The organism is Rarobacter faecitabidus (genome assembly GCF_006716265.1).
Classification (GTDB): Bacteria; Actinomycetota; Actinomycetes; order Actinomycetales; family Cellulomonadaceae; genus Rarobacter; species Rarobacter faecitabidus.
The window spans coordinates 114,689-172,359 of sequence record NZ_VFOS01000003.1 but is presented as its reverse complement, the minus strand read 5'-3'; the positions used below and the strand labels follow the sequence as shown (position 1 = coordinate 172,359).

Annotated in this window: 49 protein-coding genes and 3 tRNA genes (2 of these 52 running past the window's edge); 26 read left to right on the top strand and 26 right to left on the bottom strand. The window is 65.0% G+C overall.

The window, feature by feature from the left end; translation table 11 throughout:
• A protein-coding gene (hemC, locus tag FB461_RS12450) for a hydroxymethylbilane synthase (RefSeq protein WP_142121665.1) crosses the window boundary here: on the bottom strand, positions 1 to 1,483 show its 5' portion. Its footprint begins 437 nt before the window's first position; only the first 1,483 of its 1,920 coding nucleotides appear in the window; the start codon lies at positions 1,481 to 1,483; its stop codon lies off the left edge, out of view.
• A gap of 112 nt (positions 1,484 to 1,595) precedes the next feature.
• Here hemC and FB461_RS09975 point away from each other — a divergent pair, with 112 nt between their 5' ends.
• Complete coding sequence (locus FB461_RS09975) at positions 1,596 to 2,795, top strand: glutamyl-tRNA reductase (RefSeq protein ID WP_170222706.1); 1,200 nt, start codon at positions 1,596 to 1,598, stop codon at positions 2,793 to 2,795.
• A gap of 280 nt (positions 2,796 to 3,075) precedes the next feature.
• Here the strand turns inward: FB461_RS09975 and cobA are convergent, their stop codons facing one another.
• On the bottom strand, positions 3,076 to 3,843 hold the full coding sequence (gene cobA / locus FB461_RS09970) for a uroporphyrinogen-III C-methyltransferase (RefSeq protein ID WP_142121661.1): 768 nt from the start codon (positions 3,841 to 3,843) through the stop codon (positions 3,076 to 3,078).
• A gap of 126 nt (positions 3,844 to 3,969) precedes the next feature.
• Between cobA and FB461_RS09965 the strand changes: the two genes are divergently transcribed.
• On the top strand, positions 3,970 to 5,127 hold the full coding sequence (locus tag FB461_RS09965) for an AI-2E family transporter (RefSeq protein WP_142121658.1): 1,158 nt from the start codon (positions 3,970 to 3,972) through the stop codon (positions 5,125 to 5,127).
• Between the two features lie 164 nt (positions 5,128 to 5,291).
• Here FB461_RS09965 and FB461_RS09960 read toward each other — a convergent pair whose 3' ends face one another.
• From FB461_RS09960 to FB461_RS09945, 4 genes are all read right to left on the bottom strand, one after another.
• Positions 5,292 to 6,515, bottom strand: coding sequence for an O-succinylhomoserine sulfhydrylase (locus FB461_RS09960; protein ID WP_142121656.1), 1,224 nt, complete (start codon positions 6,513 to 6,515; stop codon positions 5,292 to 5,294).
• Complete coding sequence (locus FB461_RS09955) at positions 6,512 to 6,928, bottom strand: rhodanese-like domain-containing protein (RefSeq protein WP_142121654.1); 417 nt, start codon at positions 6,926 to 6,928, stop codon at positions 6,512 to 6,514. Before FB461_RS09955 ends, FB461_RS09960 begins: the two co-directional genes overlap by 4 nt.
• 84 nt (positions 6,929 to 7,012) lie before the next feature.
• Positions 7,013 to 7,708, bottom strand: coding sequence for a TetR/AcrR family transcriptional regulator (locus FB461_RS09950; protein ID WP_170222705.1), 696 nt, complete (start codon positions 7,706 to 7,708; stop codon positions 7,013 to 7,015).
• A 102-nt stretch (positions 7,709 to 7,810) separates the two neighbouring features.
• Positions 7,811 to 8,695: a DUF2599 domain-containing protein gene (locus tag FB461_RS09945; RefSeq protein ID WP_170222704.1), complete on the bottom strand. Its 885-nt coding sequence runs from the start codon at positions 8,693 to 8,695 to the stop codon at positions 7,811 to 7,813.
• A gap of 130 nt (positions 8,696 to 8,825) precedes the next feature.
• Between FB461_RS09945 and purL the strand changes: the two genes are divergently transcribed.
• On the top strand, positions 8,826 to 11,165 hold the full coding sequence (gene purL / locus FB461_RS09940) for a phosphoribosylformylglycinamidine synthase subunit PurL (RefSeq protein ID WP_142121643.1): 2,340 nt from the start codon (positions 8,826 to 8,828) through the stop codon (positions 11,163 to 11,165).
• A 347-nt stretch (positions 11,166 to 11,512) separates the two neighbouring features.
• Here the strand turns inward: purL and FB461_RS09935 are convergent, their stop codons facing one another.
• The 3 genes from FB461_RS09935 to FB461_RS09925 form a co-directional block, all read right to left on the bottom strand.
• A complete protein-coding gene (locus FB461_RS09935; RefSeq protein ID WP_142121641.1) occupies positions 11,513 to 12,496 on the bottom strand; it encodes an ABC transporter permease in 984 nt (327 codons plus the stop codon).
• Positions 12,493 to 13,479 carry an ABC transporter ATP-binding protein gene (locus FB461_RS09930; RefSeq protein ID WP_142121639.1) on the bottom strand — a complete coding sequence of 329 codons (987 nt, stop codon included), beginning with the start codon at positions 13,477 to 13,479 and terminating at the stop codon, positions 12,493 to 12,495. Before FB461_RS09930 ends, FB461_RS09935 begins: the two co-directional genes overlap by 4 nt.
• Before the next feature lie 102 nt (positions 13,480 to 13,581).
• Positions 13,582 to 14,430, bottom strand: a complete 849-nt coding sequence (locus FB461_RS09925) for a sulfurtransferase (RefSeq protein ID WP_142121637.1) — start codon at positions 14,428 to 14,430, stop codon at positions 13,582 to 13,584.
• A gap of 472 nt (positions 14,431 to 14,902) precedes the next feature.
• Between FB461_RS09925 and FB461_RS09920 the strand changes: the two genes are divergently transcribed.
• Genes FB461_RS09920 through purM form a run of 4 tightly spaced genes read left to right on the top strand, consistent with a single transcriptional unit; the run spans position 14,903 to position 18,353 of the window.
• Positions 14,903 to 15,307 carry a sterol carrier family protein gene (locus tag FB461_RS09920; RefSeq protein ID WP_246046195.1) on the top strand — a complete coding sequence of 135 codons (405 nt, stop codon included), beginning with the start codon at positions 14,903 to 14,905 and terminating at the stop codon, positions 15,305 to 15,307.
• Between the two features lie 4 nt (positions 15,308 to 15,311).
• Positions 15,312 to 15,599: a hypothetical protein gene (locus tag FB461_RS09915; protein WP_142121635.1), complete on the top strand. Its 288-nt coding sequence runs from the start codon at positions 15,312 to 15,314 to the stop codon at positions 15,597 to 15,599.
• A gap of 48 nt (positions 15,600 to 15,647) precedes the next feature.
• A complete protein-coding gene (gene purF / locus FB461_RS09910; protein ID WP_142121633.1) occupies positions 15,648 to 17,192 on the top strand; it encodes an amidophosphoribosyltransferase in 1,545 nt (514 codons plus the stop codon).
• A 33-nt stretch (positions 17,193 to 17,225) separates the two neighbouring features.
• Positions 17,226 to 18,353, top strand: coding sequence for a phosphoribosylformylglycinamidine cyclo-ligase (gene purM / locus FB461_RS09905; RefSeq protein ID WP_142121631.1), 1,128 nt, complete (start codon positions 17,226 to 17,228; stop codon positions 18,351 to 18,353).
• A gap of 247 nt (positions 18,354 to 18,600) precedes the next feature.
• Here the strand turns inward: purM and FB461_RS09900 are convergent, their stop codons facing one another.
• On the bottom strand, positions 18,601 to 18,795 hold the full coding sequence (locus FB461_RS09900) for a DUF3073 domain-containing protein (protein WP_142121629.1): 195 nt from the start codon (positions 18,793 to 18,795) through the stop codon (positions 18,601 to 18,603).
• A gap of 338 nt (positions 18,796 to 19,133) precedes the next feature.
• Between FB461_RS09900 and FB461_RS09895 the strand changes: the two genes are divergently transcribed.
• Positions 19,134 to 19,343 (top strand): BldC family transcriptional regulator, encoded by a 210-nt coding sequence (locus FB461_RS09895; protein WP_142121627.1) that lies wholly within the window; start codon positions 19,134 to 19,136, stop codon positions 19,341 to 19,343.
• An 88-nt stretch (positions 19,344 to 19,431) separates the two neighbouring features.
• Here the strand turns inward: FB461_RS09895 and FB461_RS09890 are convergent, their stop codons facing one another.
• Positions 19,432 to 19,719, bottom strand: coding sequence for a DUF3618 domain-containing protein (locus tag FB461_RS09890; RefSeq protein ID WP_142121625.1), 288 nt, complete (start codon positions 19,717 to 19,719; stop codon positions 19,432 to 19,434).
• Positions 19,720 to 19,723: 4 nt separating this feature from the next.
• Positions 19,724 to 20,161 (bottom strand): phage holin family protein, encoded by a 438-nt coding sequence (locus FB461_RS09885; protein WP_142121623.1) that lies wholly within the window; start codon positions 20,159 to 20,161, stop codon positions 19,724 to 19,726.
• Positions 20,162 to 20,383: 222 nt separating this feature from the next.
• On the opposite strand from FB461_RS09885, the gene FB461_RS09880 reads away from it, so the two are divergent.
• Positions 20,384 to 22,642: an FHA domain-containing protein gene (locus tag FB461_RS09880; protein ID WP_142121621.1), complete on the top strand. Its 2,259-nt coding sequence runs from the start codon at positions 20,384 to 20,386 to the stop codon at positions 22,640 to 22,642.
• A gap of 119 nt (positions 22,643 to 22,761) precedes the next feature.
• Here the strand turns inward: FB461_RS09880 and FB461_RS09875 are convergent.
• From FB461_RS09875 to FB461_RS09865, 3 genes are all read right to left on the bottom strand, one after another.
• Positions 22,762 to 22,834 (bottom strand) — tRNA-Phe (locus tag FB461_RS09875).
• 41 nt (positions 22,835 to 22,875) lie between these two features.
• Positions 22,876 to 22,949 (bottom strand) — tRNA-Asp (locus FB461_RS09870).
• Between the two features lie 189 nt (positions 22,950 to 23,138).
• Positions 23,139 to 23,211: transfer RNA gene (locus tag FB461_RS09865), tRNA-Glu, on the bottom strand.
• 125 nt (positions 23,212 to 23,336) lie between these two features.
• Here FB461_RS09865 and FB461_RS09860 point away from each other — a divergent pair.
• The 5 genes from FB461_RS09860 to FB461_RS09840 all read left to right on the top strand — a co-directional run bounded on the left by FB461_RS09860 (position 23,337) and on the right by FB461_RS09840 (position 27,285).
• Positions 23,337 to 23,687, top strand: a complete 351-nt coding sequence (locus tag FB461_RS09860) for a metallopeptidase family protein (protein WP_211349893.1) — start codon at positions 23,337 to 23,339, stop codon at positions 23,685 to 23,687.
• 92 nt (positions 23,688 to 23,779) lie between these two features.
• Entirely contained in the window at positions 23,780 to 24,787 is a 1,008-nt protein-coding gene (locus FB461_RS09855; RefSeq protein ID WP_142121619.1) for a metal ABC transporter substrate-binding protein, read from the top strand.
• Positions 24,788 to 24,809: 22 nt separating this feature from the next.
• On the top strand, positions 24,810 to 25,586 hold the full coding sequence (locus FB461_RS09850; protein ID WP_142121617.1) for a metal ABC transporter ATP-binding protein: 777 nt from the start codon (positions 24,810 to 24,812) through the stop codon (positions 25,584 to 25,586).
• Complete coding sequence (locus FB461_RS09845; RefSeq protein WP_142121615.1) at positions 25,583 to 26,479, top strand: metal ABC transporter permease; 897 nt, start codon at positions 25,583 to 25,585, stop codon at positions 26,477 to 26,479. The genes FB461_RS09850 and FB461_RS09845 overlap by 4 nt, the downstream gene beginning before the upstream one ends.
• Positions 26,476 to 27,285 carry a metal ABC transporter permease gene (locus FB461_RS09840; RefSeq protein WP_170222703.1) on the top strand — a complete coding sequence of 270 codons (810 nt, stop codon included), beginning with the start codon at positions 26,476 to 26,478 and terminating at the stop codon, positions 27,283 to 27,285. Before FB461_RS09845 ends, FB461_RS09840 begins: the two co-directional genes overlap by 4 nt.
• Before the next feature lie 327 nt (positions 27,286 to 27,612).
• Here the strand turns inward: FB461_RS09840 and FB461_RS09835 are convergent, their stop codons facing one another.
• Together FB461_RS09835 and FB461_RS09830 are read right to left on the bottom strand one after the other, a co-directional pair.
• Positions 27,613 to 30,660, bottom strand: a complete 3,048-nt coding sequence (locus FB461_RS09835; protein ID WP_142121611.1) for an OmpL47-type beta-barrel domain-containing protein — start codon at positions 30,658 to 30,660, stop codon at positions 27,613 to 27,615.
• Between the two features lie 307 nt (positions 30,661 to 30,967).
• Entirely contained in the window at positions 30,968 to 34,741 is a 3,774-nt protein-coding gene (locus FB461_RS09830) for a chitobiase/beta-hexosaminidase C-terminal domain-containing protein (RefSeq protein ID WP_142121609.1), read from the bottom strand.
• Between the two features lie 226 nt (positions 34,742 to 34,967).
• On the opposite strand from FB461_RS09830, the gene FB461_RS09825 reads away from it, so the two are divergent.
• The 3 genes from FB461_RS09825 to FB461_RS09815 all read left to right on the top strand — a co-directional run bounded on the left by FB461_RS09825 (position 34,968) and on the right by FB461_RS09815 (position 42,073).
• On the top strand, positions 34,968 to 36,668 hold the full coding sequence (locus tag FB461_RS09825) for a DUF885 domain-containing protein (protein ID WP_142121607.1): 1,701 nt from the start codon (positions 34,968 to 34,970) through the stop codon (positions 36,666 to 36,668).
• A gap of 93 nt (positions 36,669 to 36,761) precedes the next feature.
• Positions 36,762 to 40,349, top strand: coding sequence for a TM0106 family RecB-like putative nuclease (locus tag FB461_RS09820; RefSeq protein WP_142121605.1), 3,588 nt, complete (start codon positions 36,762 to 36,764; stop codon positions 40,347 to 40,349).
• A gap of 263 nt (positions 40,350 to 40,612) precedes the next feature.
• Complete coding sequence (locus FB461_RS09815) at positions 40,613 to 42,073, top strand: DEAD/DEAH box helicase (RefSeq protein WP_142121603.1); 1,461 nt, start codon at positions 40,613 to 40,615, stop codon at positions 42,071 to 42,073.
• 103 nt (positions 42,074 to 42,176) lie between these two features.
• Here FB461_RS09815 and FB461_RS09810 read toward each other — a convergent pair whose 3' ends face one another.
• Positions 42,177 to 43,190: a fatty acid desaturase family protein gene (locus FB461_RS09810; protein ID WP_142121601.1), complete on the bottom strand. Its 1,014-nt coding sequence runs from the start codon at positions 43,188 to 43,190 to the stop codon at positions 42,177 to 42,179.
• A 205-nt stretch (positions 43,191 to 43,395) separates the two neighbouring features.
• Entirely contained in the window at positions 43,396 to 43,599 is a 204-nt protein-coding gene (locus FB461_RS09805) for a cold-shock protein (RefSeq protein ID WP_142121598.1), read from the bottom strand.
• 678 nt (positions 43,600 to 44,277) lie between these two features.
• Here FB461_RS09805 and FB461_RS09800 point away from each other — a divergent pair.
• The 7 genes from FB461_RS09800 (at position 44,278) to FB461_RS09770 (ending at position 49,146) form a co-directional block, all read left to right on the top strand.
• On the top strand, positions 44,278 to 44,580 hold the full coding sequence (locus FB461_RS09800; RefSeq protein ID WP_170222689.1) for a hypothetical protein: 303 nt from the start codon (positions 44,278 to 44,280) through the stop codon (positions 44,578 to 44,580).
• Between the two features lie 349 nt (positions 44,581 to 44,929).
• Positions 44,930 to 45,226, top strand: a complete 297-nt coding sequence (locus tag FB461_RS09795; protein WP_211349892.1) for a helix-turn-helix domain-containing protein — start codon at positions 44,930 to 44,932, stop codon at positions 45,224 to 45,226.
• 100 nt (positions 45,227 to 45,326) lie between these two features.
• Positions 45,327 to 46,109: a hypothetical protein gene (locus FB461_RS09790; RefSeq protein ID WP_142121592.1), complete on the top strand. Its 783-nt coding sequence runs from the start codon at positions 45,327 to 45,329 to the stop codon at positions 46,107 to 46,109.
• A complete protein-coding gene (locus tag FB461_RS09785; protein ID WP_211349891.1) occupies positions 46,096 to 47,253 on the top strand; it encodes an XRE family transcriptional regulator in 1,158 nt (385 codons plus the stop codon). The genes FB461_RS09790 and FB461_RS09785 overlap by 14 nt, the downstream gene beginning before the upstream one ends.
• A gap of 76 nt (positions 47,254 to 47,329) precedes the next feature.
• Complete coding sequence (locus tag FB461_RS09780; protein ID WP_142121590.1) at positions 47,330 to 47,839, top strand: TIR domain-containing protein; 510 nt, start codon at positions 47,330 to 47,332, stop codon at positions 47,837 to 47,839.
• Entirely contained in the window at positions 47,840 to 48,691 is an 852-nt protein-coding gene (locus FB461_RS09775; RefSeq protein WP_142121588.1) for a macro domain-containing protein, read from the top strand.
• On the top strand, positions 48,688 to 49,146 hold the full coding sequence (locus FB461_RS09770) for an HIT family protein (RefSeq protein WP_142121586.1): 459 nt from the start codon (positions 48,688 to 48,690) through the stop codon (positions 49,144 to 49,146). Before FB461_RS09775 ends, FB461_RS09770 begins: the two co-directional genes overlap by 4 nt.
• A gap of 73 nt (positions 49,147 to 49,219) precedes the next feature.
• Here the strand turns inward: FB461_RS09770 and FB461_RS09765 are convergent, their stop codons facing one another.
• From FB461_RS09765 to FB461_RS12520, 3 genes are all read right to left on the bottom strand, one after another.
• On the bottom strand, positions 49,220 to 49,888 hold the full coding sequence (locus FB461_RS09765; protein WP_142121584.1) for a hypothetical protein: 669 nt from the start codon (positions 49,886 to 49,888) through the stop codon (positions 49,220 to 49,222).
• A complete protein-coding gene (locus FB461_RS12165; RefSeq protein WP_142121582.1) occupies positions 49,885 to 50,712 on the bottom strand; it encodes an ATP-grasp domain-containing protein in 828 nt (275 codons plus the stop codon). Before FB461_RS12165 ends, FB461_RS09765 begins: the two co-directional genes overlap by 4 nt.
• 574 nt (positions 50,713 to 51,286) lie before the next feature.
• A complete protein-coding gene (locus FB461_RS12520; protein ID WP_170222701.1) occupies positions 51,287 to 51,976 on the bottom strand; it encodes a hypothetical protein in 690 nt (229 codons plus the stop codon).
• A 71-nt stretch (positions 51,977 to 52,047) separates the two neighbouring features.
• Here FB461_RS12520 and FB461_RS09750 point away from each other — a divergent pair, with 71 nt between their 5' ends.
• A complete protein-coding gene (locus tag FB461_RS09750) occupies positions 52,048 to 52,239 on the top strand; it encodes a hypothetical protein (protein ID WP_142121580.1) in 192 nt (63 codons plus the stop codon).
• A 163-nt stretch (positions 52,240 to 52,402) separates the two neighbouring features.
• Positions 52,403 to 54,043 (top strand): recombinase family protein, encoded by a 1,641-nt coding sequence (locus FB461_RS09745; protein WP_142121579.1) that lies wholly within the window; start codon positions 52,403 to 52,405, stop codon positions 54,041 to 54,043.
• Positions 54,044 to 54,146: 103 nt separating this feature from the next.
• Here FB461_RS09745 and FB461_RS09740 read toward each other — a convergent pair whose 3' ends face one another.
• From FB461_RS09740 to FB461_RS09725, 4 genes are all read right to left on the bottom strand, one after another.
• Positions 54,147 to 55,952, bottom strand: a complete 1,806-nt coding sequence (locus FB461_RS09740) for a restriction endonuclease (protein WP_142121578.1) — start codon at positions 55,950 to 55,952, stop codon at positions 54,147 to 54,149.
• A 70-nt stretch (positions 55,953 to 56,022) separates the two neighbouring features.
• On the bottom strand, positions 56,023 to 56,418 hold the full coding sequence (locus FB461_RS09735; RefSeq protein ID WP_142121577.1) for a hypothetical protein: 396 nt from the start codon (positions 56,416 to 56,418) through the stop codon (positions 56,023 to 56,025).
• A 78-nt stretch (positions 56,419 to 56,496) separates the two neighbouring features.
• Positions 56,497 to 57,531, bottom strand: coding sequence for an Eco57I restriction-modification methylase domain-containing protein (locus tag FB461_RS09730; protein ID WP_142121576.1), 1,035 nt, complete (start codon positions 57,529 to 57,531; stop codon positions 56,497 to 56,499).
• Positions 57,528 to 57,671, bottom strand: partial view of a DEAD/DEAH box helicase gene (locus tag FB461_RS09725; RefSeq protein WP_142121575.1) — the end only. It continues 3,147 nt past the right edge of the window; 144 of the gene's 3,291 nt are visible here — the last part of the coding sequence; the start codon falls outside the window, past its right edge — the gene reads right to left on this strand; the stop codon is at positions 57,528 to 57,530. The genes FB461_RS09730 and FB461_RS09725 overlap by 4 nt, the downstream gene beginning before the upstream one ends.

Below are 57,671 nucleotides of genomic sequence, written 5' to 3'. Positions count from 1 at the left end.
GGAGTAATCCGGCCGCGAGCCCGTGGGCCGAGTGATCCTCGGCGGGGACGAGCCCGACGGACAGCCCAGCGGCGATTGCCGCCGCCGCGGTCGCCGGGCCGATGGCCGCAACCGTGAAGCCGCCAACGCGCTGCACCGCGGCCAGCGGCTCGCCCGCCCGCTTGAGGGCCGTCAGCGCGCGCGAACTCGTGAGGGCGAGGTGAGTGTAGGAACCCCGTCCCAGATCCATCACGAGCGCCGCCACTGCCGGGGCGTCATGCTCGTATTCGGCGCTGAGGAGTTCGATCGATTCCGGTACGAGTCCCGCCTCGCGCGCGCAGTCCTCCCAACGGGAGGAGCCGTCGGCGGGGATGGGGACCACGATGGTCGGCGCCGGTTTGGCGCCGATTCCCTCGACCGCATCGGCACCCTGGCGCAGCAGGTCCTCGGCCACCCAGGTGCCGAGCGCCGCAGCGTCCGCCTCGGTCAGCCCGGCTCCCGACGAAGCGGTCGCGCGCGTGGCGGCCGCCGACGCAGTGGACGCGGACCCGGCGGATCCCGACCCGGCGGTCGCGCGCGTAGCGGCCGCGTCCAGAGCGGTCCCGGCCACTGCCTGCGAGCCGCCGTCGGCGCCTGCGGATTCCGTAGTGCTCCCACCTGCCGCCCGAATCGGCCACGCGGCCCGGGCGCGCAGGGGCTCATCGCCGCCCTCGCGCCAGATCAGCGCATCCACCAGCAACTCGTCGCCATCGATTCGCCCCCACGCCCCGACAGGCGCGGTGCAACCGGCATCGAGGCGCGCCAGGACGGCACGCTCGGCGATCACGGCGTGGCGCGTGGCGCGGTCGTCGAGAGCCGCGAGAAGGGCGACGGTGGCCTCGTCCTCACTACGGCATTCGATTGCCAGCGCGCCTTGCCCGGGAGCGGGCGGCGAATCGAGGGGCGCGAAGAACTCGGTGACGCTCGCGAGCAGGCCCAGGCGTTCGAGCCCGGCCGCAGCCAGCACCACGGCGTCCAACTCGCCGGAGCGTACGCGTTCGACCCGCGAATCGACGTTGCCGCGCAGGCCTACGACTCGAAGGTCCGGGCGGAGCGCGGTGAGGTGCAGGGCGCGCCGGTGCGAGCCCGTGCCGATCACGGCACCTGGCGGCAGATCCGCGAGCCGGTATCCGTCGCGCGCGCACAGGGCATCGCGGACATCCGCCCGCGCGGGAACCGCCGCGAGCGTCAACCCCGGCACGCCGTCCACGGGCAGGTCCTTGAGTGAATGAACGGCGAGATCGCAGCGGTCAGCGAGCAGCGCGTCGCGCACGGCGGTGACGAATACCCCGGTCCCGCCGATCTGCGTCAGGGGCGCGGTGGACCGGTCGCCCGACGTGACGATGGGCACGATCTCCACCCGAACCCCAAGCGCTTCCAGGGCGCTTACGACCAGGCCAGACTGCGTGCGCGCGAGCGCCGACCCGCGCGTGCCAAGGCGCAGCGGCCGATCCGGGAGGGTCATGGTCCAACTGTGTCATGAACGGGTACCAGCGCGCCTGGGCGCCGCGAACCGATCCCAAAAGTCGGACCCTGGTTGATCCGCCCAGGGGGGCAATTGGTACGATTCCCCCATCGTGAACCTCGTTGCCCTCAGCGCGTCGCACCGCAGCACAGACCTTGAACTCGTCGCCTGCCTATCCCATCGGGCGGCGGGTCTCGACCGTGCGCTGGCCGCGCGGCTCGGCACCGGCGTCATCGTGCTCGCTACCTGCAATCGCTTCGAGATCTACCTCGAGACGCGCGGCGACCGGATGGCGGCCCGCTCCCAGGCGCTGGGGGTCATCGCGGGGGAGTGCCTGATGGACGAGGCCTCCGTCGCCGCCGCGTTCTCCACCTTCGAGGGGCAGGCCGCTGTCGAGCACCTGTTCTCAGTGGCCTCGGGGCTCGAGTCGATGGTCATCGGCGAACGAGAAGTCACGCGGCAGGTGTCTCGCGCCCTCGAGGCATCCCGCGCAGTGGGGACGCTGAGCGCCACGCTGGACCGACTGTTCCAGGATGCGATCCGCGTCGCGCGAGAGGTCGATGCCGAAACCGGACTGCGCGAGCACGGCCGATCCGTGGCGACTGTCGGGCTAGACGTCGCCGCCGACGCATTGCCTTCGCGACCCGCCGTTCCCGGCCGCGGCTTCAGCGGAAGGTCGGTGCTGCTCATCGGCACCGGGAACTACGCGGCGCTGACCTATGCCGCACTTCGGGCGCGTGGCTGCACGGACATCGCGGTTTACTCCCACACGGGGCGTGCCCGCCACTTCGCTCGCGAGCGTCAGGTCGAGATCGTCGGCCGATCCGAACTGGCCGCGACACTTCGGCGAGTCGACGTCATCGTCAGCTGCTCCGGACGCAGCGGGCGAATCGTGACGCCCGAGACGCTGCGCGGTGCGCAGGCCCAGGTTCTGATAGACCTCTCGCTCGAACGGGACATCGACCCCGCCTGCGCTCAGAACCCGCGGGTGCGCCTCATCGATCTGGACACCGTGCGCACGCACGCTCCCGAGCTTGGCGAGGCGCCGGTCCTGTCGGCGCGCCTCATCATCGAAGCGGGCATCGGCCGATTCCGGGCACGGCTAGACGAGCGACTGCTGGCCAGCACGCTCGCTGACGAGGTCGCGCGAGCCGAGCAGGACATCGCGCGCGAGCGATCGGCGCTCCTGGACGCCTTCGGGGAATTCTTGGACCCCGCCGAGATCGAATATCTGGTGCGAAAAGTCCGGCTCGAGCGCAAGCGCGACCTGCACGCCCGGATCACTCGGCTGAAGGCAGCTGCGCACACGTAGCCCGCACCCGCATTGCCTTCCCCGTCGCGCCGCACGCCCTGCTCCGTGGCTCCGCGCCGCCTTCCCGTTGCGACTCACGCCCTGCCACGTGGCTCCGCGCCGCCTATCCCGTTGCGTGCGGGATTTTTGTTCGTTTACCAGGGGAAATTTCCTAGCAAGCGAACGAAAACCCAGCAAACGATGTTTGGGCCGTGACGCCAGCCCGGTGGGACCTGAAAAGGGGCGTGTCAAGGTTCCGGCAGGACTAAGTAGCGATCTGCCCGATCGTGTTCGTGAGGCATCAGGTGGCAGACGCGCTTAGTGCGGCGACCTGCCCCACCACGATGACGGCCGGATTCCCTAGGCCGGTCTGAGCGGCCACCTGCGCCAGCGTGCCGACCGTCGCCACGATGGATCTCTGCTGAGGCGTGAGCCCTTCTTGCACGACAGCCGCGGGAGTTGCCGGATCGAGTCCCGCGCCGGTCAGCGCGGCCAGATGCCCCGCGAGGCGCAGCATCCCCATCAGCACGACGAGAGTCCCACCATCTTGGACGATGGCCGCGGCCGCGGCGGAGAACTCGTCCGAAAACTCCTCATGCCCCGTGACTATGGATACTGACCGGGACAGGCCGCGCGACGTCACCGGGATTCCTGCGGCGCCGGGAACCGCGATCGCGCTCGTGACTCCCGGGATCACGCGGACGGGCACGCCAGCCGCGCGGCACGCCGCGGCCTCCTCCTGCCCGCGGCCGAACACGAACGGATCCCCGCCCTTGAGCCGCACCACTCGGTTGCCCGCCAGCGCGGTCTGCACCAGCAGCCGGTTGATTTCCTCTTGGGGAACCTTGTGCCAGCCGGGCAGCTTGCCCACATCCACCCAGCGGGCCCGCGGGGCCGCGCTCCGCAGAGCCTCGCCGGGGCCGAGCCGGTCGGCGAACACCACATCGGCTGCCTCCAGGGCGCGCAACCCGGCGACGGTGATCAGGTCGGGGTCGCCGGGGCCGGCGCCCACGAGCGTGACGGATCCCGACGTGTCTCGCGGCGCAACCGGGGCGGGCTCGGTGGTCACTGCTGCCTCCTGCAAGTAATTGCGGACCGCTGTCCGCGCTGCCCTATTCGGGTACTTTACCGACAACTGGCCGGAACTGATGGGGATGGTCGTTCCTCGGCCAACACCATGCGCTAGCGTGTTGCCATGACCCAGCCCATTCCAGTGATTCCTCCACCACGCCAAGGTTCCGGTAACTCCACGCAGCCGCCCCGCTGGCTCCTCAAAGCGTTCATCATGGCGGTCGTGACGGTGTTCGTAGCGCTCTTCGCCTGGCGCGCGCTCGGGCAACTGTCCACGCTTGGCCTGTACCTGCTGCTGGCGTTCTTCCTGGCGCTCGCCCTGGAGCCGGCCGTGCTCTTCATGATCCGGCACAAGTGGAAGCGTGGCGCCGCCGCCGGAGTCGCACTCGGTGGGTTCCTGCTCATCTCGCTCGTGATCATCGCGCTGTTCGGCCAGCTGCTCGTGCAGCAGATCATCGAGTTCACGAAGCAGGCACCGGATATCTGGAATGGCCTGCGAGATACGCTCGAGGCCCGATTCAACGTCAAGATCCCGGAGAACAACGACCTGATATCGCAGGCGATGGAGCGCTTCGGGGACAGCTTTACTTCCGGGGCCGTGGCCATCGGCTCGGGCGTGGTGAGCACGCTGTTCGCCACGATGTCGATCCTGCTCGTCACGTACTACCTGCTCGCGGCCGGCCCCAAACTGCGCCGGACGGTGTGCGGGTTCCTGCCGCAGGATCAGCAGACCGAGGTGCTGCGACTGTGGGAGATCACGCAGGACAAAGTCTCTGGATTCATCAGCTCCCGGCTGGTGCTGGCACTCGTGTCCAGCCTCGCCACATTCGCCTGCCTGACTATCCTGCGCACGCCGTACTCCGTGCCGCTGGCGCTGTTCACCGGCCTGATCTCGCAATTCGTGCCGACCATCGGTACCTACATCGGCGGCGCCTTGCCGATTCTGGTGGCGCTCGCGAGCCAGGGGCCGATCCAGGCGCTCATCATCCTCGTGTTCATCGTCGCGTATCAGCAGGTGGAGAACCTGTGGCTGCAGCCCAAGATCTCCGCCAAGGCGCTCGAGATGAACCCGGCCGTTGCGTTCATAGTGGTGATCGCCTTCGGATCGGTGTTCGGGGCGGTCGGCGCATTCATCGGCCTTCCCATCGCCGCCGTGATTCAGGCAGGTCTATCCACGTACGTGCGACGGCACGAGCTCGTGGACTCCGATTTGTTCCGTGACCCGAACCAGACGGGACCGGTCCCGCTGCGTTCGAGGGACGACACCGAAACCGACTCCTAGCCGCGGCGGGACCAGTTCCCGCGTCGCCCTGCCCATCGCCCGGCCTAGGTCACGTCCGCCTGCGGACGCTACGCCCGCCTGCGGACGCTACGCCCGCCTGCGGACGCTACGTCCGCCTGCGAACGCTACGCCCGCCTGCGGACGCTACGCCCGCCCAGCGGAGGTCACGCCCGCAGCGCCTGCTGCACGTCCTGAATGATGTCGCGCGAATCCTCAAGACCGACCGATAGCCTGACCGTGGTCTCGGCGATGCCGACGGCTGCCCGGCCCTCGACGCCCAACTTGGAGTGCGTGGTCGTCGCGGGGTGCGTCACGATCGATTTGGCGTCGCCGAGGTTGTTCGAGATATCGGCGATCTGCAGTGCGTCGAGGAACCGGTAGGTGCGCTGCTTAGCCGCGATCGGGTCGGTGTTCTCATCGACGGCGAGGTCGAAGGTGACGACGGTGCCGCCACCCGACTGCTGCCGGCGCGCTAGTTCGTACTGCGGGTGCGAAGGCAGGTATGGATAGCGGACCCGCGCGATCTCGGGTGCCTCGCTCAGCGCGGTGGCCACGGCGAGTGCGCTGGCGTTCTGAGCGTTCACGCGAACGGACAGCGTCTCCAGGCCCTTGAGCAGTATCCACGCGTTGAAAGGGCTCAGGGACGGACCTGTGTTGCGGATCAACTTCTCCACGGATCCGTGGATGTACTCGTCCGAGCCGAGGATAGCCCCGCCCAGCACGCGTCCCTGCCCGTCGATGTGCTTCGTGGCCGAGTAGACGACGACATCCACGCCCAAGTCGAGCGGGCGTTGCAGGATCGGGGTGGCGAAGACGTTGTCCACGATCACCAGGGCGCCCGCCGCGTGGGCGAGTTCGGTGACGGCGGCCACGTCGATGATGTCCTGCATCGGGTTGGACGGCGTCTCGAAGAAGACGACGTCGGCCGGCCTGGAGAGCGCCTCGCGCCACTGGTCGATCTCGTGTCCGTCGACGTAGTCGGTCGTGACCCCCCACTTGGCAAGGATCTCGTTGAACACGACGAGAGTCGAACCGAACAGCGCGCGTGCAGCGACAATGCGTGAGCCCGACTGGACCACGGACGCGATCGAGGTGAACACGGCAGACATCCCGGTCGCGGTCGCATAGGCGGCCTCGGCGCCGTCGAGGAGCCGCAGGCGCTCCTCGAAGACGCGCACGGTCGGGTTCGAATAGCGCGAATACATGTACGTGTCGGTCAGCCCAAGGAATGCGTCCTCGGCATCCTGCGCGCGGTCGTAGACGTAGCCCTGCGTGAGGAAGATGCCCTCGGAGGTTTCGCCGAACTCGCTGCGGACGTGACCGCCGCGCACCGCCACCGTGTCGGGGTGCACCCATTCGGGTAGCGGCTTGTGACCGGAACCGCTCATGATTGCTTCCAGGCGAGTCCAGCCGTCTTCCACCCGCCAACACCGCGGTTGCCGAATGCGTCGACGCCGCCCTCGAAGCCTTCGAGGATGTTGTAGGCCGGTCCGAGCCCGGCATCGGTCGCGGCAAGCGCAGCGGCGATCGAGCGCTGACCCGAGCGGCACAGGAATACGATGGGGCGTTCGTCGCCGGCTTCGAGACCGAGCTCCTTGAGGTCCTCGACGAAGGCTGGATTGGGCACACCACCATCGCCGAGCCACGACACGAATGCGGCGTCACGTCCCAGTTCCTCGGTCACCGGTACGCCTATCTGCGCCCATTCCTGCGGAGTGCGAACATCGACGAGCACGGCCTGAGGATTGGCCGCTAAGAAGTCCCAGGCTTCTTGCGGAGTGAGATCGCCTGCGTACGACATGGTGCCTCCTGTTGTGACAGTAATACTTACAGCAGGATGCTCCTGTCTCGGAATCGATAGGGTGCGAGTCCGAATAGTGAGACGCTACCCGGCGTCGAGGGGTTTCTCTGGAGCCAACTCGCCCGCCTGAAACGTGATCACCCGGTATTCCATCTCACCTGATCGCAGGAGTGCCGATACCTCCTCGATCGCGGCGTCCGGGTTCTCGACGTGGGTCAGTTCCAGCAATACGCGGCTGGTCAGGTCGGGATTCGCGGCCGTCCTGACGAGCCGGCGCCCGGTGAAGTTCTGTCCCATGAGCATCCACAGCACGACCTCGGCCAGGTCGGCGGGCGTCCGATCCGCCCGAGCGGTCCCCGCGGTGTCGAAGTCGGCGATGAAGCGCTCCAGGTGCCACAGCGTGCGCGTGAGCATGTCAACGGCGTCCCGGCGCGGGGCGGACAGGTCGAACGAGAGAGCCGACGCGCCGCGGAACACCGGGTCCGAGACCAGCGTTGAGCCAATGCCCGCGAGGTAGAGGAGGAATGCCTGGGCGGGCTTGTCCGGGAACACCTCACGGCTGCGCGCCTCGATGCCATCGACCGTGGCGAGGAACTCGTCGCGCAGCGCCTCCGAGATCGTGCCCTTGGTGGGAAAGTGGTAGGCAAAGGCACCCTTGGTGAGGCCGATACGTGCCGCTACGGTCGATAGGGACGTCGCGGCGTAGCCCTCGTCTGCGAGGACCTCGGCGGCGGCGGTCAGAAGCCGCAGCCGCGTGTCGTGAGAACGCGTTGTTTGCACGCCTGATTCTATGCTTGCGGGCATGCTTCGCACTAGTGGATCGGCCCCTGCTCGTTTTTCTGGGGGCGAGCGGGCCACTTACTGGGGTTGACCGGCGAAGCGCTAGGGATTGCAGCGAGCCAGCAGGTACTCCGCGAAGTCGACATCCGGGCGCCACGGCTCAAGATTCCAGGATTCCTTGGCGCGGGCTCCAAGCAGATGGCATCTCAGTTGCTTGTCCATGACTGTCGTATCCGCCGCCGGGGCGATTGACGCGACCTCCCCCATCGCGTAGCGATAGGGCGCCTCGCTCGCGAGCCTGCCGAGCGCAGTCGGCGTCGCTGCGAGGGACTTCCCACCCTCGCCACGGTCGAGCCAGCGCACCGATTCGATGGTGGCGGTTCCCCAGATGGCGACAAGCCTGCCCGCCGTCACGAGCGCCGTGACCTCGTACCCCGCGCCGGTGCGTGCAGGCTCCCACTCCGCCGAGGCGAAGGGCGAGGGCGGCGCGCTCGTACCCGCGGCGTCGGCCAGGTCGCGCGCCAGGGCTTCCTGGGCGGGTTCCAGGCTTGCGATAGCGAGGACGAGTTCTCCGTCGCGCTCCAGCACCACCGAGCCGTCGGGCAGCGCCGAGGCCGCAACATCGGCCGCCTCGATGAGGAAACGAGCCGTGTAGGGGGCCGTCGCTGACCTGGGCGCCCACACGAGCGACGTCGAATCGTCCAATGCGCTGGTCTTGCCCGCGCCCTCCCGATAGGTCACATCGCCGTCGCTGGATATCGTGAACGAGCCGAGATCCAGGTATGGGACGGCCTCGTCCGGCTGCCCCGGCGCGGGCGGTCCGCTCGGGGATGGGGCCGCGGAGGAGGCCTCGTCCTCAGCGACAGGTGGACCCGACGGCGAATCGATCGTGGATCCGCCGACCCCGCAGCCCGCCATCACCATCGGGAACGCGATGGCGATCGCGGCACTGATTGCCAGGCTGCGGCGCGAAGAGCGGAGGGTCACCACCCCATCTTCACGCATTCACGAGGCGGGTAGACTGCTACATGCATGCAGTCCGGTTTGCGCGGCGCCCGAATGGTGTCCGCCACCGCGAAACAGCGCGCCACCAGTGCCACTTCTGCTGAGGGAACCGATGAGCGAGACCGCCAACCACCAAGCGCCGATCCTTGACACCGTGGAGCGGGCCGCGGCTACTCCCGATGAGCCGCAGCCGTACGCGGAACTCGGCCTCAAGGCGGATGAGTACGATCGCATCCGCGAACTGCTTGGCCGGCGCCCCACCGCGGCCGAACTCGCGATGTACTCCGTGATGTGGTCGGAGCACTGCTCGTACAAGTCGTCCAAGGTGCACCTGCGCAAGTTCGGCGATGCCACGACCGAGGAGATGAAGAAGCACCTCCTGGTGGGCATGGGTGAGAACGCGGGCGTCGTCGACATCGGCGACGGCTGGGCCGTCACGTTCAAGGTCGAGTCCCACAACCACCCGAGCTTCGTCGAGCCCTACCAGGGCGCGGCGACGGGCGTGGGCGGCATCGTCCGCGACATCATCTCCATGGGCGCGCGACCGGTGGCCGTCATGGATCAGCTCCGTTTCGGGGCTGTGGACCACCCGGACACCGCCCGCGTCGTGCACGGCGTTGTCGCGGGGGTCGGCGGCTACGGCAACAGCCTCGGCCTGCCGAACATCGGCGGCGAACTGGTCTTCGACTCGTCCTATCAGGGCAACCCGCTCGTGAACGCGCTCTGCCTCGGCGTGCTGCGCCACGAGGACATCCACCTCGCCAACGCGTCCGGCGTGGGCAACAAGGTCGTCCTCTTCGGCGCGCGCACCGGTGGTGACGGCATTGGCGGCGCCTCCATCCTCGCCTCGGAGACGTTCGAGGACGGCGTGCCCGCCAAGCGGCCGAGCGTCCAGGTGGGCGACCCCTTCATGGAGAAGGTACTTATCGAGTGCTGCCTCGAGCTCTACAAGGCCGGGGTCGTCGAGGGCATCCAAGACCTGGGCGCCGCCGGTATCTCGTGCGCGACGTCCGAGCTCGCCTCGAACGGCGAGGGCGGGATGCACGTCTGGCTGGACGACGTCCTGCTGCGCGACCCCACGCTGAACGCCGGTGAGATCCTGATGAGCGAATCGCAGGAGCGCATGATGGCGGTCGTCACTCCCGAGAAGCTCGACGAGTTCCTCGCCATCACGAGCAAGTGGGACGTTGAATCGTCCGTGGTCGGCGAGGTCAACGACTCGGGCCGCCTCACGATCGATCACCATGGCCAGCGGATCGTGGACGTCGATCCGCGCACGGTGGCGCACGAGGGTCCGGTCTACGACCGCCCGTATGCGCGCCCGCAGTGGCAGGACGCCCTTAACCGCGACTCCGTATCGACCGCCGAGGGACGCATCAACTACGCCCGTCCGAGCACCGGCGACGAACTTCGCGCGACCGCCATGCGGCTGCTCGGTTCGCCCAACCTCGCGTCGCCGGCCTGGGTGACGAACCAGTACGATCGGTTCGTGCAGGGCAACACCGCACTCGCCCAGCCGGACGACTCCGGCGTGATCCGCGTGGACGAGTCCACCGGACTCGGCGTGGCCCTCGCCACCGATGCGAACGGTCGCTACGCGAAGCTCGACCCGCGCACGGGTGCTCAGCTCGCGCTCGCGGAGGCGTACCGCAACGTCGCCACCGTCGGCGCCCGCCCGCTAGCGGTCACCGACTGCCTCAACTTCGGTACCCCGGAGCATCCGGCCACGATGTGGCAGCTCGTCGAGGCCATCGAGGGCCTGGCCGAGGCCTGTAAAGAACTGGGCGTTCCGGTCACGGGCGGCAACGTGTCGCTGTACAACACGACCGGCGATCCGGACGAGTCCGATTCGTCGATTCACCCCACCCCGGTGGTCGGTGTGCTCGGCGTGCTGGACGATGTCCGCGCCGCAATCCCCATGGGCTGGTCCGAGGCCGGGCTCGCCGTCATGCTGCTGGGACGCACACGCGGCGAACTCGACGGTTCCGCCTGGGCGGATGTCGTGCACGGGCAACTCGGCGGGGTGCCGCCGATCGTGGATTTCGACGCCGAGCGCTCGCTGGCCGAACTTCTGCAGGCGGCGCGCTCCGCTGGCGTAGTCGCCGGCGCGCACGACCTGTCCGAGGGCGGACTGAGCCAGGGACTTTTCGAGGCGGCCCTGCGGCACGGTTACGGCGTGACGGTCAATCTCGACGCGATTCGCGAGCGCGACGGCATCAACCAGTTCGAGGCGCTGTTCTCGGAATCGACCGCGCGCGTGCTCGTCGCCGTTCCCAGCGAGAAGGTCGCCGCCTTCACCTCGCTGGCCGAGAACCACGGTGTCCCCGCGGCCGTGATCGGTACGACCACGAGCAGAGAGGACGCCACGGTCAATGTGGCGGGGTCGTTCGAGGTGCCGCTGGCCGAGGCGCGTGAACTCTTCGAGGGGACGCTTCCCAAGCTGTTCGGCTGAGCCCTGAACATTCTGCCCGCTGTCCGGAGCACTCTGCCCTCTGCCTGAGCCTGCCCACGCTGAGCCGGCCGTGCCGGTGCGCGGCCGGGAATGCGTGACTGAAAATCCCGCAAACACCGGCCACCGGTCGTTACTGTCGTCACGGACGCGGGGAATGCGTGACTGAAAATCCCGCAAACACCGGTTAGGGTTGCTCGACACACGATATATCGCGCGTCGAGCAACCCTAACCGGTGTTCTGTCGTGGCGAGTGGCGAGTGGCGAGTGGCGAGTGGCGAAGTGGCAGCTACGGCGAGTGGCGAAGTGGCAACTACGGCGGGCGGCGAGTGGCGGAGCCGCGGGCTAACCTAGGCCGCGTCGCGCCGCCGGAAGACAAGTAGCGCCGCCGTCACGATCACGGCCGCGCACGCGAGCAGGTACCACCCGCCCTGCGCCTGGGTGAGGTGATGCTCGATCGGCGTGCATTCCTGGCCCATGGCGTTGGCCGTGTAGCACTCGTCGTAGTTGATGTACATGTAGTCGCCCATGAACCAGGCCTGCAATCGCGGGGTCACGGTGATTCGCCAGAAGTCGCGCGCCATGTTCGTCGCCATGAGATCGATGATGATGAACAGCACAGTGACGCCGCCTGCCAGTGAGGCACTTCGGAGCAGCGTGCCAATGGCGAAACCGATGGCGACGGCCATTAGCGCGCCGAGCAGCCACCGTCCGCCCTCCTGCAGCACTATCCGGTCTATCTTTCCAGGGTCGTCACCGAGGCTGCCGTTGATGGCGCTTATGAAGCGCAACGCCAGAGCCGATACCGACAAGTTGATCGCGCCGATCACGCCCGTCGCGATTAGCAAAGCGCTGAGCTTTGAAAAGAACACGCGCATGCGTCGCGGTTCAAAGGTCAGCCAGTTGCTAATCGATCCGCTGGAGAATTCAGCGGTGATGAAACTGACGCCGGCGATGAAGGAGAAGATGGCGAAGAAACTCGCCATCGCGGGAAATGCGCCCACGGCGAGATCCTCGTAGGTCGCCCGCGTGAAGTACGTGTCAACCGTTACGGGCGGTGGCACATCGAGGCACCCCCAGTCCTCGTTGCTGCCACCATTGAGCTCCTGTTCGCGCAGGCAGTCTCCATCGGGGCCGTAGTACTCCTCGTTCCACTTCTGCTGCTCGTCCATCCACGGCTGAGCCTCGGCGACCTGCGCCGCCGTCGGGGGCCTGCTCGACACGTAGGCGTTGACGAGCAGCGTGACCTGGATCCCGATGATCCCGATGATGCCGACCATGAAGAGCGTGCGTTTTGAGTAGCGGCGCAACTCGGCGAGGATGAGGCTGGTCATCGTGCCTCACCTCCCCCGGCGGGGCGAGGCGCGGGATCGACGTTCCCGCCGGTCACCTCGCCCGCTGTCAGTTCTAGGAAGAGATCCTCGAGGCCGCCGCCCTGCGGGGTCAGTTCCGAGGCGAAGATGCCAGAACGTGCGAGCGTGCGGTTGACCTCGCTCGGATCGGCCTCGCCCGACACGACGATGTGCGCACCCTCGACGCGCGTGGCGAAGCCGGAGGTTTGCAGCGTGATGAGTCCAGAGGCGAGTTCCGACATCTTCAGGCCCACGCGAATGGACGCGCCACCTCGGGCGGCGAGCAACTCGTCCACACGACCCTGCGCGATGACCGTCCCGCGCCCGATGATCGAAACCGTGTCGGCGACCTGCTCCACCTCGGCGAGGATGTGACTGGATACCAGCACGGTCTTGCCCTGACCGGCAAGCTCACGCATTGTGCCCCGCACCTCTCGAATGCCGGCGGGGTCGAGGCCGTTGGTCGGCTCATCGAAGATCAGCAGCTCGGGATCCTTGAGCAGCGTTGCCGCGATGGCGAGCCGCTGTTTCATGCCGAGGGAATACGTTCGGTAGCGGTGCCGCGCGCGCCCGGTCAGATCGACCTGTTCGAGCACCTGGTCGACGCGCCGGCGCGGAACCCCGATCGCCAGCGCGAGCTGGATGAGGTTCTCGCGCCCAGTGAAGTAGGGATAGAACTTGGGCTGCTCGACGATGGCTCCCACGCGCTGGACGACGGCGGGGAGCGCGCGGGGGATCGGCTGCCCGAGCAGTTCGACGGTGCCGGAGTCGGGTCGGGTGAGCCCCAGCATCATGCGGATGGTGGTCGTCTTTCCGGAGCCGTTGGGTCCCAGGAATCCGTGCACGCCACCGCGGGGGACGGTCAGATCGAGGTTCTCGACCGCGACGACCTTGCGGCCGCTGAAGGTGCGGTACGTCTTTCGAAGCGACGTGGTTACGACCGCTGGTCCGCTGGGGTCTGCCATGACGAGTTCTCCGCTGTGAGATTGTCGTAGGACCACTGTCGGTGGCCCTACGACAATCTAGCAGTACGAGACTTCGAGTGCGGGCGGCAACGCGCGGCCTCGTCAGGCGACGCCGAGCAGCCCCGCCCCCGCCTGACCTGTGGGAACGGGCGTGTTGACCCACTGCGACCACGATCCCGCGAACAGCGCCGAGCGGAAGCCCGCGATCTCGAGCGCGACGACGGTGTGCGCGGCCGCGATGCCCGACGTGCAGTACACGGCGACCGGAACGTGGGGGTCGAGGCCGAGTGCCTGGAACCGGGCGGAGAGCTGCTTGCGGCTCTTGAAGGAGCCGTCCTCGTCGATGTTGAACTGAGTGGGGACGCTCAGCGCGCCGGGGATGTGACCGCCTTTGGGCTCGCCGATGTCCGGTAGCCCGTGGAAGTGCTCGGTTGCGCGGGCGTCCAGGAGTGCGCGGCTGATGGCGAAGCCCTCGATGTCGGCGATGTCCGCGACAGGCAGCGCGCCATACGACAGGGTCGCGGTGCCCGGCCGAACCAGGGGCGTGCCGGCCTCGAGCTTGCCACCCGCAGCACGCCACCCGCTCAGCGCGCCGTCCAGGATGCGAACGTTCGTCAGGCCGGCGTGCCGCAGTACCCACCAGGCGCGGGAGGCGGCGATGGACTTGTGGTCGTCGTACACAACGACCAGGTCGTCGTCGCTGATGCCCCAGCGACGCACGGCGGACTGCAGCAGGTCGATGGGCGGCAACGGGTGACGTCCTTCGCTGCGGGCACCGCGGAATGCGAGTTCCGTCTCGAGGTCCACGTATACGGCGCCGGGCAGGTGGCCGGAGACGTAGTCGGGCTGGCCGTTCGGGGCGATGGGACGCCAGCGGACGTCGAGGATGCGAGGTGCGTTGTCGCCGGCGAGGAGGGATTTGAGTTCAGCAGGTGAGATGAGGACAGACATGATGGGGGATTCCTTCGAATGACGCTGGGGGCAGGTGCCGCGCCAGATCGAATAGGCTGCGGTGCACGCTGCGGGGAGGGTGTGCCAGGTGGGGCCCGCTGTCACGTCTCACGCGGCAGGCAAAGAGAAAGACCTGCGTCGCGAGGCACGACTGGGCGCAGGTCTTGAAATGCGGTGCAGGGGCGAGCGCTACTTAGAGGCTGGCAGCTGCGTCTACGCGAAAGACCGGCGCCGGACAACAACAGTTGTCAGCGGGCGTACACATTCGCGGCATTCGGGAGGAGGTAACGCTAAAGGGGGATGCGTAGTGCGCATCGAATCCGTTCAGGGCGTTGACCATGACAAGTAGAATACTGATGTTCGCAAAGGAATGTCCAGGCTTTGTATCGAATTTTGAGACGCAACCTCGGTTTTCGGCGCGATACGTGCAAAACGGCAGGTGAGACGCGGCCAAAGTCTCTCGACATGTGAGATGACAACCGGCTCGGACAACGAATATGGGGGTTTTGTGCCACCGCGCAAGATAGAGCCATCGTTCGGCTTGGCGGCGCTACGTAGTTGGGCGAGCGGGGACGAGGCCTCCGCCACCATTGCCACCGCCGTCCGTTACAGCCTCCAGTTCCTTGCCGAGGACTCCCCGGGTCGTAGCGTCGAGGTACGCGTCCCGCCCTGCGGGGCCGTCCAGTGTATCGACGGCCCGCGTCATACCCGCGGGACACCGCCCAACGTCGTGGAGATGGCACCCGCCATCTGGCTTGGCCTCGTATCGGGCCGGCTGTCGTGGGCGGACTGTCTCGCCGAGGGCACGATCTCGGCCTCTGGGGCCAGGGCCGATCTCGAAGTCTTTCTGCCACTACCGATCGCTGGCCTAGGCTGAGGCAATGAGCGACGAGCTGAACATCGACCAGCAGGATGTCCCCGACCGCCGCGGCGCACCCATCGCCAACGTGCGCCGCGCTCCGCGGCTGGGGCGATTTGTCGTGAGTGGAGCCGCGGCCGGGATCGTCCTCGGAGTGCTGGCCTCGGTGCTCGCGTCGCTCATCCTCGACCACGATCAGAACCTCGGGTTCGTGATCATCATGACCGCGCTCGCAGGCGTGATCGTCGGGGGACTGCTGGGCGCCTATCTGGCAGTGCGCGCCGACCGCAAATCGACGCCCACCTCCTAGGCACCCCGGCCCGGAGGAACGGGCGACGCGGTGTGGGACAATGGTCACGTGGCAGTACGTGGAGATGGACGCCTGAACCATGACCTCCTGCCGGGTGAAAAAGGACCGCAAGACGAATGCGGTGTCTTCGGCCTCTGGGCCCCCGGCGAGGAAGTGGCAAAGCTGGCGTATTTCGGGCTATACGCCCTGCAGCACCGCGGTCAGGAGTCGGCCGGCATTGCGACGTCCAACGGTGAGCAGATCCTGGTCTACAAGGACATGGGTCTCGTCTCGCAGGTGTTCGATGAGACCGCGCTTGGCGCGTTGACCGGGCATATCGCCGTCGGTCATTGCCGGTATTCGACCACCGGTGGCAACACCTGGGAGAACGCTCAGCCGACCCTCGGCGCCACGGCCTCCGGGACGGTTGCGCTCGGCCACAACGGAAACCTCACGAACACCGCCGACCTCGTCGACCTCGTCTATGAGCGTTACGGCACGCAGCGCAGCGGGGAGCTCGCGCGCGGCAACACGACCGACACCGCAGTCATCACCGCACTCTTCGCCGGCGATCCCGAGCACACGCTCGAGGAGACCGCCATGGAAGTCTTGCCGCGCGTGCGCGGCGCCTTCTCGCTCGTATTCATGGACGAGACCACGCTTTACGCCGCCCGCGACCCGCAGGGGGTGCGGCCGCTCGTCCTGGGTCGGCTCTCGCGTGGCTGGGTCGTCGCCAGCGAGACCCCGGCACTCGACATCGTCGGCGCTAGCTTCGTGCGCGAGGTCGAACCCGGCGAGCTGATCCGGATCGACGAGGACGGGCTGCACTCTCGCCACTTCGCCGAGACCAAGCACGCGGGCTGCGTATTCGAATACGTCTACCTGGCGCGACCCGACACGTCGATCCGCGGCCGCTCGGTTCATGCCGCCCGGGTCGAGATGGGCAAACTCCTCGCCCGCGAGCACGCCGTCGAGGCGGACCTCGTCATCCCCGTGCCCGAGTCGGGTACTCCCGCGGCCGTCGGTTATGCGCAGGAGTCCGGCATCCCGTTCGGGCAGGGACTCACCAAGAACAGCTACGTCGGCCGCACCTTCATCCAGCCGTCGGACACGCTCCGCCAGCTCGGCATCCGCCTCAAGCTCAACCCGCTGCGCGAGGTCATCAAGGGCAAGCGGCTCGTGGTCGTGGACGACTCGATCGTTCGCGGCAACACACAGCGCGCCCTGATCCGTATGCTGCGCGAGGCCGGCGCCAAGGAGGTCCACGTCCGCATCAGCTCGCCGCCCGTGAAGTGGCCGTGCTTCTACGGCATCGACTTCGCCTCGCGCGCTGAGTTGATCGCCAATGGCCTCGCGGCCGACGAGATCGCCTCATCGCTCGGCGCGGACACGCTCGGGTACATCTCGATAGAGGCGATGATCGAGGCCACACAGCAGCCCGCGAAAGAGTTGTGCGCCGCCTGCTTCACCGGGGAATATCCCATTGAACTGCCAGCCGAGGCGCGACGCGGCAAGAACCTTCTGGAGCGCGACGTCACGCTCGGCAGCCCGGACGATGGCCTCACTTCGCTGTCCGTCTCCTCCGGCGGAGCGACCGCGCTTCAGCACCCGTAAGCCCGCAATCCCTTCCCACAGGAGAACGAGCAAGTGACTAATCCCCCCGCCCTGACCTACGCGAGCGCAGGAGTCGACACCGAGGCCGGCGACCGTGCGGTCGAGTTGATGAAGGATGCGGTGCGCCGTACCCACAGCGATCGAGTCCTCGGGGGAGTCGGCGGTTTCGCCGGCCTGTTCGACGCATCCGCCCTCACCGGGTACTCGCGGCCATTGCTCGCGACTTCCACGGATGGGGTCGGCACCAAGGTGGCGATCGCGCAGGCCCTGGACATCCACGACACCATCGGATTCGACCTGGTCGGCATGGTCGTCGACGACATCGTGGTCGTCGGCGCCGAACCCCTGTTCATGACGGACTACATCGCGACGGGGAAGCTCGTCCCCGAGCGCATTGCCGCGATCGTGCGCGGGATTGCCCAGGCGTGCGAGGTCGCCGGCACGGCGCTCGTCGGCGGGGAGACTGCGGAGCACCCCGGGCTTCTGGCCGCGGACGAGTACGATGTGGCGGGCGCGGCGACGGGTGTGGTCGAGGCGGGCGACCTGCTCGGACCGGAGCGGGTCGCCGACGGCGATGTGCTGATCGCTATGGCATCGTCGGGCCTCCACTCGAATGGGTATTCGCTTGTGCGGGCCATCGTGGCCGCCGCGGGGTGGTCACTGGATCGTCACGTGGACGAGTTCGGCCGCACCCTCGGTGAGGAACTGCTCGAGCCGACCCGCGTCTACGCATCCGACTGCCTCACGTTGATCCGCGACCCGCGCGTCGAGGTTCATGCCATGACACACGTCACCGGCGGCGGGCTCGCCGCGAACCTCGCTCGCGTGCTGCCACAGGGTGCCGTCGCTACGGTGGAGCGGGCGTCGTGGGAGGTCCCCGCGGTGTTCCAGGTGATGCGCGAGCTCGGCAACGTGCCGGTGGGCGACTGGGAATCGACGCTCAATCTCGGGGTCGGAATGGTCGCCGTCGTGTCGGCCGAGACGGCGAACGCCGCCATCGCCGCACTGGACGCACTCGGTCTGCCGTCGTGGGTGCTCGGGACGGTTGCTTTCCGGGGCGACTCGGGCATCGGTGCCGACTCTGGCACTGCCGGCGACCTCGTATCCGGCACCAAGGGCGTCAGCGGCGGCGCTGTCCGCCTCGTCGGCGACTACCGCTAGGCGCGCCGCGCGCAAAGAGTGACGCGCCACGAGTCACGCGGGACACGTGCTACCGGCCACGGGCGGGTCGCACGCACTTGCGTTGATGTTTCGGGCGCTTTTTCGTGAACTCGGCGCCTCTCAGCGTGCGCCTGTCCCGCGTCGCCCGATCGCCGGCCTATTCGGCCCCTGTTGCGAACGCGGGCAACAAACGGCCACCCGTCGATGCGCCGAGAACGACAGCGACGGGTGGCGCCGAATGTGCGAGTTAGTTCGAGTAGGACGACTGCCAGTCGTCGTCCTCATCCTCGGTGACATCCCACCTAGAGTCAGTGACTACATCCGTCTGGTGACCCTGACCAGACAGTTCCTCCTCAAGCGCACGGTAATCCGTCGCTGGGCTGTAGTACTTGAGTTCGCGAGCAACCTTAGTGTGCTTCGCCTTCTGACGGCCGCGGCCCATGGCTCCGACCCCCTCAACGTGGAAGCGAGACGGCAGGGGCTTGGTGCAAGCATGCGGCCTCGGTGATTAATCAATGTTTCGTCCCTCTACGGTACATTGCCTGAGCCCGTTTAAGCCACTTTGCCGGTTCGACATTCGCTGCCAGCGAAGTCGCGGCGAGGGACCGCGCACCCATGCCAGGGTCGAGAAATCGGGGCAGAAGGGGAAAACTCGGCCTGAAAGTGGGTCTTAGGTCTATGTCGGATACCTGCCCATTCGTCCATCCTTGAAGTATTGACAAGTTTGGCCGATGTCCCAGACCATCTGGCGCCAGCGGCCGCTGCAAGGAAGGTGACACCATGTCCACGAACGCAGCAACGTCCGAGGTTCTGCTTACCCCCGCTGAGGTTGCGAATATGTTCCGGGTCGACCCGAAGACCGTCACGCGATGGGCCAAGGCTGGAAAGCTATCGTCCATCCGCACCCTGGGCGGCCATCGGCGCTATCGCGAGAGCGAGGTCCGCAACCTCCTGGCAGACGTCGAGTCGGGGCGCGGCGCGGAGGTCTAACCATCGCAACGATGGGGTGGCCGCACGATTCATCGTGCGGCCACCCCATCGTGCGCTCAGACGCAGAGTGCGAGGTGAGGGTTCGGCCCTACCGGCGCTTGCGCCCGAGCAACTTGATCGCCACAAGGGCGAGCGCGCCGCCGGATCCGGCTAGGATCGCGATGGCATTGCGCCTGCGGCGGGGCGAGGTCTCGGGCAGTCCCGCACCCGAGAGGAAGCCAGCGGCGTCGCTCGCCGCCAGTTTCGCGTCATCCAGCGCATTGTTCGCGAGTGTTGCCGGCTTGAACCTCAAGACGAGATCGGCCACCGCGTCGTCAAGCTCGTGGCGTGCCTCGTCCCTCGAAGGGGTGTCCTTCTCGACGGAGAACTCGTCCATGGTCCTACTCCTGACCTTCTGCGGCGGGGGAGTCCCCAGCCGTCTGCTCGCGCGCGCTCGCAATGCCCTCTTGCACTGCCGCCTTCACGTGCTCGGGAACCTCGCTGGGAGGCGGCACTTCGTTTCGCTTGGCGACCCTCTGGCCGACCATGACCAGTGCGGCCGCGAGGAGCAGCGCGCCACCTGCCATGATCAATGCCGCCAGCCATCCGGCGAACGCCAGCGTGAGTGCCTGATAGGCGGCGACGTTCAGGAACACGAACACCATCAACAGGAATAGGACGGCCACCGCGAACATGGCGATCGCCACGGCGGTGTCCTTGAGTTTGCGGACGAGTGCTTCCTTGTAGGCCGTCACCTCCGCCTTCGCGAGGTTCACCGCCGCGTTTATTGCACGTGCGACGACCGCACTCAGCGGGGGTCGTTCGTTATCTGTGCTCATGTGTTCCTCCGTTAGGCTGCGCTCTTCCACTCAACCGCCGAACCGGCGATATGGCAAGTCGGTCGAGGCGGGAACTACTCCGGGTGACTGGGTAATCACCAATAGGGTGCGCGTAATGCCCGGCACGGTCGGTGCCGAATCCTAAGTAGTATGTCCGATAGTGGTTGCTCGCGGCCGAGACACGCTCGCAGGCGCCAGCGCAACAGGCCTTGAGGAGTTCCTATGAGCAGAGCGCACGAGCAGGCGAGCGCCGGCATGGATGTCATGACCGCCCTTCTGACGCGCGATATCGCCGGCGCGGCCACCGCCGCAGCGCAGGCGCTCAGCGGACGGACGCCCGGGCGGATCGTCACCGTGACGAACATCGGAGCCGCCTCGATCGAGCTGGTTATTCGTGATGAGATCGCCGGATCAGGGCGTTCGCTGCTCGAATTCCATGTCAGCGTCTCCGAGTTCCGTTCCGGCGCCTCTGTCACCCTCGGCATCGACAGCTACACCCTGAGCAACGCGGCCGAACCCGGCGGTGGGGCGTACATCGAGGCGTTCGACACCTACGTCTCCTATATTTCCGTGCTGGCGGACACCATCCGGCGCAGCGATCAGCATGCGCAGATTTCCGTGCGCGGGCCAATCGACGAGCCGGTGGTCGGAGTCGAGGGCACCGGACCGATCCCCGCCGTGGGCGGCGCAGAGCTGCCGCCCCTGCCCCCTGCTCCAGCCGCCCCGCCGCTATCCTCCACGGCGCCCATTCCAGCGGCTCCGTGGTCGATCGCGAGCCAGGCTCCCGTTCCCCCGCCGCCCCCGCCCCCTTCTGCTGTCGGTTCCGGGGGAGGGATTCTCCCGCCGATCGGATCCGCGCCTCCCGTACCGCCCGGATACGGCGTGCCGCCGGCTCCGGCCAACCCGCAGGTATCCGGCGGCGTAGCAGCGGGGACGCTCCCACCGCCTGCGCCCATCGGTGACGTGCCGCACGTGGCTGCACCCCCGCCCCGGCCGGGTGTCGTCCCGCTGCCGTTCCAGGCGGGTGCTGGACCGTCCCACGATCCTGCTCTCGCTCCGTATGTCCCGGTGCCGGCACCTCGCGTGCAGGCATCCCCGGTGCTGCCGCCGGTTCCCCTGGCAGATGCCGTGCCCGTGCCGCCGCCACCAGCCCCACAGCAGGGGGCCGGGGTGCCACCGATGCCCCTCGGTCAATCAGCACCGCCGCCACCGTCCCCGCCCGCAGTTGGCGCGTTGCCCGAAGGTGGCGCGTCGCCCACAGGTGACACGCCGCCCGCGCCAGGTCCATACACGCTCGCGCCGACCCCCGTTTCGCATGGCGACCCCGCTCCTGCGCCGTACATCCCCTCGGCGTCCTCCTCGCGCTCTGCTGTCTCGCTGGTGAAGCCGGCGGCTCCAAGTGAGCCGACTCCGCCAGCGACTCCTGCTGAGTCGGCACTGCCAGCGGCCTCTGACACCGCCGAGCCGACACCACCGGCGGACTATCACTCCTCCGCGGGGGCGGTTCCTGCCGAGCCGTCCGTCGTGCCAGTTCCTCGGACGTCTTCGGTTCCGGCGCATTCCGACGCGCCCGCAGAGCCGCTGCAGATGGCGGTTCCCTTACCTGCGCCCACCCTGCCCGCGGTTCCGCCGCCTCCGCCGCCGCCCGCGGCGCCAGTGCCCGCGGCGCCGGCATCCGCGATGTCGGTGGCCGTGACGCCGTCCGACCCGTTGCCCGATCAGGCCACGCCGTATCTGCCGGTCCCGCCCACTGTGCGCGATGACACTGCGGGCGCACCTATGCCACCCGGCGGCGCTGTACTCCCGCCGTACGAACCGGTCGTTGCCGTGCCCCCGGAGACGACCGGGGCGGGCCCCGTCAACGCCGCAACGCCACCTGTTCCGTTCGTACCGAATCAATACGTCGCACCGGAACCGCCTCCTGCCGACCTGCCTGCACCGGCCGTGCCGCCGGTTCCTGAAGGCTCATTCGGGGCGTTTCCGACGGGGGAGTTCCCCACCGGCGACGCGCGTATCGTCGGTGGGGCGCCGGATCTGGCCGGCGCAGCGACCCCGGAATCCGAGCGATCGGTCGACTCGTCCGACGCGGACGATCAGGGGAATGACGACATCGAGGTAACTCTCATCTCAACGGCGCGTCGGCCCGTTGCCCGTTTTCGGCTGATCGGCGAAGGGCTTCCGCCCATGGAACTCGACGGCGGAACGTACATCGCCGGTCGCAAGCCCAGTCAGGCCGGACGGCCGAATGCGCGACCGCTGCAGATCCGCGATCAAACCCGCACGCTGTCCAAGACCCACGCGATCCTTGAGTTCACTGAGGTGGGCCTGGTGATCACGGACCTGGGATCGACGAATGGCTCCCGTATCGTGGGGGCGGATGCGAGCACGATCCTTGAGTTCACCCCCGGGGAACCCGCTCTGGTGCCCGACGGCAATCGTTTCCAACTCGGTGATCTGACCTTTAGCTGGGAGGTCATCTAGCAATCCGAAGAGACGGCCTGCCAGGAAGACTCTCTTGGCAGGCTGGGAATCGTGCGGGCGGGGGAACCGCGCAGAGAAATGAAGAAACCCCGCGATGTAGAAGCTACGCGGGGTTTCAGTGGCTCCGACCGGCGTCGATCCGGTGACCTTTCGATTTTCAGTCGAACGCTCTACCAACTGAGCTACAGAGCCTAGCAACAGCAACCTGGCTGTGTGCCAGGCACTGAGCCGAGCGACCCCGACGGGACTTGAACCCGCGACCTCCGCCGTGACAGGGCGGCGCGCTAACCAACTGCGCCACGGGGCCTTGATCAATCAAGACCTGGCCTTGAATCACTCAAGGACCTGGATGATCGTACCCTATCGATTCCCGTTAGTGAAATCCGGGCCAATCATCCCTCCTGACACCGTAGCGACTATCCGCTACTGCGCCATTCGGTAAGCTCAATCCGCTCCGAGGTGCGCATTTGCGCGCCTCGTCTGCCTCAATCGCTTGTACCCCCAACGGGATTCGAACCCGTGTTACCGCCGTGAAAGGGCGGCGTCCTAGGCCACTAGACGATGGGGGCCATGTGCGGCTTTTGACCACACAACCTGCTTAGCATAGACGGCAACTGCGCATCAGGGCAAAGCCTATAGAACGGTGTCGCCGCGGGCTAGACGCGCTCCGGCCGGAGCCGGGCACAATTGAGTCATGGTTGAGATGAGCGACGAGGACTTCAAGGCGATCGTTGCCGAGGTGCTCGACAGGATCCCCGAGCCGATTCACCGCCGCCTGGTGAACGTTGCCTTCGTTGTCGAATCGGCACCCGAGGAGGACTTCGACCTGCTGGGCCACTACGACGGGTTCCCCGTGACGATGGCCGGAGATGGCGGGATGATCGGGGCGCTGCCCAACAAGATCACGATCTACCGTGACCCCATCCTCGCGATGTGCGAGAGCGTCGACCACGTGATCGAGGAGGTGGCCGTGACGGTGATCCACGAGATCGGCCACTACTTCGGCCTCGATGATGGCAAGCTTCACGATCTCGGCTGGGCGTGACGAGCATCACGGTAAGAGCCCCGGCATTGACTTGATAATGGTTCGCAATAGTGGCTAGCATGAGGTCAACCGCCTAATTGAAAGTGATTCTCATGCGCAATCGTATGCTTCCCGTCGGTGTTGCCCTCGCCGGCGCGCTCGTCCTCGCTGGCTGCGGCGGCGGAGGCGCCACGTCGGGTGCTCCCTCCGCGACCGGCACTATCTCAGTAGTCGCCACTACGACCCAGGTCGCCGACTTCACCCGGAACGTGGCTGGAAGCCTCGCGGATGTCACCCAGCTCATCCAGCCGAACCAGAGCGCCCACTCGTTCGATCCGACCGCAGCAGATCTGCTCGCAGTCTCGCGCGCCAAGGTGCTCATCGACAACGGCGCGGGCCTCGAGCCGTGGCTGAGCGACATCACGACCTCGGCCGGGTTCACGGGGACCACGATCGACTCGTCTGAGGGGATTGAGCTCGGCGGCGATCACGCGCACGAGCACGCCGATGAGGACCACGCCGATGAGGACCACGCCGAAGACGAGGACGGATACAACCCCCACGTCTGGACGGCTCCGGCCAATGCCATCCTGATGGTCCGCAACATCGCCGCCGGCCTTGCGAAGGCGGACCCGGCGAACGCGACGCAGTACTCGTCCAACGCCGACGCCTACGTCGCCAAGCTGGAAGCGCTGGACGCGTGGGCTAAGGAGAACTTCGATCAGGTCCCCGCGAGCGAGCGGCTGATGGTCTCGAACCACGACGCCTTCTACTACTTCCTCAAGGCGTACGACATCACATTCGTGGGTTCGATCATCCCCAACTTCGAGGACAATGCCGAGCCGAGCGCCAGCGAGGTCCAGAACCTGATCGATGAGATCAAGAAGCTCGGCGTCAAGGCCATCTTCTCCGAAGCGGCCATCGACCCCAAGGCCGCCGAGCAGATCGCCTCGTCCGCGGGAGTGACCGTGTATAGCGGTGACGACGCCCTCTATGGGGACTCGCTGGGCCCGGCCGGATCGGCCGGCGACACCTACATCAAGGCCACGGTGCACAACGTCGAGGTCCTGCTGACCGCGTGGGGTGCGACCGCCACCGAGCGCCCCGCCGACCTGCAGTGAGGTTTGCTCTAGAGTCGTCATTGTGAGCAGTGAACCAGCCATCGTCTTGCGCGACGCCGCCTTCTCGTACGGCGGCGAGCCCGCCCTGCAGGACGTAACCGCGACGATAAGCCCGGGGGATGCCGTGGCCCTCATCGGGCCGAACGGCTCCGGCAAGTCGACGCTGCTCAAGGCGCTCCTGGGACTCGTCCAGGTCACCGCGGGCACGATCGAGGTGCTGGGCAGATCGCCCCGCGCGGCCCGCGGTCTGATCGGCTTCATGCCGCAAACGGAGGAACTCGATCCCGAATTCCCCGTCACGCTCCGGCAGGTCGTGATGATGGGCCGCTACCGCGGGCTTGGGCCTGCGCGATGGCCCGGGCGCGCCGACCGCAGAGCCGTGGACGAGGCCATCGCCCGCGTAGGACTGACCGATCGTGGGCACGCCCGGTTCGGCGAGTTGTCCGGTGGGCAGCAGCAGCGGGGAATCCTGGCCCGCGCGATCGTGTCCTCGCCGCGCTTGGTTCTCTTGGACGAGCCCTTCAACGGACTCGACAAGACCAATCGCGAGGCTCTGCTGGCGCTCGTCGCGGACCTGCGCGCCGAGGGCGTCACCATCGTGACCTCGACGCACGACCTGCAGCTCGCGAGCGAGGTGTGCAGCCACGCTATGCTGCTCAATCGCTCGATGATCGCGTTCGGCCCGACCGCGACGACGCTCACCCTGCCCGAGATCGAGGCGACCTTCCACGGCCTCGGCGTCGAGATTGACGAGCACACCCTCACGACACCCGAGCACGATCACGGCGCCCACGGATGAGCCCGTCCGATCTGTGGCAGATCTTCCAGCTGCCATTCATGTCGCGGGCGCTCCTCGCAATCCTGGTCATCGCCGTGACCGCCGCTGTCGCCGGGCTGTTCGTGAACCTGCGGAACCTCGAGTTCGTCTCCGACGGCCTCACGCACTCCGTGTTTCCTGGCCTCGTGGTCGGCTACGTGGTCGGTGGGACGCAATGGGTCCTAGCCGGGGCACTGGTCGCGGCTCTCCTGGGTGCGGTGATCCTGACGGTAATCGACCGCAAGCAGGTGGGCTCCGACGCCGCCATCGCGGTGGTCCTGGCGAGCATGTTCTCGATCGGCGTGGTGCTGGTCTCGCGGCGGTCGGGGTACGTCTCGGAACTTGAACAGCTCCTTTTTGGCCGGCTGCTCACCATTCCGCCGGGGCAGGTCACGCAGATCATCATCGTCTGCGCGCTCGCGCTCGCGATCATCGTGACGACCTGGCACCGGCAACTCTTCCGGGCGTTCGATGCGAAAGGGTTCCGCGCCGCCGGGTTCCGCGAGTTCCCCATCGACATCGCCTTGAACGTGGCTGTCGCACTGATCGTCGTCGCCGGCTCGCAGGCCATTGGGAACCTGATGGTGCTCGCGATGCTGATCGTGCCAGTGGGCGTCGCCCGGCTGCTGACCCGCCGCCTCGCGCTGATCGTGCCGATCGCACTCCTTGTCGCCGTGCTCAGTAGCATCGCTGGCTTGGCCGTGGGCTACGACCTGTCCGTGGAGCGCGGCGTCAATGTGTCGCCGAGCGCTGTCGCGGTGCTCACCCTCGTTGCGGTCTACCTGCTGATCCTGGCGGCAACGAGCGCATGGCGCGCGCTCGCTCCGAGGTTCCATGGACGAGCGCTCCCAGCCGAGATTCGAGGTGCCGGGTGAGCGACTTCTATCAATCCGCGCAACTCCAGGCGCTCCTGCTGGGGGCCGCTGCGGGCATCGTCGGCACGATTGTGCTGCTGCGCCGCCGATCCTTCTTCACCGTCGCGTTGACGCATGCCAGCTTCCCCGGGGCGGTGATCGCCTCGCTGCTGGGGCTGAACGTAGTGCTCGGGGCCGGATTATTCTCGCTGGTGCTCGTGGGGGTGCTCACGCTCATCTCGCGCGTGCGGCGCCAGGGAGCCCAGGTCGCGACGGGCGTGGTGCTGACCGGAGGTTTCGCGCTGGGGATGCTGCTCCAGTCGATGTTTCCCTCCCGGACCGGGGATGTCGGCACCTACCTCATCGGCTCCATCCTGACGGTGAGCCGCACCGACCTGATCGCGACCTCGATCGTGCTGGCGGCCGCCGTGCTGGTCGTTGCCGTGTGGGGGAACAATCTCTTGTTCTCGTCGTTCGACCCGATTGGCTACCGGGCGGCCGGATTCTCCGCGATCGCGATCGACGTCGTAGCACTGGGGCTGATCGCGGCGATGGTGGCCGTGACGATGCCTGCCGCCGGGTCCATCCTGTCCATTGCCATCATCGTCGCCCCCGCCGCGACCGCTCGGCTGATCACTGGCCGAATCCACCTGCTGATGCCGCTCGCCAGCGCTATCGCCGTTGCCAGCCTGCTGGCTGGCCTGGAGGCATCCCGCGCGTGGAACGTCGCCGCCGGGGGAGCGATGTCGCTTGCCGCCGCCGCTGTGTTCGCCGTGGTGCTCGTGATCCGGACGATTACCGATCGCGTGCGCATGCGGCACGGCTGACGCACGCCGCGTTGGCGCTCAGCGCCGATGTCTGCGCACGCGCGCGCCTGCTGTTGTCCACCCTGCCAGGTGGCCCCCGGCACTCTGCCAGGTGGCCCCCGGCACTCTGCCTGGGTCGCCGTTCTCCGCGCACCGCACCCCGGCCGCGAACGGCGGAAACCGCAGATACCTGCACATGCGAATCTGCACATACGAAGGTGGGGCGGTCACGCACCATGTGCGTGACCGCCCCACCCGTTCGCGGAATGCGTCCGATCATCGAGCACTAGATCAAGCAGGATCTAGCTTCGGGAACTCACCGATCGTGCCCGCCACCGAAGTTCCCGGTCAGCGACGCCACTTCGCCTTGACCTTGACCTTCTTTGCCTTCGAGACGTTCCCGGCATTGTCGATGGCCCGGATGCTGATCTTCTTCAGCTTGGCCGTGACGCGGATTCCCTTCGCCTTCTTGAAGGTCTTCCACTTGCCCTTCGCGTTGACCTTGTACTGGATCTTCGCGATCTTCGACGTCTTGTCCGTGGCGCTCAGGCGCAGAACCTTGGCGCCCTTCTTTTTCTTCTTCAGGACTTTCACCTTCAGCTTGGTCGGCTTCTTGGTGTCGATCTTGACTGTCGCACTGTCGACCGGCGACACCGTGGTGCCGGATACGACGCGAGCCTGCAGCACGACCTTCTTGCCATTCGTCGTGACCTTTGCGGGTCCGGTGTACGTGCGCCAGGCCGCGCTGCCGACCTTGATCTGCAGGAATCCTGCCTTGCCGGCTTCGAGCGTGCCACTGGCTGCCAGGGTGACGGCCTTGCGGTGCCAGCCCTTGTTGCCCGATGCCTTGGTCGGGGTCACGCGGATCTTGGCGCTCAGCTTGGTGCCGATGGTCAGCGTTCCGTTCGGGTTCGTTCCCTGCCCGGGGTTCTTGGGGTCCGTGCCGGAGCCGGGCGGGAGGTTGTCGCCACCGCCGTTATTGCCGCCACCATTGTTGCCGCCGCCATTGTTGCCGCCGCCAGGCGTTCCCGGATCGAGTTCGCCGGGATTCCCGGGGTTGTTGACCGTGCCAGTCCAGGTCTGGAAATCGGAGACGTTCCCGGCTAGGTCGACTGCTCGGACGTAGACGGTGATGTTCTCACCGTTGGGCGGCGTGATGACAGTGCCATTCGCGGGGTACCAGAGGCTGTTGCCGACCTTGTAGTCGATGTGAATCTGGTTGGCAGGCGTGCCACCCCCATCGGACGCGGCGGCGGTGATCTGGGTCAATGCTGCACCCGGAGCTGAGCCGGTGAGGGAGAGCGTCGGTTTCGTGAGGTCACCCGTGCTCGAGTTGTACTCCCGCATCCACTTGGTCTTAGCCGCGTCACCGAGGCCTGGTCCGCTGTTGGCTGACCCACCCTGGTCGTTGACTAGGTGGCGGATTCCGCCCCCCAGACCATCGGTGCAGTTGGGGTTCGTCGATGTTGCCGTGGGGGAGACACAGCCATTGAGCCAGCGAGTAACGACACGGCGAACTTTGACTGTCGACTTCTTGGGAACGGAGATAGCCGTCTCGGACCAGACGTTGTCCACCCAACGGAAGTACGAGTACACCCCGGCGCCGAACAGCTCGTGGTTCGCCACAGACGGGTCCACCTTGTACGCGGCGTAGCCGTCGCGCCCGCGGTCGGAGAATTCGGCCTGAGTCGCTGGCTCATATGGCAGTTCGTTCTGGTAGAAGATCGTGCGACCGTTTTCGCCGTTCCACACGGTTTGACTCTTCTGGTAGTGCTCCACGAACAGGCCAAGAGCGGTGACATTTGCGCCGTTGACGCGAAGGCCGGTGTCGGCTTGGTTATCGGACCACTGGTATCCCTGGCCGACGCCGGAGTTGAAGCCGTGGTCAGCGCGCCATGACCAGATGTTGTCAATCTGAGTGTTCGGGGAGTTGATCTCGATTGCGGTTTCGACACTGCCGTATTGGGCGCCACCGACTCGGATAAAGATGTCGGAAAGTGTGGTCGGCTTGGCCGCGTTCGCCACGGTAGCCCCGCGCGGGCCAACCTGAACGAGCATCTTGGACTTGTTCGTCGTCGGTTCGAGCATCAGTCCCGAGAGGCTGACGTTGGATACGTCGCCGACTGTGATGACGGCGTTCCCATTCGAGGGCCGCAATGTTGCCAGACCAAGGCCCAGAATCACGGTGTCGGGCTTGGTGACGTTGAGCGCCTCACTGACCGAGTACTGCCCGGGGGTGAAGAGCAGGTGCTTGCCGGCGGCAAGAGCGCTGTTGGCGGCCGTCGCGGTGAAATTGCCTGGCTTGAAGACCACGAAGTCGTTGAGCGAACGCGATACCCCAGCGCCCGCGCTGGTGGGCGTCCACTGGACTCCCGCCGCGTTCGTACGAGCATCGGGTACGAAAACGGAATAGCCAGTCGCGGCGTCCCACGTCAAGAACGGTGCATCGCGGCTAATCGGCGTGTTGCCGTAGTTTGCGTACTTGTTCGTTGCGTCGTGGGCGTTAGGATTCTCTGCGGAATCGGGGTAGTCGTCCGCCGGTCCGCCATTGACGCCGGAGAACACCATATTCCAGACGGAACCGTTCCACGAATGGATGTCCGAGTCGCGCGTGTACCACTGCTGCTGGCCCGCAGCGTAGACCTCGCCATCGACCTTGGAGCTGGCCATAAAGCCGCCCGATGCGTAGCCGTAGTACTGCCCGATCAGAAGCAACTGCGCGGCGTTTGCGTCATCCTTGATGTGGATACGGCGCAGCGGTGCGGCCTGTGACACGGCCCAACGCACGGAGTTTGTGTGGTTCTGCGCGGCGTTCCCCGCATCGTAGAACGCTTGGTTGGGCACTGGGTCGATCGACAGGTTCGACATGCCGCGCCAGAAGTTGTTGAGCGAGCCAGGTGACTTACACAGGGGGCTGTCGTAGCGGTCGCCAATTGAACTGCAGTAGTCGCCAGGCCCAGTGTTGTGCAGTTCCTGCTCCACGGACAACGAGCCGTTGATGGTTACGCTGTCCGGAGACTGCCCCAGCCCCGCGACGGTCGTGTAATAGCCGATCTCGGACTGGATGGGGTCGGCAACGGAGCCGTAATTGCCCGGCTTGAAGAAGAACGCCTTGCGCTCACTCGACCAGTGGTTCGCGTCTCCGGCCATTGCAGTAGCTGCCGCACGCATTTGCGTCTGGATGGAACTTGCGGTCATCGACGAGTCGAAGATGGTCACATTGGGCCCGAAGTCGGGGTTCTGTGCATCCGCGAGCGTGAAGGAAGCGGCTTGTGCGGTGCCGGCGCCGAGAGCCAGACCGGAAGTCACCAAGGCGGCGACGGCGACACCGCTGGCGGCGCGCTTCGCGACGCTAAGGGGCGGGGAGATGGAGGTGGCGGCAGTATGCGCTCTCACGAGGCGTTCTCCTTTGAACTGATATTTTGTGGTCGCGGCAGCAAGAGATGTGAACACCTAGCGTTGCCTGCGCTGCTGAGCCGCTTCGGTGCGGCGACTTCGCGCTCGTGAAACACGCTACCACTAAGTGCTCAACGCTGCGAGGTCACTTTGCCTTTAAATAATGAACGAATGGTTGGGTGACGCGTCCATGGACTGATGCGTGGGGAAACTCGTCCGCAAAATGGCCCCCTAGCGGCGCTGACGAACCGAGGGGGTGGCACCGGCTTTCAGCCCGGAACCACCCCCTCGCCCGCATGCCGACAGGTCAGACGACCTTGTTGATGCGCTTGCGGTTGGCCTTCGACAGCTTGATCTTGGCCTTCTTCGACTTGTTGGCGGCCTTGTCGTACACCACGACCTGAATCTTCTTCGTGGTCAAAGTGCGAAGGATCTTGCGCGCGCTCGCCTTCTTGGCGGCGAACTTGACGCCCTTCTTCGCCTTCTTCGCGGTGATCGTCTTCCACTTCTTGCCGGGCAGCTTGTAGCGGAACTTGAGGACCTTGGAATTCTTGTCCGTGGCAGTGAACCGGACGTAGGCCAGGCGCTTCTTCTTATTGATCTTGACGCTCACCTTGATCTTCTTCGGCTTGACGCGGTCGATCAGTAGCAGCCGCGACGCATACGGCGACTGCGAGGTCTGCGTGATGACACGCGCCTGAATCTCCGTCTTGCCCGTCTTGGAGACCTTTACGGGGCCCGTATAGAGCTTCCAGGCACCGGCGCCGACCTTGATCTGCGCGACGGCCTTGACTCCCGCTGGCGCGGTACCGGTAACGCGCACCGTCACGGCCTTCTTGAACCACTTGCGCTTCTTCGCGGGCTTCGCCGGCGACGTGATGATCTTCGCGGTCAGGCGCGGGCCCACGGTGATGGTCCCAGGCGGGTTGGAGCCCGGGTTCCACGGTGGTGTCGGAATGACGCTGGAGGACAGCAGGATCGTGCCGGTCCACGTCTTGACGTCGGAGACGTTGCCAGCACCGTCGGTCGCCTTCACATCTACCCGGTAGGTCCCGTTGGAAGTGAACACGATCGGCTGGAAGTACGTCGACCACGTGCCGTTATTGATGCGGTACTGGATGGTCGGCAGTACTCCGCTGTCGTCGTGAGCCGTTGCGGTGACGGTGACCGCCGACGTGTACTTGCCCGAGGCTCCCGGCGCCGCTGGGTTGGACGAGATCGCCACCGTCGGCTTGGTCGTGTCCGGTCCGCCGGGCAGTGCGAGCACGCCGTTCCACGAGCGCACCTCCGAAATGTTCCCCGCTTCGTCGGTCGCGCGAGCCTCGACGGAGAATGTGCCCGAGGCGGAGAGAGAGACCGGCGACGTGTAGGACGTCCACGAGCCACCGTTGATGCGGTACTCACGAGCCGGGTTCACCGTCCGGTTGTCCGTTGCGGTGATGGTGAGGGAGACCGCGGTGTTGTACGTGCCGCCTGTGCCGTTCGGCAGGCTCGGGCTCGCCGAGATGCCGACAGTCGGCGCGATGCGGTCACGAGACGCATTGGGGTTGCTCGGATCCGGGTCGACGGGGTAGAGCGGCCCGCCGATGTCCGGATCCGTTCCAGGCTCCGGGTCGGTGAGGTCACCAGGATTGTTGTCGGCGTCGACCGTGCCCGTCCAGGACTGCAACGCGGAGGTGTTTCCTGCCTCGTCGGTGGCGCGGAAGTACACGGTGTGGGAACCGTTCGGCGGGTAGACGGTGCCGACACCCGCGGCGTTCACCGGGACGCGCTTCCAGATTCGATCGTCGACTCGGTACTCGATCGTGATGTTCGCCGCCGTCGTGACGTTGTCCTGCGCTGTGACGGTGAGTTCGACCGGAACGGTGTACGTGCTGCCGAAGTTCGGCGATGACGGGTTCGCGCTGAGCGAGACCGTCGGCGCCTGAGTATCGGTCGACGTATTGACGTCGTAGGTGCGCAACCAACTCGTCTTCGCGAAGTCGTTGTTGGGAGTCGCATACGCCGACTTGCCGACGTTGTTGACGACGTGGTCGACGCCGCCGATGCCGTTGAGGAACCTGGTCACCGAGTGGTTGACGAGCACATTCTGCGCGCGAGGAACGCTGAACCCGGTGAACGCGCGTGGAGCGGGCGAGGCGGACAGCTTGCGGAAGTACGAGTACGCTCCCGCGCCATCGATGCGGTGCTTGGTCACGCCAGGAGCCACGCGATACGCCGCGAAGCCGTTGCGGTTGCCGTCCACGAACTGGTTCTGCTGCTCGACCTCATAGGGGAACTCTGCCTGGAAGAAGATGGTTCGGCCGTTCTCACCGTTCCACTCGACCTGGTTGCGCTGGAAGTGCTCGGCGAACAGGCCGAGCGCGGTGACGTTGTCGCCGTTGATGCGCACGCCGTTCGGCGCATAGTTGTCCGCCCAGTCATAGCCGACTGAGACATCGGCATCGACGCCGTGATCGGCGCGCCACACCCAGATGTCATCGAGGATGACGTTGCTCGAATTGACCTCGATGCCGGTGTCCGTCCGGACTCGGTTGATGCCGCCCACGCGGATGAAGACGTCCGAAAGCGTGGTCGGGTCGATCGCGTTACCCGCATCCGCGCTGTGCCCATCGATCGGGCCGATCTTGACCAGATTGTCGGTCAGGAGGCTACCCGCGTCGATCAGCAACCCAGAGATCTTCACGCTCGACACATCGGCGACCTTGATGACGCTGTTCCCGTCGGTCGGCTCGAGCGTCGCTAGCCCAAGGCCGAGCACCACGGTGCCCGCGTTGCGGACCACGATCGGCTCATTGAGCGCGTAGTGACCGGGGGTGAGCAGCAGGTGCAGCCCGCTTTCGAGCGCGGCGTTGATCGTCGCGGCGGAGTCGCCGGGATGGGCGATGTAGAAGTCCTCGAGGGACAAGCGGGTTCCCGGTCCGGCCGTGGTGGCCGTCCACGAGATTCCGGACGAGTTCGTCTGGGCCGAAGGCACGTACACGCCATAGCCGTCGGTTGCGTTCCAGGTGAGGAATGGCGCATCGCGACTGATCGGCGTCTGGTTGATGGTCGTCCACTTCTTCTGCGCAGCGAGATCGCTGCCCGAGTTCAGCTCGGAGCTTTCGGGGAAAGTGGAGGTTGGCGCCCCGGTAACCCCGGAGAACACGGTGTTCCATACGCCGTTGTCCGTGAATGAGCCGCCATTGGCCTGCAACTGGGAGTTGCGGGTGAAGAACTGTTGCTGTGAGCCGGTTGCGACCTGACCGTCTACCTTAATCTCAGACGCGAAGCCGCCCGACGCGAAGCCACCCCACTGAGGGAAGAGCGTCAGATCGCCCTTGACGTGGACGCGGCGGATCGGGGCGGCCTGCGACACTCCCCAGCGAAGTTGGCCGGCGTTCGCAGTTCCCTCCGGGTGTAAGCGCGCGGCGTCGGCGCCGTAGGGGAACTGCTTGGGTGCGATGGTCAGGTTGGACAACGAGCGCCAGAAGTTGTTGAGCGCTCCGATGTCCTGGCAGCCGCTCACCCAGGGGTAGTAGTTGCAGGTGTAACTCGGGTTCGGGAACTCGGCGTTGCCTGGGTAGTAGGGGTTAGCCACCTCCAGGGTGTCGAGTTGCTCGCCGTTGGCCGACAGCGCGCCGTTGATGGTCACGAGGCTGGGTGAGATCCCCAGGCCGGCCACCTGCGTGTAGTAGCCGACCTCGGAGTTGATGATCTTGGTCGGGGCATCGACCGTTCCCGCGTACGCCGCATCGCCGTAGGAGCCCGGCTTAAAGAAGAAGGCCTTGCGCTGCGTGCTCCAGTGGGTTCCGGCGTCCTTTGCGGCCCGCAACGCGGTGTTGATCGCCTGGATCTTCGTCGGGTCGGTGCCCGCGGGCTCGAAGACGGTCACGTTCGGTCCGAAGTTCGGATTGAACGGATCAGTCGCGGCGATGGCGGTCGCCGCCGCACCCACGCAAAGTCCGCCCGCCGACAGGATGGCGGCAGTGGTCCCGGCGACGAGACGGGTTGCTCGACCACGAGGTGACGTGGTTCGGGGAACGCCCCCGCGGGCGAACGCGCCAGCGGTATAGGCGCGCAAGGGTGTGGAAGCGCTCACGGCGTCATGCTCCTTTAGGTGGTCCGGCGCCGTCATTGGCGTCGGTCTGGTTATGCATCGGCGGCTTTGCCCCTAGCAGCCCGCCCGTGATCGCCTGGACTCGGCATCGAGTTTGAGCGACCCTGGGACCTTATATATCTTCCACGAGATGGCGATCCGCGCAACCGGAACGAATTCACTCGTTCAAGGCCTGAATTCAAGGGCGTAGCGGGTCTAGGCTGAGCGCATGACAGATACCTCATCAACGCCTCCAAACGAGGCGTACCAGCGGCCTGCCACCGAGATCGATCGGATCGCCGAGGCGTGGCTCGACACCCTCGTCGATCTGCGCCCTGAACTGGGTACATACGTCGGTAGGGAGCCCCGCGGGGATGCGCACTCGGACTTCGGCCCGGAGGGCACCGAGGCCGTGATCGACGCCGCGCGCTCGCTGCTGGGCAGGTTGAGCGCGGCCACCGTGACGGATGCGGTGGACGAGGTCACGAAGTTCGACCTCGCCGATCAGTTACGCCTGGAGATCGAGTCGTTCGAGGCAGGTTTCCACCTGCGCGATCTCAATGTCCTCGCCTCGCCGCCCCAGGACATCCGACAGGTCTACGACCTGATGCCCACCGCGACGGAGGATGACTGGTCGGTCATCGCCCGACGGCTCGCAAACGTTCCCGCGGCCATCGCCAGCTACCGCGAGACGTTGCTTGCGGGAATTCGGCAGGGCATCACCCCCGCAATTCGGCAGGTCGAGGTCGTCGCAGAACTCGTCCAGACCTACGGCGGCGCGGAAGGGCTCTTCGCGCAGCTCGTCGGTGACGACAAAACCGCTGCCGCCGGTCTGCCGCCATCGCTCAAGGCCGATCTCGTCGACAGCGCGGCCCAGGCAGCCGCTGCGTACGATCAGTTCACTGCCTTCCTGCGCACGGAACTGGCCCCGCGCGCCACGCATGAGGACGCGATCGGCCGCGACCTGTACGCGATCGCGTCACGGCGATTCCTCGGCACTGCGATCGATCTGGACGAGACCTACGAATGGGGCCGCGAGGAACTCTCGCGCATGGTCGCCGAGCAGGAGTCGGTGGCGCGTCGCATCGACCCTGACAAGTCGCTCGAGGAGGTCATCGCGTTCCTGGACGATGATCCGGCGCGCAAGCTTCACGGCAAGGAGGCGCTGCGCGAATGGATGCAGAAGACGGCCGACCGGGCCGTACACGATCTAAACGGCACGCACTTCGACATCCCCGAACCCGTGCGCACCATCGAATGCATGATCGCGCAGACCGATGACGGCGGAATCTACTACACCGGCCCGACCGACGATTTTTCCCGCCCGGGGCGCATGTGGTGGTCGGTACCGCCGGGCGTCGAGGAGTTCGCCACCTGGCGAGAGCTCACGACCGTGTATCACGAGGGCGTTCCGGGCCACCACCTGCAGATCGGGCAAGCGGTGTACAACCGCGCCGAACTGAACGCCTGGCGCCGGCTACTCGCGGGCACCTCCGGTCACGCGGAGGGATGGGCCCTCTATGCCGAGCGGCTGATGCAGGATCTGGGATATCTGGACGATCCCGCCGATCTGCTCGGAATGCTCGACGGCCAGCGCATGCGCGCCGCGCGCGTGGTGCTCGACATCGGCGTGCACACCGGCAAGCCGAACCTCGACGGTACCGGAGCGTGGACCCACGAGTGGGCCCTCGACTTCTTCCGCCGCCACGTCCACATGAATGACGAGTTCATCAAGTTCGAGGTCAACCGCTACTTCGGCTGGCCGGGTCAGGCTCCGTCCTACAAGGTGGGTCAGCGCGTGTGGGAGCAGATCAGGGACGAGTCCCGGGCTCGCGAGGGCGACGCATTCGACCTGAAGACATTCCACATGAAGGCCCTTGGCGTGGGAGCGGTAGGGCTCGACACGCTGCGCATGGCGCTGCTCGGGTAGGCGCCGCGAGCGCTGCGTCACGTTGACCCACGATGCCCGCGGAAACCGTCCGCGTGACACGATCGTGTCCGACTCTCCGATTAGGCTCGGCGCATGTATCTGATCGAGGGCGACGTCGTGCTGAGTCCGTCCGATCTGGTGTCCGCCGCGGCGTGCGAGTTCGGCGTGGCGCGATCCCTGGACGCTCTGCTGGACCGGATCGCGTGGCCGCAACGCGAACCCGACCAGGTACTGGAGCGCGCGGCGGCGCTGGGGCGTAGCCACGAGGCCCGAGTGCTCGCGGACTTTCGCCAACGCGGTTTCGACGTGGTCGAGATCCCGCGCCCGCGATCGATCGATCCGGCAGAGATCGACGCCGTCATCGCGGACTCGATGGCAGCGCTCGATGCGGGTGCCGACGTAGTGGCGCAGCCCGCCGTGCGAGCGAACGGCATGGTGGGTTATCCAGACTTCCTGGTGCGCCAGGCCGATGGCTCCTACGAGGTGCAGGATGCCAAACTGGCGCGCTCCGCCAAGGTGTCCGCACTGCTCCAGGTGAGTGCGTACGCGGACATGCTCACCGCGCAGGGCGTGCCGGTGGCGCCGAAGGCGCGGCTCGTCCTAGGTCAGGGAGCCCAGTCCGTCCACCGGTTGCGCGACCTGCAACCCGTCTATCGTCGGCGGCGCTCGCGGCTGGCGCGCCTCGTCGATTTGCGTTTGACCAGCGACGATGCGGTCGAGTGGGGTGATCCGACGGTCACGGCGTGCGGCCAATGCGAATGGTGCGCGAGCGAGGTTAAAGAGCGGGCCGACGTGTTCCTGGTGGCGGGCGTCAGGCCGCGGCAGCGCGCGGCGCTCAGGATGGCGGGAATCGAGACGATCCCTCAGCTGGCCTCCTCCCGGGGCGCGATCGAGGGAATTTCGTATGCGGAGGCCGACGGGCTCAGGGAGCAGGCGCGCGTCCAATTGCGCACGTACGCGGAGGCGGCGCCGGCGGTCGACGTCGTGGAGCCGGCCGCGATCGCTGCCCTACACCGACGAAGTCCGCGAGATTTGTTCATCTCCGTCGCCGTCGATCCGCTACACGCCGAGCCTGGTCGCGAGCAGGATGAGACCTCATGGGGGCTGACCTACCTGGTTGGCCTGGCGGAACCGGCTGGTCACGCCAAGCCCATCTGGGCCGCGAATGCGCGTGAGGAGCGTGCAGGGCTCGAATCGCTCATGGAGATCATCGCCCGGCGGCGGTCGGCCGATCCGCTGATGCATGTGTACCACTTCGGGGTGCAGGATCGCCGGGCGCTGCTGTCGATGGCGGCGCGGCACGGCTCGTGCGAGGTCGAGCTGGACGGTCTGCTGCGCGATGGTGTCTTTGTTGACCTGTATCCGGTAGTGCGCCGGGCCATGCGCATCGGGGTGGAATCGTATGATCTGGAATCTGTGGCCCCTGCGCTCGGAGTCGAATGGGACCGGGGGGACGGCCGCGCGATGTTACCTGCCTTCTGGGAGTATCGGCGCCAAACAGACCTCGACCTGCTGTCAGAGGCGGCCGAGAGTTGGACGGTGGTGGAATCGCTCGGGCTCGGTGCCGCGTCGGCGGTTGCGGGACTCCGCGAGCGACTGATCGAGCTGGGCGCGAAATGGGACGTCCGGCCGGGAGCCCAGACCACCGCGCCGCTGGGGCCATCCACAGCGGGCTTCGACATCGGTGAATCGGGAGTGGCCCGCTATTTGCGGCGATTCGGGGCGGAGCCGATGGACGATTCGGCGACGGCCGACGAGATCGGCTGGGGGCTGGCCGCGGCGGCCGTCGACTTCTATCCGCGCGAGACGAAGAGCTACTGGTGGGCCCACTATGAGCGGTTGCAGGCACCGATTCCCGAGTGGGCGGGGACGCGCGACGTCTTCGTCGTTGACCGCTGGCAGTCCGAGATACTCGAACGCTCGGGCAGGGGTGTGGACGCGCATCGAGGCGACCGGCTACTGCGATTGCTCGGAGAGTTCGGTGCCGGCTCGACCCTGCGAGTGGGGGACAAGCCGTGGGTACTGTACGACTTCGACGACCCGGTGGACGCCGATCGGACCCGAAGCGGCTACCGGCCCTCGCATCGCCGCTCCGAGGTGATCGAGGTGGACATCGACCGAGGAGTAGTACTGCTACGAGAACGGTCTGATCCCGCGACCGGGCGCGACGTCCTGCCCGTAGCGCTTACTCCGCCGCCGCCCTTGCCGACCGGCCGCATGCCCGGCGCCATCGCTGAGTGGGCGAGCCGAGTATGCGGTGCGATCCCGGCATGGCCCGCCGACGCGGCGAGTGACCTGGTGCGGCGGGCTCGTCCGCGCCTGAGGACAGCGGAAGTGGACGATGCCTCCGCCGCTCATCCGGGCATCGAGCTATCGCCGCTGGTCCGGGTGGGGGACCACGGTGCGCCCGACCTGATATCGGCTATCACGGCCAGTGTCGGGCGGCTCGACGATTCCTACATCGCCGTGCAGGGACCGCCCGGCACTGGGAAGACGTACGTCGGCGCGCGCGTGATCGGGAATCTGGTGCGTCACCTTGGATGGCGCGTGGGTGTCGTAGCCCAGTCGCACGCTGCGGTGGAGAACTTGCTGCGCGGGGTCGTCGCGGCCGGTGTCCCGCCAGAGCGGGTTGCCAAGAAGCGGGGACGGAAGTCGGTGGGCGAGGCCACCTGGACGTGGCTGGACGTCGACAAGGTAGGCGGGTTCGTCAGGGGGCTCGGAGGGCTCGTCCTCGGCGGAACCGCCTGGGACTTCGCCAACGAGAACCGTGTCGGGCGCCGAGCTCTCGACCTGCTCGTGATCGATGAGGCCGGGCAGTTCGCGCTGCCCGCCACCATCGCAGCGGCCGCCTCCGCGCGCAATCTGCTGCTGCTCGGGGACCCGCAGCAACTGCCGCAGGTGACACAGGGCAGCCACCCCATGCCCGTCGGTATCTCCGCGCTGGGGCATCTGTGCGCCGGACGTGACGTGCTCCCGGACGAGTTCGGCTACTTCCTGGAGCGCAGTTGGCGCATGTCACCGGAACTCACCCGCGAGGTTTCCCGGCTCTACTATGGCGGCCGGTTGGAATCGGCCGATGCCGTCACCGAGCGCAGCCTGGCCGGTGACGAGGGTCCCGGCGATCCGCAGGGTGAAGATGCGCTGATCGCCCCCGGCCTGCACGCCGTCGAGGTCGCCCATTCGGGTCGTGCCACCGAATCGATAGAGGAGGCGCGTCGCGTCGTGGAAATCGTCCAAAGCCTGCTCGGCAAGCGCTGGATACAGCCCGACGCGGGCGAAGATCGGCCGCTCGCGGCCGGCGACTTCATCGTGGTCACCCCCTACAACGCGCAGGCCGGGCGGATAGAGGACGAGTTGTCCCGCGCCGGATTGGGCGATGTGGCAGTCGGCACGGTCGATCGGTTCCAGGGTCGTGAGGCGGTGATCTCAATCGTGTCGATGGCCGCGTCCGCCCCGCAGGATGTGCCACGCGGGATGTCCTTCCTGCTGATGAGGAATCGGCTGAACGTCGCCATCTCCCGCGCGAAGTGGTCGAGTTTCCTGCTTTACTCCCCGCACCTGCTCGATCACGTGCCGGCCTCGCCCGCAGGTCTCAGTGAACTTAGCGATTTCCTGCGGCTGGTCGCGGGCGGCGAACGGGCCTGGACCGGTGCGCCGCCGGGCGTCGGGCGGGCTCGCTAAGCAGGGCAAGCGAGACTGCGCATGCGACGACGACCGAGACCGGCCGGCCGTGACATGCGACACAGGAGGCCGTCTTTCCATGCGAGTGTGAGAGGATGAAGGCCTGGACGCGCTCTCGCGCCATGCCAGTCGTCGTGGAGTTCCGGTGAAAGCCAGGCCATTTCGTTAGGCCATCTCACGCGGTGAACCCCGACCTACGTCTCTGCACTCACGATGCGCGCTCGATCGCGGCAATCGTTGAAGTGCCCGAAAGGTATACACACGTGCTTACATTCTCTGATTTCTCGCTGCCCGCTGAAGTTCTTCGCGAACTGACGCGGCAAGGGCTGACCAGCCCGTTCCCCATTCAGCAGGCGTCACTTCCCGACACCCTCGCTGGCAAGGACGTCCTGGGGCGGGGTCGCACCGGCTCCGGTAAGACGCTCGCGTTCTCGCTGCCCATCGTCACGCGCCTGATCGAGGGCGTGGCTCTGCGCTCCGGTGCAGGCGCCGCTGGCCGTCGTTCGAGCCGCCCTCGCGCCCTCGTCCTGTGCCCGACTCGCGAGCTGGCGAACCAGATCAACGCGACCATCGAGCCGTTGGCTAAGGCGGTCGGCTTGAACACGACCACGATCTTCGGTGGCGTCGCCCAGAGCCGGCAGGTATCCGCCCTGCGCGCGGGTGTCGACATCGTCATCGCCTGCCCCGGCCGGCTCGAAGATCTGCTCGGCCAGCGCGCACTCACGCTCGACGGCATCGAGATCACCGTCCTCGACGAGGCCGATCACATGGCCGACCTCGGCTTCCTCCCGGGCGTCAAGCGCATCATGGACCGGACTCCGCGGCGTGGGCAGCGGATGCTGTTCTCCGCCACGCTCGACAACGGGGTGGACCAACTCGTGAAGCGCTACCTGCACAATCCCGTCACGCACTCCGTCGACAGTGCGGAGTCGCCCGTGACCGCGATGGAGCACCACATCTTCACCGTTCGCGACGCGGCCGAGAAGAAGGAACTCGTCCAGGAGCTCGCCTCCGGTGTGAACCGCCGAGTACTGTTCACGCGGACGAAGCACCAGGCGAAGAAGCTCGCCAAGCAGCTGACGGCGGCGGGAATCCCCGCGGTGGACCTGCACGGCAACCTCAGCCAGAATGCGCGCGAGCGGAACCTTGAGGCGTTCTCGTCGGGGACGACCAAGGTACTCGTCGCGACGGACATCGCCGCGCGCGGAATCCATGTGGACGAGGTCGACCTCGTCGTGCACGTCGATCCGCCCGCCGAGCATAAGGCGTACCTGCACCGCTCCGGGCGCACGGCTCGCGCCGGGCACGGCGGTTCCGTCGTGACGCTGGTGCTCCCAGAGCAGCGGGACGATGTCCGCTCACTGACGCGCGCCGCCAAGATTTCCGCCAAGCCGGTGGCCGTCGCGCCGGGCGACCGCGTCGTCACCGACCTCGTCGGAGAGCGTGCCGCGTATGTGGCGCCGACCGCGCCCAGCGCGGCTGTGCCGGCTGCCCGGAAGCCCGGTTCAACCGGCGGCGGACGCGGTGGTAGCCGTGGTGGCGTGGCTGGTCGTGGTGCTGCTGGTGGTTCCGGTGGCCGTGGCCAGCGTCGCGGTGGCGCGGGCGGTTCCGAGCGGCTCGACCAGCGCGCCGGAGGCTCGGACCAGCGACGGGGCGGAGCCCCTGCTCGCTCCGGTGGGTCGCGTGGACGAGGGGCTCGTCCGAACGCTGCTCGCTCACGCTAAGCGTTCTGGTATCAACTGAGGCCGCGTCGCACAATGTGCGACACGGCCTCAGTTGTCTCTGCTCGAACGTTTCGTCTGCTCGAATCCCGCGCGGGTGGCAGGCTCAGCGGCGCCCGAACTGCGCGGACACCGGGCAATCGAACGGATCGCGCGCGGCGAGGCCGACTCGGTTGAGGTAGCGGATGACTATGCCGTAGGAACGCCACAGCGTCGTCTCGGTGTAGGGAACGTTGTTGGCCTGGCAGAACTCGCGCACGATCACGCGGGTCTTGGCCAGGTGCGGGCGCGCCATGCTGGGGAACAGGTGATGCTCGACCTGGTAGTTGAGACCCCCGAGGAGCCAGGTGGCCCACCAGCCACCGCTAATGTTGCGGGACGTGCGCACCTGCTTCGAGAAGAACTCGAGTTTGGCCGTCGGCGCGATGATGGGCATGCCCTTGTGGTTGGGAGCAAAGCTTGCGCCCATGTAGACGCCGAACACGGCGAGTTGGACGCCCAGGAAAGCGAACGCGAGCCCTAGGGGCAGGAACCAGAAGATCGGTCCCAGGACCAGGATGAACCGCGCGGCGATCATGGCCAACTCGCTCCAACGGCCCTTCACATTGGGTTCCACGAGCAGATGCTTGAGGCCCTGCACGTGCAGGTTGAGGCCCTCAAGCGTGAGGAGCGGGAAGAAGAGCCAGCCCTGACGCTGCACGATGAAGCGCACGAATCCTCGCGCGTTCGCGGCGTCTGCCTCGGTGAACCGGATGGTGTCAGAGGCGATATCGGGATCTTTCCCGACCTTGTTGGGGTTGCCGTGGTGGCGCGAGTGCTTCGAATCCCACCACGAGTAGCTGACGCCGACAATAGAGGCGAGAACTCGTGCAAGTTTGTCGTTGCGGGGGCCAGCGTTGAGTATCTGCCGGTGCGCCGCCTCATGGGCGAGGAAAGCTGTCTGCGTGAAGCAGACGCCGAGCGCCGCGGCTATGAGTAGTTGAAGCCAGGAGTGGCCCAGCAGGGCGAATCCGGCTATGCAGCCCGCGAAGGCTATGGCGATGCCCGCTGCTACTGCGATGTAGAACCACGGGGCGCGCCGAGTGAGGCCGGCATCGCGCACGGTCGCGGCGATCATCATGTAGGCGCGCGCGTGCTGCGGGAAGGATGTGGAATCGACGTAAACCTGACCGGTCGATGCTGGAATGGTCGGCTCGATTGATGGTGCGGTCAGGTTGGTGATGGCCGTCGCCTTTCAAGAGGGACAAGAGATCCGGCTGATGATGCACGTCGGGGCGAGGAACGCTCGCGCGTCCTCGCCCCGACGTGAACAGAGAATCCAGAACTCAGATGGCCTGGATGTTGGAGGCCTGGAGGCCCTTGGGTCCCTGCGTGGTCTCGAACTCAACGCGCTGGTTCTCTTCGAGGTTGCGGTGGCCCTGGCCGAGGATGGCGCTGTAGTGGGCGAAAACGTCGGCCGAGCCGTCATCAGGTGCGATGAATCCGAAGCCCTTGTCGGCGTTGAACCACTTCACGGTGCCAGTAATCATGTTCATTCCTTCGTGTTGCTGATCGCGGTTTGCGATCGATTTCCGCGACAGCGTTTTCTTCGCGGAGGGATTTTGGGGTGGCTCTGTCAGTCTGCGGCCCTCACGCCGATCATGGGAAAGGCGCGGGAGGGATCTCGTGGACGTGGGTGCAAGGCACTCGGTTCGTGAGTGCTGACTGTCTGAGGCCGGTAGGGTGCGAGGCCCGTGGCGCTCGCGGTTCGTCGCGGTTCTTACGTTCCGGGACGGGTGAGACGTAGAACGTCCTTGTGAATCGAGCGGCTTGCTGACAGCTTCGAGTTGCGCAGTCATTCAAAACTGACGTGCCGGCGTGAACCTTAAAGCAAACTCGTGTCTTGAAGACGTCCACAGTTTAGTGATGCAACAGGGACGTGTTCGTAACTGTACGCGGGTATTGCCCGTAACACAATCGGTAGGGACGCTTTGCTGGGACTTGGGCTGCTTTTTGCCGGGCATACTGCGGCGTTGTCATCCCCACGCGAAGGAGCCGATACGTGGTGCAGCGGCATCATTCCACCGTTGGTAGGCGACGAGTGCTATCGCCCCAGACGATAATCTGGGTGCATGGGTGCATGGGTGCATGGGTGCATGGGTGCATGGGTGCATGGGTGCATGGGTGCATGGGTGCATGGGTGCATGGGTGCATGGGTGCATGGGTGCATGGGTGAAGGTGTTCAGAGCGAACTGGGGAACTTCGATCGGGTACTAGACATTCTGAGCGCGTTTAGCGGGCATGGACTGGGACCCGAAGATCTGGCGGGTCCGCCAGTGGACGAATGCGCGCGTGAAGCAGGCGCGATTGCCCGGCATCTCCTCAATGACGGCGCTATCAGCATCGCTCACGTTGATGCGATCTGGCAGCGCTCATTCGATACATCGTTGACTGCGATCGTGGGAACGGAGGTGGTGAATCGGCTGATCGGTCGGTTGAATTGCGCAGACGCCGGCGTGGACCGGATGTGAGCGTTGCGGGATCGGACTTCACGCGGCTCTACGGCCGGTGGCGACCGAGCTTGCGGAGTCTGTCATGTGGCGGGTCGCGAGCGAATGCTGAATTGTCTCTAGTCGGTTCACGAGATCTGAAAACGACGAAGCGAAGATACCCGGAAAAGGGATCGCCGTGGTCAAACAAGTGGACCTTCCCAAGCGATTCTCAAACAAGCGCCCGGCGCTAAAAGCCCTGATTCGCCGTGTTCTCAGGGGCTACGAGGGGCGTGGACCACGCGATCGGGCCTCGGAGAGGCGCGATACGCGGGGTCCAGTGGCGAAGAATCCGGCGACGTCTCAAACAAGATTGGACCTTGAGCGGCGGGTGGAGCTGGTCGCGGACTACGACTCGGGGATGCCGGTTCGCGCGATCGCCGCGAAGTACGGCGTCCATCGCGGCACGATCCCGACGTACGCGCTCCGGGCGGGCGCGTCGCTCAGGACTCCTGGGCTGAGCGACGAACGCCGCGCCCGCGCGGTCGCCCTCTACTCCGACGGGTTGACGCTGCAGGAGGTCGCCGACCGGCTTGCCGTTGATCCCAAGACGGTACGGAACGCCGTAGTCGCCGAGGGTGGCGGTCCACGGCCCCGAGGAAGAAGGCCAGTCAGCTCGAAGGAGTAGATCATCGACGCGACACGCCGAAAGCGCTATTGAGCGTTCTATGCATGCTTCTAAAGCTTGACTGCTAGGCTGGAGCTATCACCTAGCGTTAGGAAAGTCGATGAACGAGCTGCCCGAGCCCTCTCCGTGGTTCACCGATCACTTCGGGGAGTACAGCCAGAGCGTGATGCTCGCGCTTGCGAAGGCAGGTCGCGCAGCTCACGAGCGTTCGCTCGACGCCAAGGCGGGAAGTCAGCTCACCTCGAACGAAGCGTACGGGTCGTTCTGGGTGATCTTGCCCGAGGAGGTGGCGGCGCACTTGGCGTTCCTGCCAGGGCGCGAGGTTATCCGGCCGACAGGCAGCCGCTACGACCTGGTCGTCTTCGCGGGCACCCTGGTCTTTCCGGCCAAGTGCGGACGCGGCTCGTCGGGGGCTGATCGGATCAAACTGGGACACTCTGACTTCCGTCGTCGGGTGCTCTCACTCGAAGACGGAGCTGGTCGCACTATGCAGGAACAATTGGAGTTCGACTTCGGCTTGGAGGGCGACCTCGATGCTGCTGTGAAGGACGGCTCCTTCGGTTCGGCCACGCGGGTCTCGCTTGTGGCCTACGACGTCTCCGCTCGTGGCGGGCTTCAGCACGTCTATGTCGGCGAGGCGACCCTTGATTCCTCCGGGCTTGTGACCTGGCACTATCGCGAGGAACTGCCGCTGCTCCTGCTCGATGGTGAAGGAGTTGCCCTGATCGGTCTCGGCGAGCCTTCCGCTACCCGATTCGATGACGCGCCGCTTCCCGAGAATGACCTGACGTTGCGCGCACCTGGCGAACTGCCGAGCACCGACGTCGACACCGGGGCGCCGGCCGAGACAGGAACTGAAGGCATGACAGATGATCTCCCGTGATTCGGGCAAGCCGTCCGCGCCCCTTAGCGATCAAGACATCGCCAAGACCTTCGACGGTGACCGCTTGCGACAAGCTCGGCAACTTGCTTTGCGCACGAAGCAGAGCCTCGCAGAACCGCTGGGTGTCTCGGCCGCTGCGATCGGACAGTACGAATTCGGCGCCACCCCGCCCCGCGCAGAACTAATCTCGCTCCTGGCTCGGGAGCTTGATGTCCCTCGCGAGTTCTTCGCAGCGGGCCGACCGCTTGCTCGACTGGAAACCGCGGATGCATTCTTCCGAAGCCTTCGCTCTACAACAGCGAAGCAACGAGCCAAAGCGGTTTCCTACACCGAACAACTGTGGGAACTGGTGCATGCGGTCGAGAAGCACGTTCGCCTACCTCCCGTGAACCTTCCCGGTTTCGTCGGGGGCGAGATTGAACCTGGCGCATTCCCCAACGACCCGATTGCTGCAGCACGGGCGCTGCGCAAGGCATGGGGTCTAGGCACAGAGCCGATCCCCCATCTCGTGCGCACCATCGAGAACCAGGGCATCGTCGTAGTTCTGGTGCCCTTCGCTGAGGACGAAGTTGCCCGCATTGACGCCTTCTCCACACTGTCGCTGTCGCGGCCAATCATCGTCCTGTCGCCCGACCGCGCGAACGACATCTACCGGCACCGCTTTACCGCGGCACATGAGCTTGGACATCTAGTAATGCACGGCGAGCTCGCCGGTGGTGACCCTGCGTTGGAGCGAGAGGCGGACCGTTTCGCCGCAGAGTTCCTAACCCCCAGCTTGGTCATCCACGACCTTCTTCCTCGACGGATCGACTTCCGCAAGTTGAACCAGATAAGTGAACAGTGGGGGCTATCAATCAAGTCTCTGATCTACAGATGTAGAGAGGTCGGCCTGCTGTCCGACGCCACCGCCCGCCGCGCTTACATTCGCCTGAACCAGCTGTCGGAGCAGGGTGTGATCGCAACCCAGCCCGTATACCAGTTCCCCGGCGAAGTTCCTTCGCTCCTTCGACGGGCTGTCGAACTGGCTGAGGCGAACGGCGTCACGACTACCTCGTTGGCTCAGGAACTCGCTTGGAAGCCAGCCCAGGTGCGCCGCATGCTCGGCGACGCGGACGAGCGACCAACCTTGCGACTCGTTCGATGAAGCTATTCCCGCCCAACCATCCATTGACGCCTGACAGGGTCAGGCCCACCCCGCCCACAGCACCGAAGAGGAAACAATGAGTTATCGAAACAAGACCTACGTTGCGTTCGCCAGCGAGGACATCGGCAAGTACCGTCTGATGGAAGCTTGGAGAGAAAACGCCAACATCGACTTCGACTTCTACGACGCACACGACCTCTATATCTCGCGGGACACGAGCAAGCCAGAGACGATCAAGCGAAACCTGCGCGAGCGGATGAAGAACGCTAAGCAGGTCGTGCTTCTCGGCAGTAGCAGCGGGAAGAAAAAGGGTGGCGACGGTGCATCGTTCCTTGCCCACGAGGTCAAGGTCATGCTGGAGTTCAACCTGCCGGTGGTCGTCGCGAACCTCGACGGCGATCGCACAGTCGACAGGAACTTCATACCCGCACCGCTGTTGAACGCGGACTACTACACGGTTTCTGTCTCGTTCCAACCGAAGATCATCAAGCACGCACTCGACAACTACGCTCCCCAGTTCGCAGCTAGCAGCAAGTCGGGACCTCACCAGTACTCGTCTGAGACCTATGCGACGCTCGGACTATAGATGAGCGACCTCGCACACGACCTGCGCACCTGGCGCTTCTGGCGCTGGTTTCTTATTCAGACCTTCTCGTCCGTTGGAGTTCTTGCGGTCCTTCTTGAACTTACCAACTTCATCTTCGGGAGTATTCCGATCCAGGGGTGGCCGCTCGCCATCACCATCGCCGTCATCTCGATCGCATACGGGCTCATTCGTGCTTGGCCGCGCCCCATCAAGCAGGAGTACAACTCACCCAACACGGCGATTGAGATTGTGAAGGGTGACCTGTTCGGGCAAGAGTGCAACATCGTGGTCGGCACCTGCGACACATTCGATACTGCGGTCCCCAACATCATCGCGAAGGGCAGTGTTCAAGGTCAGGCACTCGAACGCCTGTACGGTGGCGATACGGTTCAACTGGACCGCGAGCTCGTCGCGGCGCTACAAGGTAAGGCGGTCGAAGCGACGATTCAGAAGTCGGGGAAGATGGAGAAGTACGGCGTGGGCACCGTCGCAACGCTTCGCAACGGTGCTCATCGTCTCTACTTCCTGGCGTACAGCGAGATGAACGAAGACAACGAGGCACAGAGCACGCCGGACGGGATCTGGCGGAGCCTCGCAACATTGTGGGAGGAGGTCTCTCGGACGGCCAACGGAACCGCAGTAGCCATCCCGGTCATCGGCGGAGGACAGTCCCGGCTATCTCAGGTCATGCCGGCGCAGGACTCGATCCGCTTCATTGTGATGTCCTTCATGTTCGCCTCACGTACGAAGAAGGTCTGCGATCAACTACGAATATTGGTGCATCCGAGAGAGTTCGATCGCCTGGACAGGCTCGAGCTCCAAGCCTTCTTGTCATCGATGAGGCCGTCGTGAGTGAGTCAGCTATTCGGCTTCCAGACGCGCAGGCGTGCGCGTTCTGCGCTTACCTTGAAGGAAGTCGACCGTTCACCTTTGTGACCAAGAACACGTTGACAGCGGTTATGGTCACGCAGGAACAGCGAGGGAAACCTCACCTTCTCGTCATCCCTACCAGGCACAGAGAGACCATTCTCGACTTGACAGATGATGAGTGTGCGGCGCTGATGGTCGAGGTAAGGAACGCAGCGAAGGCTATTGACGCCGCTTACCAGCGTCCAGGCATCTCCGTTTGGCAGAACAACGGTGAGACTGCAAGCCAGTCGATCAGGCACGTTCACTTCCATGTCGCAGGAACTCTAGACTCTGGCGGCACCGAATGGGGTCCCGTGGAAGAGCTCCCGCTCGCCGAGACAGAACTCATTGCCAAGCAAGTTCGAGCCCACTGGCCGGCATCGTCGACGCCACGCTGACCGGACGAAATCACTAGGGAAGTGTCATTCTCCTGATGTCTGGCAATGCAGTGTCTCGTGTCGCCGTTCGAAGCTATGGCGTGGGCGAAGGGCTGATGATGTTGACATTCACAGGAGCTGGAGCATCGTCCAGGGGAACCGCCCAAGATACAGTGTGAGCGATTGCGAGCAGCGTTAGTCCGACTAGCGCGATTAAGAAGCCGTCACGGAAGACCGTGACCATCGCGCGGCGGGTCCTCGATGTCGTATGCACCGCCAGAACATACTGACGAAGCTCTTCTCGGCGGGCATCATGAAGGTGGACGAACTCTTCTACCTGAACCACTCCAAGGACTTTGTTCGATACCGCAACACCGGCAAAAACCAGAACTGCCACGACGACAATGAGAACTCCAAGCGACCAGATTACGAGCAAGCTGGTGGAGCTGGTGGCAACGGCCCAGAGTCGCTCGAAGGCGGCAGTGCTCAGTCCGATGGCCGCAATGATTGCTGTGAGTGCAAATTCTGCGCGACGTCGAACCGCCTCGATGCCCGCCGATTCGCTTTTCAATCGCTCGTCATAGGACGAACGTGCTAAGTCAAGGTTCCGTTTGGGGCACTGGTCTATCCACCTTGTTTCAGGTGTCGCTTCTTTCGGCATCCACACTTTCCTGCCAGCGAAGAGACCCAGCGCCGTACTAGCAACCATGCGAACTTCAGCGAATGCAAGTCTTGCCTTGTCGCGAAAAGTCTGCTTACTCATGTGGCCGCCACGAGTAGATCTGCGAGGGCGTCAGTGACCGCTTTACCCATTCGCTCCGGAAGAAAGAGCCACTGGCCCGACGGGTTCACGTCGAGAAGGAACACCTCGCCATCAGGCGTTTGGACCCAGTCTTGGCTCGAGTATCCAAGTCCGAGATCAGCCGCAATTGTCAGTGCCCCTGTGGGCGCTGTTGAGCTCCCGTCATGGGCTTCTGTGAATGCAGAATGATTGCATGATCGTCGCCGCCAATCAGCGGGAGCAGTTGAGTCAACATCTAGCGTTGCCGCCCAGCTACGATCGCCGACGGTGACAACGCGAAGATGCTTAGCGGCCGGTATCCGTTCCTGGACAATGAACGGCGCTGCGTTCAGTGCGCTAAAGCGAGTATCTGCAGGCATCATGGGCTCGGCGTAGACCGTCATTGTTTCACCGTCCTGGATGAACTGGCCCGTACCGACAGGCTTAACGATCACCTCGTTCGAGAAGGAAGTTGCGACTGCGTCGCTACTCGTCGTTACGAGGGTTCTCGGGTATGGAATACCGAGTCTGACTGCGGCCTTCCATTGCCAGAGCTTCGATTCAGCTCGACGCAGCACCGCAGGGCCTGTTATCCAACTGACCTTCGAGTCATCCAGAAGCCATGAGTACGCCGAATGCCAAGTGCCAAGCTCCAAAGCTCTCAGCGAGCCTGCTTCGATGCCAAGGCCCCAGTCTGCCCGGTGAAGACGTCGTAACCACCCAGATCGCCCATCGGTGAGGTCGTTCCAGGCACCATCAACTTTCACGGCATAATGTTCATCGCTTATTGAAAGACCGCCGCTCATGACTGACTCAAGATCGAAGATCAGTGGGCGATATCCGCGTCTTATGAGGGAATTCTCGACAGCAGTGATGTGAGGATCGTCACGTTCTCCGATGAGGATGGGAGCTCTGGAGTTCAACGAGGCCCGACGCAATTCAGGAGGAGTTGCGTAACTGCCTCATCGGTATCTGACGATTCAATCGTCTCTGTGATCGTCGATGTCCCACGGACACCATCGACAACGCTCTGCGGGTAGCTTGCTAGCTCGGCAAACAAGGACGTGGAGGATTCTCTTGTCTGCATTAGTGCTCCATCCGAGAGATCACTATCGGGGAAAACCCGTACCCGTGATCAGATGTCTCGATTGTGTGCGTGAGTGTTGACGGCTGTGGACGGGGCCTGGGTTCGGGCTCGTTGCGCTGCATGTCCACGGCAAGCAGACCGAACAACGACGTGGATGTGTTCATAGGGCTCCAATGGTGGATACGACAGGGAACTCTTGAATCTTACCGTCGGAGGTCGACAACGCTGCAGTGAAGATGTGGGAGTTCTCCTGGATCACAGTGACGTCTGCGACACGAAGTGAGTCGGGCCGGTCAGGCCATTAGCTCGGCCGACCCGGTCTTTGTTCTTCGTTCGGCGCGGGCGGATATTTCTTCCCGCAGATGTGCGCGGCCCAGCAGGATCATGCTGACCGGCCCTATGACGATGAACTTCATCATGTTCCACAAGCACGGGAGGACGAGCAGGTTGAGCCAGCCGGGGCCTCCGTCTGAGATGAGGGTGGTGAAGGTGCTCGCGGCCAGCAGGTACGGCACGGCGAGCAGCATCGCGACCCCGACACCGGCGAGATCACCGAGAACGATCAACCAGACGGACCCCCGCACCCGATCAACTGGAACCTCCTCACCGCCGACGCCGCCGAAGAAGAATGGCTCGCCCTGAACAAATGGGTCCACTGGCTGCGCCGCACCTACGGGCTGCCCGTCGCCGTCATCCCCCCGTTCTGGCACCGCCACCCCGAACTCGTCTGGGAACTGTCCGCCCTGCACCTGCACTGGCTGTGCGCGTACGACCCCGAAGCCAAAGGCACCGCACCCCTCGCCTGGCACCACGAGTTCACCGAAGCCCGAGAACGACTCCGCGACTGGACCGCTGCCTGCGGCACTCTCCTGAACACCGACCGTCCCACCCGCCAGATCGCCTGGCCCGGCGAAAAAGCCATCGAACCAGTATAGGACATCACCATCCCGAACCGGGAAGAAGACTTCGTCGCCTACATGCACGCCGACGTCCAAGCGCGGCGTGCCGAGGATCAGTTCATCGCAGGTCTCGTGCTGAGCACGGGAGAAGTGCCATGAGCAGGAGAGAAAGGCGGCGCGGTGAGGATCGACGCTTCGCCGTTGAAGCGGTGCCGCGCAACCAGTCTGACCTGCACAAGCTCGCGCAAGTGTTCCTCGGCATGACCATCAGCAGAGCGCAGGCCGCCGAGGATGCCGCGCCGGATGCTGATGATCCTGGGCGTTCTGAGCCCGACCACGTAGAATAGAACCCGACGCCACGGTCTTCCTAGGCCGGGTGCGCAGTCTCTTTGCCCTTGTGGCTTACCCCGGTTCATACCCGGCGGACGTGTTTCCCGTTTACGAGTCGCACCGCGTGACGCTTCGTCGTCGCGTTGGCTCCCACCCCTTCGGTGAGAGGAAACACGACTCATGACTCTGGCGCCACCGGCACCACCAACCAGCCTCGACCGATTCGGCGAGACCACCACCCTCGCCGTCTCCTATCTGCGCGTCTCCACCAACGAGCAGGCAGAGCGCGGCGGCCGCGATGAGGGATTCTCCATCCCCGCGCAACGTGACGCGAACCTCCGCAAAGCCCGCGATCTGAACGCGATCGTGGTGGAGGAGTTCATCGACGCGGGTGAGTCCGCGCGCAAGGCCGACAGGCCCGAGCTGATGCGAATGATCGAGTACGTCAAGACCCACAAGGTTGCGTACTGCATCGTCCACAAGGTCGACCGGCTCGCCCGTAACCGCGCCGACGATGTGGCGATCCACCTCGCGCTCAAAGACTCCGGCGTGATCCTGGTGTCTGCGACAGAGAACATCGATGAGACTCCGTCGGGGATGCTGTTGCACGGCATCATGTCCACGATCGCGGAGTTCTACTCCCCTAACCTCGCCAACGAGGTCGCCAAAGGCATGACGCAGAAAGCCTCCTCCGGTGGCACCGTCGGCCGTGCACCGATCGGGTATCTCAACGTCCACAAGCGTGACGAGCTCGGACGCGACGTTCCCACCGTGATCCCTGACCCGGATCGCGCGGCGCTGGTGCGGTGGGCGTTCGAGGCGTACGCCACCGGCAACTACTCGACTTCGATGCTGCATAGCGAGCTGATCGACCGTGGCCTCACGAGCGTGCCGACCCCGAAGCGTCCAGCGAAAGCACCGGGACTATCCACGATCCAGCAGATGCTCTCCAACCCGTACTACAAGGGCGACGTGATCTTCCGTGGCGCACGCTACGACGGGCTCCACGAACCGCTCGTGAGCGCGGAACTCTGGTACCGGGTTCAGAACGTTCTCACCGCGCACCAGGTCTCCGGGGAGAAAACCCAAACCCACGAGCACTACCTGAAAGGGTCCGTGTACTGCGGCGACTGCGGCTCCCGGCTCATGGTCACTCACGCGAAGAACGGCAAGGGCATCGTCTACCCGTACTTCATGTGCGCCGGGCGGCACTCCAAGCGCACGAACTGTGTCCGTCAGGCCATGCCGATCGAGCCCATCGAACGGCAGGTCGAGGACTACTACCGGCGCGTGCAGATACCCGAGCACATCGTCACCGCGCTCAGGCAGATGCTCGTGCGCCAGTTCGATGACCTCCACACTGCGAACAAAGCCGCACGGCACACCCTTGCCGCCGAGCGCGACAAGCTCCGCGACGAACGACGCAGCCTGCTCCACGCGCATCACGCCGGAGCCGTCCCGCTCGACCTGCTCAAGGAAGAACAGGACCGCATCGCCAGGCGGCTCGTGTTCCTCGATGCACAGATCGACGCGGGACAGATCGAGTACGACCAGGCCAAGGCGCACCTCGAAGACTGCCTCACCCTGGCCGGTGACATGCACGCGATCTACATGAGCATTGACGACTCAATCCGACGCATCTGCAACCAAGCATTCTTCGAGCGCATCCACGTCTACGAGATCGAAAACGTCGACACTGTGAGGGCTCCCGGCGAGCCGTTCGATGCGCTACTCGCCCCGAACCTCCACGCGGCAGCGCTGGCCTACGACGCCAGCGTGCGCGCGGGAGAGGATGTCAAACCTGCGGACGTGCAAGTTTGAACATCGACTATTGGGTGGCATCTTTGCGAAACTCGCTGACCTGCATGGACGCGGGCCCGATTTGTAGCTGAGTCCATGAAAGTCGCGCGCTGAGTCCTTGGGGTCAGTCCGACGCACTGCGCCGACTACCTTGATCGCGCGCTTCTGCACTGCCCTCAAGTTCGTTGTTGAGTTCGACAGCTAGGCGATGGTCAGGGATTCCCACCGCCGACCAAGGGGTGGGTATGAGTCGATCATCTGCCTCATAGGAAGCGAACGAATCTGACAGAATCGCGCGCCAAGGCTGGTCCGGTGACGCTTTGAGCTGGAGGCGTTCGCCGCCTAGTTGACCGCGCCTCATCTTTGGCTCCAGCAGTGCGTGATTGGCAATGGTCGTTTCTGGGCAATAGAGCATGAGTGGGCCGAGTTCCAGGGAAATCCCACCGACAGAAACCTGAGATGTGATGCCCGACACCCGAAGCCCTGCGCCACCGTTGAGTTGTTTCCAAATCCCCTTGTTCTCCTTCGAAGGGAGATCACTAGTGAATGTTCCGTTGAACTGGAACCATTGGGGCATAAGCACACACTGGCCGTCAAGAAGGAGCCGGACGATTCGCGCGACCAACCTATCCTCGCCGGTGAAGGTGGTCGGCATCCGTTTGGCGCCGTGCACTGAGCGCTCAATGTGCTCTAAGTCTTCGGCATATTGAATCGCTTCGAACAGCGTACTCAAGTCTGCCTGGTCCATCGTTGAGGCGAGGGCCGGGCTGAGATTGGACACTAGATGAGTCCCGTTCACCACAAGACTGATTTTTGTTGCGGGGTCGAGCAACTTCTCGAAGAGATTGAGCGCTGGTGCTGCGTCACGAATCAACTGTCCAACGAGGTTGACTTCAGCTCGAATGTCTGGGCTTGCACCTGGGCCAAGTGGGACGGACACCGTGAGATGGAGTGCACCATACAAATCTAGTTCGACGGTTGTTCCAAAGGGTCCGCTGTCGAAGTGTTCGATCTGCGCGTCAAACTGCACGGCTTCGCCGTCGATCCGTGCGAACTCCAATGACGCTTGCAGGTGAGGCTGAGGCGCTTTGGCCCGCACGACCCTCACCATTGTTTCGCCATCAATGTCGAGGAAGTCTGGCCCGCTCAACTTCTGGGTGATAGCCGGAAACTCAAAGGTGCCGCTTTTGCCGAGGCCCAAGCCGGAGCGATAAGCCTCTCGCTCGGCGTCGGTTGCTGCACTTTCGTCTAGCGAGATTGAAGCTTGGATCGGGCTCGCAACGAATGAGTCTTCACGCTTTGGAACGCACTCGATGAACCTCTCAGAACCTGAACTGCTGGTTCGCACGCCCCAGTATGGATCGGTGACAGCAAAGACCTCTTCGACGGCCGCGATCCGTTTCACTAGTCCTTCCGTAGTGTCTGGAATCGCGCCGTCCAGCCCGAGTTCACTGAGAGTCGCCTTGAGTTGACCGCCCTGTAAGGACTTGAGAATACTCGGATGGCTGGAGACCAAGTGGTTGAGTTCTACTTGGTCCATGATCTGAATCTCAGGGGTTCCAATGGAACCGTTCAGCGACTGGATGAACTCTCGTTCGTTGAGTGTGACCTTACATGGCACCACCAGCACCCACCGCTGTGGCGAATACTTGAGCGCAGCCGCAAAAGACTCTCGAATCTGCCTCTTCCGCGACTCCTTCGATGCCCGAAAAATGCCCTCGTGGAAGTACTTGTACTGGTAGATAGTGGTAAATCCCAGCGGTCCTCGTGCGATAAAGTCAATCCCTCTATCGCCGCCGCGACCATCGGGCGAGTACGCCTGTGATGGGGAAAGGTCGTGGTGTTCGGTCCGTAGAATCAGATCGACGTATCGGTCGAAGTCCTTCTGCCCAAGGCGGTCCCACTCTGGAAGTCCGAGCCGCGTTGTCACAGTTCGTGCCTATCCTTTCCTGGGCGTTGGGAGTCGGGGCGCTCGTTGGCTGAGTATTGGTTTGAAGGGGTCAGACCGGCACAACCGCGCCGTTCAGGGCTTTCGCCCCGGCACTTGCCGCCGACTTGGTTCCGTTCTTGGACACGATGACCACGCCTCGGGCTACGGCCACGTATCCGCCGTAGGGGAAGGCCGCGGGCACGTAATCGAGCCACTTGATCTGTTGAGCCTCGGACTTGAACGTGATGACGTTGACGCGCTTGCCTTTGAGGTCGCAGACCAGGCTCGACTTTGTCATGGCTGAACTGCCCCTCTTAATGCGCAGATTCTTGCACTTGATGGACTTCGCAACCGTGGTCGCGGTCTTGCCGTAGCCGGTCGTTGCTGCTTGAGCTGGCACGGCTGTGAGGCCGGTGAACGCGAGTGCGGCGATGACTGCGGCAATGAGGGTCTTCTTGAGGTGCATGGCTATCTCCGATTGATCTTGGGGGGCATCGCGATCAGGGGCTGAGACCGCGAGGTTGGTGCCGTGCGCGCCGAGCGCCTACTCCATCGGTTTGACGTGGGATTCGATGAAGGCGATCTCGTCGTCGTCGAGTTTGTACTTCGCGTAGAGCTGCTGGTCGATCTGCGGGATTGACACCGACCAGTCGATGTCGGATGCGTTGGCGAAGTCCTGGAGCGGGACGTACTTCCAGGTGCGCGCCGGGTTGTCTTGGGTGATCTTGAGGACCCCGAGTAGCGCACGCGCGAACTTGGTCTTCACGTAATTGAGGCATGCTTCGGCCTCTACTTCGTCAGTAAAGTTCCCGATGGTGATGAACGACTGCGTTACTGCCTGGGCAGGGCCAAGCACGTGAGGCGAAGCAAGCGCTTCTCCGAACTGGCCTGACCCGTTAGCTTTGGAAAGCACCACCTTGTACGCGCTGAAACTGGCGGGGCCAGAAATGTAGTCACTGCGAATCCAGCGGGCCACGCGCTTGTTTTTGATGAGGCCGAGGACCTTCACATAATGGTGTGCGTCGGCCGGGTGCTCCACGTGAAAAAGGAAGGAGAGCTGTTCGAAAGTGTTCGTGCTGATCCGGTACTGTGCGTCGCTCGACATCAGAGCTGTCGCCTGGGGGACTTCGTCGTGCATTGTTTGGGTGTAGGCGTATGCGCGACCGCTAGACACATGTGGGCTGATCGAGGCGCTCTTCGTATCGAGAACCTTGTGCAGAACATCGTTGAGCTCGGGGTACTTGGTGAACGTGCCGACGGGTTCCCCGGCGCGGGCGGCATCGCGGTAGGTGACCGCAATGCCTCCTTTGATGTCCGTGCCCGGAAACAACTCGTCACTGTTGGCGACGTAGTGTGCCACACTCAGGTGCGGATCGCTCAGCATCTTCTCGTTCCATGCCTTGGGTGTGAACCCAGCGTTGAACAGGAAGCGCGCCGGGGTGATGAGGACCGCCTTGGTGCCAACTTCGTAGGCGGCGTCCATGAACCGGTGATAGATAGGCGTATCGCGGGTGCCCTCTCCCTGCGCTTCCTCCTGGTAGGGAGGATTTCCGATGACTACATCAAACTTCCTATTCACGACTCGTTCCCTTCGGTCAGCATGGCATCGACTACTTGCTGGCGTTCTGCCGCGCTCATGGCGGCGAGGTTCCCTACCCGGAAATGTTCGGACTCTTCCATCCATGCCTTGCGTGCGGCGACGCCACCGGAGACGGCTTC

What these genes read in the sequence shown, in the direction of transcription:
- FB461_RS09965 (WP_142121658.1), top strand. Translation starts at nt 3,970, where the DNA reads ATGACCCAGCCCATTCCAGTGATTCCTCCACCACGCCAAGGTTCCGGT.
- FB461_RS09960 (WP_142121656.1), bottom strand. Translation starts at nt 6,515, where the DNA reads ATGAGCGGTTCCGGTCACAAGCCGCTACCCGAATGGGTGCACCCCGAC.
- FB461_RS09955 (WP_142121654.1), bottom strand. Translation starts at nt 6,928, where the DNA reads ATGTCGTACGCAGGCGATCTCACTCCGCAAGAAGCCTGGGACTTCTTA.
- purL (WP_142121643.1), top strand. Translation starts at nt 8,826, where the DNA reads ATGAGCGAGACCGCCAACCACCAAGCGCCGATCCTTGACACCGTGGAG.
- FB461_RS09935 (WP_142121641.1), bottom strand. Translation starts at nt 12,496, where the DNA reads ATGACCAGCCTCATCCTCGCCGAGTTGCGCCGCTACTCAAAACGCACG.
- FB461_RS09930 (WP_142121639.1), bottom strand. Translation starts at nt 13,479, where the DNA reads ATGGCAGACCCCAGCGGACCAGCGGTCGTAACCACGTCGCTTCGAAAG.
- FB461_RS09925 (WP_142121637.1), bottom strand. Translation starts at nt 14,430, where the DNA reads ATGTCTGTCCTCATCTCACCTGCTGAACTCAAATCCCTCCTCGCCGGC.
- FB461_RS09920 (WP_246046195.1), top strand. Translation starts at nt 14,903, where the DNA reads ATGACAACCGGCTCGGACAACGAATATGGGGGTTTTGTGCCACCGCGC.
- FB461_RS09915 (WP_142121635.1), top strand. Translation starts at nt 15,312, where the DNA reads ATGAGCGACGAGCTGAACATCGACCAGCAGGATGTCCCCGACCGCCGC.
- FB461_RS09900 (WP_142121629.1), bottom strand. Translation starts at nt 18,795, where the DNA reads ATGGGCCGCGGCCGTCAGAAGGCGAAGCACACTAAGGTTGCTCGCGAA.
- FB461_RS09895 (WP_142121627.1), top strand. Translation starts at nt 19,134, where the DNA reads ATGTCCACGAACGCAGCAACGTCCGAGGTTCTGCTTACCCCCGCTGAG.
- FB461_RS09890 (WP_142121625.1), bottom strand. Translation starts at nt 19,719, where the DNA reads ATGGACGAGTTCTCCGTCGAGAAGGACACCCCTTCGAGGGACGAGGCA.
- FB461_RS09885 (WP_142121623.1), bottom strand. Translation starts at nt 20,161, where the DNA reads ATGAGCACAGATAACGAACGACCCCCGCTGAGTGCGGTCGTCGCACGT.
- FB461_RS09880 (WP_142121621.1), top strand. Translation starts at nt 20,384, where the DNA reads ATGAGCAGAGCGCACGAGCAGGCGAGCGCCGGCATGGATGTCATGACC.
- FB461_RS09860 (WP_211349893.1), top strand. Translation starts at nt 23,337, where the DNA reads ATGGTTGAGATGAGCGACGAGGACTTCAAGGCGATCGTTGCCGAGGTG.
- FB461_RS09855 (WP_142121619.1), top strand. Translation starts at nt 23,780, where the DNA reads ATGCGCAATCGTATGCTTCCCGTCGGTGTTGCCCTCGCCGGCGCGCTC.
- FB461_RS09845 (WP_142121615.1), top strand. Translation starts at nt 25,583, where the DNA reads ATGAGCCCGTCCGATCTGTGGCAGATCTTCCAGCTGCCATTCATGTCG.
- FB461_RS09825 (WP_142121607.1), top strand. Translation starts at nt 34,968, where the DNA reads ATGACAGATACCTCATCAACGCCTCCAAACGAGGCGTACCAGCGGCCT.
- FB461_RS09820 (WP_142121605.1), top strand. Translation starts at nt 36,762, where the DNA reads ATGTATCTGATCGAGGGCGACGTCGTGCTGAGTCCGTCCGATCTGGTG.
- FB461_RS09810 (WP_142121601.1), bottom strand. Translation starts at nt 43,190, where the DNA reads ATGATGATCGCCGCGACCGTGCGCGATGCCGGCCTCACTCGGCGCGCC.
- FB461_RS09805 (WP_142121598.1), bottom strand. Translation starts at nt 43,599, where the DNA reads ATGATTACTGGCACCGTGAAGTGGTTCAACGCCGACAAGGGCTTCGGA.
- FB461_RS09800 (WP_170222689.1), top strand. Translation starts at nt 44,278, where the DNA reads ATGGGTGAAGGTGTTCAGAGCGAACTGGGGAACTTCGATCGGGTACTA.
- FB461_RS09790 (WP_142121592.1), top strand. Translation starts at nt 45,327, where the DNA reads ATGAACGAGCTGCCCGAGCCCTCTCCGTGGTTCACCGATCACTTCGGG.
- FB461_RS09785 (WP_211349891.1), top strand. Translation starts at nt 46,096, where the DNA reads ATGATCTCCCGTGATTCGGGCAAGCCGTCCGCGCCCCTTAGCGATCAA.
- FB461_RS09780 (WP_142121590.1), top strand. Translation starts at nt 47,330, where the DNA reads ATGAGTTATCGAAACAAGACCTACGTTGCGTTCGCCAGCGAGGACATC.
- FB461_RS09775 (WP_142121588.1), top strand. Translation starts at nt 47,840, where the DNA reads ATGAGCGACCTCGCACACGACCTGCGCACCTGGCGCTTCTGGCGCTGG.
- FB461_RS09765 (WP_142121584.1), bottom strand. Translation starts at nt 49,888, where the DNA reads ATGAGTAAGCAGACTTTTCGCGACAAGGCAAGACTTGCATTCGCTGAA.
- FB461_RS12165 (WP_142121582.1), bottom strand. Translation starts at nt 50,712, where the DNA reads ATGAGCGGCGGTCTTTCAATAAGCGATGAACATTATGCCGTGAAAGTT.
- FB461_RS09750 (WP_142121580.1), top strand. Translation starts at nt 52,048, where the DNA reads ATGAGCAGGAGAGAAAGGCGGCGCGGTGAGGATCGACGCTTCGCCGTT.
- FB461_RS09745 (WP_142121579.1), top strand. Translation starts at nt 52,403, where the DNA reads ATGACTCTGGCGCCACCGGCACCACCAACCAGCCTCGACCGATTCGGC.
- FB461_RS09735 (WP_142121577.1), bottom strand. Translation starts at nt 56,418, where the DNA reads ATGCACCTCAAGAAGACCCTCATTGCCGCAGTCATCGCCGCACTCGCG.